Source organism: Pseudorhodoferax sp. Leaf267 (assembly GCF_001422405.1).
Classification (GTDB): Bacteria; Pseudomonadota; Gammaproteobacteria; order Burkholderiales; family Burkholderiaceae_C; genus Pseudorhodoferax.
The window spans coordinates 1,290,379-1,345,570 of sequence record NZ_LMMV01000001.1 but is presented as its reverse complement, the minus strand read 5'-3'; the positions used below and the strand labels follow the sequence as shown (position 1 = coordinate 1,345,570).

The window sequence follows — 55,192 nt, the reverse complement described above, 5'->3', positions numbered from 1 at the left end:
GCCATCGACAGCATGGCGAAGAAGATGCCGCGGTAGCGCCGCATCAGGAAGCCCGCAGCGAAGGCGACAAAGGCCGACACCAGCGTGGCCAGCGCGAGCAGCAGGAACGTGTCTTTGATGCCCAGCCAGGCCGTGCCCAGGCCCGCAGCGTAGCCGCCCAGACAGTAGTACAGCGCATGGCCGAACGGCACCAGGCCGGCGCGCAGCAACAGCAGCAGGCCCAGGGCGACCAGGCCCTTGGCCAGCGCCACGGCGGTCAGGCTCAGCAGCCAGCTGGGCATGGCGAAGGCGCACAGGGCCAGCACGGCCAGGAACACCAGCAGCGCGGCGTCGGATCGACGGAGCGTGTTCATATCTTCCTCAACGCAGCTTGCGGGAACAGCCCCTCGGGCCGGATGGCCAGCACCAGCGCCATCACCGCGTAGACGATGAACACTTCGGCAAAGGGGAACAGGTGGATGGTGGTGGCGCGTGCGAGGCCCACCACCAGCGCGCCGACGGCGGCGCCGGGGATGCTGCCCATGCCGCCGATCACGATGACCGCGAAGGTCACCACGATCACCTCGGCGCCCAGGCCGGGGGCGACCTGGATCATGGGCGCCGTGAGCGCGCCGCCCAGCGCCGCGAGCACGGCGCCCAGCACGAAGGTGGCCAGGTACAGGCGCTCCACGTGGATGCCCATCGCGGCCGCCATCTCCGGGTCGCGGATGATGGCCGTGAGGCAGCGCCCGGTGCGCGTGCGCTGCAGCAGCCACCACAGCGACAGGCCGACCGCGATGGCGGCGGCCAGCAGCACGAACTCGTAGTTGTTGAAGCGCAGGCCGTTGATCTCGGAGCTGCCCAACAGGCCGTAGGGCGCGCTGGCCGATTGGGCCGAGGTGCCCCAGACGAACTGGATCACGTCGTCCAGCACCAGCAGCAGCGCATAGGTGGCCAGCGCCAGCGAGACCTCGTCGCGCCCGCGCAGACGCTGCAGCACGCCCTTCTCCAGCAGCAGCCCGGTGGCGACGCCGGCCACTACCGCGGCGGCCAGCTGGATCGCGAAGGCCTCGAACGAGGGCGGCCGGTCCGCGAACCAGTAGCCCATGGCACTGGCGGCCACGTAGGCGCCGATGGCGTACAGGTTGCCGTGCGCGATGTTGAGGACCTTCATGACGCCGAAGACCAGCGTCAACCCGGCCGCCACGAGGAACAGCCAGGCGCCGTAGATCAGCCCGTCGATGAGGATGGTGACGAGGGTCGTCATGGGTGGTGCGGAGCTGCGGCGATCACTTGGACGCGACGACGCCGTCGCACTTGCGCCCGGCCATGCCGTCCTTGAGCCAGGCCTCGCTCTTCACGCCCTCGGGCGGGTTCACGCATTCCGCGGGGAAGCGCACCACGTTGCGCACCGAGACGGTCTTCTTCTCGGTGTCGAAAAAGGCCTCGCCCACCGCCATGTCCTGGATCGCCTGGTGGCCGTTGCCCAGTGCGAGCCGGATGGTGCCGCTCGGGGTCACGATGCTGCGGCCCTTGAGCGCCTTGATCACGGCCGGTGTGGCCGTGCTGCCGGCCTTGGCGGCGCTGTCGTAGGCCGCCTTCAGGGCCAGCAGCGAGTTGGTGTATTGGTAGGCGGTGTAGACCGGCGTGTCCTTGAAGCGGCCGCGGTAGGCGGTGATGAACCAGTCGTTCAGCGGCGAGGCTGGCGCGAACAGCCCATTGGTGCCGCGGGCGGTGAACACCACGCCGTCCGGCAGTTGCGTGCCCATGCGGTACATGGACAGTTCCAGCAGCGGCGCGTAGATCTTGGACTGCTCGTGCAGGCCGCGCGGGCGCATCTGCGTGAAGAAGGCCTCCAGGTCGGCGCCGGCCATCGAGGTGTGCAGGATGTCCGGCCGCTTGGAGGCCAGCGCCGAGATCTCGGCCGAGTATTGGCCGGCACCGGGCGTGGGCCACTGCTCGGCCACCACGGTGATGCCGGGCGTGAGCGCCTTCAGCGCGGCGCTGAAGTCACGCCAGGCATCCTGGCCCAGCGCGTAGTTCGGGTTGATGTGGCCGACCGTCTTGGCCTGCGGCATGCGGGCCTGCGCATAGAGCGCCAGGGCCACGCTGTCCATGGTGGTGGTGCCGGTGGTGCGGAACACGTACTCGTACTTGCCGTCTTCGAAGATGCGCGGTGTGGCGCAGGTCGACATCACGGTCAGCACCTTCAGTTCCTCGGCCACGGGCGCGACGGCCAGGCAGGTGGCGGCGGAGCCGAAGCCCATCACCACGTCGGCGCCCTGGCGTTCCACCAGGCCGCGGAACTCGGCCACCTGCTTGGCGTTGCCGCCGTTCTCGTCCAGGAAGACCAGTTCGATCTCACGGCCGCCGAAACCCTTGCCGGTGTTGTAGGGCGCGGGCAGCTCGCCCTTGTTGATGGCCTCGGCCAGCATGCGCGCGGCGTTCTGCCCGGGGCCGTTGACGACCGACAGCGGCCCGGTCAGCGGCGTGACGACGGCGATGCGGACCTTGCCGGCGGGTTGTGCATGGGCGGTGCCGAACAGGCACAGCGCGCCCAGCGCTGCGGCGATCCAGCGGTTGCGACGTGGAAGCTTCATGGCGTTGTCTCCTGGTGATTGGACTGATGGCGGGGCGTGGCCCCGGTCAACGCACGAAGATGTCCATCTATCGGAGTCCTGCGTGCGCCTTCGCCAGGATTCTTTTCTAATCACCGGAAACGAACCATACGAATGTCCGATAAATGAACACGAAAACAAGCTCCGATGCAGGCTCGCTGAAGCGCGGCGTGGTGCTGCTCAAGTTGCTGGCGACGGCAGGGCGCAAGGGCCTGGCCCTGACGGAGCTGGCGACCAAGGCGCAGCTGCCCCATCCCTCCGCGCACCGCGTGCTGGGCCAGCTGGTGGCCGAGAAGCTGGCCGTGCACAGCGCCGAGACGCGGCGCTACCGGCTGGGGCCGCTGGCGTTCGAGCTCGGCGTGGCGGGCTCGACCATGCACGACATCCGCGACCTGTGCGACGGCGCCATGAGCGAGCTGGCACGCGAGACGGGCGACACCGTCTACCTCGTGGTGCGCAGCGGCTTCGACGCGGTCTGCATGCACCGCCGCGAAGGCGAATTCCCGATCCGCGCGCTGGTGCTGGAGGTGGGCAGCCGGCGGCCGCTGGGCGTGGGCGCCGGTGGCCTGGCGATCCTGGCCGCCATTCCGGAAGAAGAGCGTGCGGAGATCATCGAGCGCGTGGCGCCCAGTCTGCCGGCGTTCGGCAAGCTGACGGCGCAGGACCTGGCGGAGGCGTGCCTGTCATCGCGCGAGGAAGGCGCGGCGGTGATCCAGAACCGCGTGAGCCTGGGCGTGCGGGCCGTGGGCGTGGCATTCCACGATTCGATGGGCCAGGCGGTCGGAGCGCTGAGCGTGGCGGCGCTCACGCAGCGCATCAACCAGCGCAGGACGCAGCAGATCGCGGGGTTGCTGCGCAAGGCCACGCAGGAGGTCGAGGTGCTGATGCGCAAGCGCACCCGCGTCTGAGCGCCGCCACCTCAGCGCATGCGCTGCACCGCCTGGACCCAGCCCTCGAAGGCCAGCATCTGCGCGGTCACGAAGCCGCGGGTGGTCTCGTCCACGCAGGCGCCCGCAGCGTCGAACTTGGCACCGCTGCCGCCGATGAACACCTCGGGCTTGGCCAGCACCATGGCGTTGACGAACAGCAGAATCTTGCGCAGCTCGTACTGGACCCGCGATCCGCCCAGCGGGCCGGGCGATGCGGAGAGGATGGCGACGGGCTTGTGCGCGAATGGCTGGTCCTCGCCGCGGCTCAGCCAGTCGAGCGTGTTCTTGAACATGCCCGGCACCGAGAAGTTGTACTCCGGCGTGGCGATGACCACGCCGTCGCAGCGGCGGATGCGGTCGCGCAGCGCCTGGACGCCCGGCGGGAAGCCTGAGACCAGCACATCCGCGTCGAAGGGCGGCACCTCGCGCCACTCGACGACGTCCAGCTGCATCGATGCAGGCATGCTCGCCTTTGCCAGCTCAAGCGCCATGCGGTTCAAGGAAGCGCGGCGCAGGCTGCCGCAAAGTCCGACGATGTCCAGCTTCTTCATTCGGTTATTCCAACGTGGCGTTGCGTGCTGCCGCTATCAAGCGGGACGGGCGAAAGTGGTTCAAGCAGCTGCAAGTCTAGGTGCACCCGCAGGTGCATTCGTGAGGTTGTCCGATAGACGGAAACCAGTGCGTCCGTCGCATGCGTCGCGTCGCCCCTTTGCATTACCTGTGACCAGCAACCGGTTGACATCACTGAGCCGCGCCGCATGCGTGAGCAGGCATGTCATATCGCGCACCGGGCGTGTGTCCAGCGTATTGCGTGATAGGGCGATCATCTCGGACGCCTTGCCGGGGCGTCACGAGCCTGTCATCGCGGCAAGCCCTGGCTACGCGCGCCGCTGGTGGTGGCGGGGGCCCAATCTAGCGCACGCCAGTGAGTGATGGCGTCCCGGCGCTTTGACACGCCGGCGGCCGGGCCGATGGTCAGATGGTCAGGCGCATCACGCGGAACAGGTGTGCCTGGCCGGCTAGGTGCTGTCCATCTCCAAGCTCACCTTCACGCCCGTGGCCCCGAGCCAGCGGACCACTGGTGATGTTGGCGCCGATCGAGTACTTCCGCGACGTGGCCAAGGTTGGCATAAAGACCGACCTGCTGCAGGCCGCCGAGCCGCTCAACAACACTTCGTCGGCCCTGTGGGGCGTGGACCGATATCTAGGTTAAGGACCTAGTGGATAGCGATGGGCGGACATACTAAGCTTGACACCATTGATTCACACAATAAAGGGTATGTTTAATTTCCCAGACAGATTCTGGCCCTTCTCACCACGCTTGCGGCTAGCGTCGATTTGTCTTGCGTCCAATTTGACATTCTTGGTTCGCGGACTAGTCTACCGCTGACCTATGCGAAAACTCGTCTTCCTCGTCGTGTTCATGACCGGTGTTGGCCTCGGCTGGCTGTCAGCCCGACACGACGCCACCGGCCTGCAAATCGGCATGATGGCGGTTGGCGCATTGTTTGGTGCCGCCATTGGCGGTGGCCTGTGTCAGATTGGCTTGCGCCGTCCGTGGCAACGACCCATTCCCACCGAAGAGGAGATGCATCCCATCCCCCGAATGGGAATGTCCGGCCGAGACATGGCTGCCAACTACTGGCGCGACAAGGGACATCCCCCGTTCATGAAACCCCCGCGGCCAGAGTACGGCCTCCACATGTTCGACGCGGACAAGCGCGGCTGATCCTCACTTCTTGAAGGCATCCTGGACTGCTTGCTTGGCGTCCTCGATCACCGGCGTGACGTCCTGCTGGACTTGGTCCATGGATCGCTTGATCAGCGAGCGGTTCGATACCAGCGTGCCTTCCGGGGTCTGCGTCGTCTGCATCTGCTCGCCGGCCTGCGTTCGATTCTCCTCCACGGCGCTTCGGATCCGCGCGCCCTCGTCCTGCACCTCGCCGCGCAACGCGGACGGCAGTCCCCCGCTAGCGGTGGACGGCTGCGAACCACCCGAGCGCCGGACCTGAGCCACGTTGGCGTCGTGCTGTCGCGACGGGTCCAGCGACAGCATTTGACGTTGGACATGTCGTTGGTGTGTCTCGACCGGCTCGGTGAAGCTGGTCGGTAGGGCCGTGCCGTCGGAGAACCTGCGCTGCGGTTTCAGGGCCTGCCTGGCCAGTTCGGACGCCATCAGCACCTGAGCCGACGCGCTGCTGCCGCCGTACTGTTCTGCGTAGCGGCTGAACATCCGCAAATTGTGCGGATCCTGCGCAATGTCGATCGCAATCGTTTCGCCGCGTTCGTAGGCGGTCGAGACGCGTTCAGCGTAGGCCGTGCGCTCCGCCAGGCTGGTGTCGGCGCGCTCGGACCGGGCGGCGGACGTGGACAGCCGCGCGGAAAGCTCCTGCGCTTCGCGCGCATCCTGTGTCATGACCTGTACGAAGCTGCTGTCGCGCGCCACCCGGTCGCCGAACTGACGGAACGCGGCGATCTGCTCGCTGCTCATGGACGCCAGTGCGCGTTGCTCCTCGGACGACAGGCCGGCGTTGTAATTTTTGTCCACGTTCGCATTGCCATGCGCACCACCGAACGGCGTGCTAAGCCCAAGGCTGCCTGAAGCACCCAGGGCGATGCGTGCGACCTGCGTCTGCGACAGCCCCGTCGTCTCGGCGATGCTGCGGCTCATCTGGTCCAGCTGGTTCAACGACTCCCCCAACTGCTCGTAGCTCGACGACGTAGCCCCGCTGCTCCGGCGCGAGGCCTGCAGCTTCGCCACCCCCTTGCTGAACACATCCGCCAGCACCGTCGAGCGCTCTTGGCTGGCCGCTACGGCGTCGCTGCGCGCCGCATCCACCTGCCGGCTGGCATCCTGCACATCCTGCTCCGACACGCGCATCGACACCACGCGCGAGGCGAAGCCCTGGTTGCGCAGCAGGCTGACGGCGGTGACCCCGCTCAGCGCGCTGGCCGAGAACTGGTTGCCGCTGAGGTCGTGCTGCCAGCTGCCCATGAAGGCCGAGCTGCGGTTCGGTGCCAGCTGCAGCTGGTCCATGGACACATTGCCGAGGCTTTGATTGCCCACGGCCGACGAGGAGGTCGACCCCGACAACGCCCCCTGCAGCCCGGACAACCCACCCACCAGCGCAGTCCCGAAGTTCTCCATGCGCTTGAGCGCGGCCCAGGCGATGAACGGGATGCTGATCGCCAGGTAGCCGACCACGGCCTCGCCGGACACGGCGCGCTGGTAGACGACCGAGGCTGTCTGCAGCGCCAGCCCGCGCGCGCCGGCGCCCAGGTCGGCCGCCGCCGCGAGGTCATAGGCCGCATAGATCGACGCCATGTAGTTCAGGATCGCGTACAGCGGTGGCCACAGCTGGATCCAGATCAGGATCGCCAGGTAGCCCTTGAAGGCCATCAGCGTGTCGCGCCCGCTGGTCAACAGCAGCAACAGCACGAACAGCGGGAACAGCGCATAGGTGACGGCCTCGACCACGTTGCGGAACACGGGCAGGGCCTGCTCGGCCACCTTGCCGTAGTTCAGCCAGGACGCGTTCATCTGCGCGATGGCCTGGGCGCGGCCGACCGCCAGCACCATGGACGCCGGGTCGTTGGTCTTCTGGCCGATCAGCCGGCCTGTGTCCTCCAGTGCGTTCAGCATGGCGTTCTGGCGCACGAGGTCGGCGGCGGTCGCCGAGGCGTCGGCGATGCCGTTCTTGAGGTAGGCCTGCTGCACCTGGCCGGCGATCACGGCCGCAGCCGCCGCGGTGGGCAAAGTCGGGTTCAGCTGGAAGGCCAGCCTGCCCTCGAGCCGCGTCAGTTGGGCCGGCAGCCGGCCGTTCAGATGTTGGTACACGTCCGGGCAGGTGGCCACGCCCACACCGCCGCCTGCGCCGGCCACGGTGCTGAAACGCGCCGGGTTCGGCGACCCCATCAGCGCCCAGACATCCGTCGACGCCGAGAACACCGCCGGGTCCAGCGTGCCATCGATCAGGTCGTAGCTGGTGCAGTTGTGGATGAAGTTCACCAGGTCGGTCCGGAAGCCCGGGTCGGGGAATACCAACTGGCCGCTTGTGCGCAGCAGCCGATTGCCGAACATCAGCCCATTGCGCTGGTAAGCCAGCTCGGCCGGCAGCGCGCCCGCGCCCGGGATCACCTGGAACGCGGTCTCGAACAGCCCCGTCAGCGTGTGGCCGATGGTGCTGGTCAGGCCACCCAGCACGGCCACGCCGAAGGGGACGTTGTCGACCACCTTGACGGCCGAGCCACCGGTCTTGTCCACGACGCCGACCGTTACCTTGGGCACGATCAGCAGGCCGAACACCAGCACCACCGTGCCCAGCCATTTCCAGCCCTGCAGCTTCTCGGGCGCAAAGGCGTAGGCGACCAGCGCCGCGCAGAAGCCGCTGAAGCCCACGGCTGCCAGCGCGGCCGCGTAGTCGCTGGAGCCGTGGATGGCCGCCGCGGCATTGAACACGCCGAACAGGCTGTCGGCGTTCTGGTAGGCGTAGATCTCCCACACGGTGGCTTCCTCGCTGCCCGAGCGGTCCCGCTCCGCCTACCGCCCCTGGTACGCGGCCTGCTGCCCCAGCATGTCCATCACATGCTGCGGCATGCTGGAGCGCAGCTGGCGCTCCAGCTGTTCCAGGTGGCTGGCGACCGCCCGGAAGGAACCGACCTTCTGGTACAGCAGGCCCTTCTCCTGGGACAGCTGCAGCAGCAGGGCCTGGGCGCGCTGGCGGATCTGCGCGGCCTGCTCGCGCTGGCCCTGCTGCAGCGTGTAGTCCTTGGCCAGGGCCGCCAGCCCGACGCGCAGGTGGCGTTCGAGGAACACATAGGCGTAGTCGGCCGCGATCACGTCGCGGTACTGGGCGATCAGGCTGTCGGCCAGGCCGGATCCCGGGATGCTGGTGCCGATGGACAGCATGCGGTAGACCGGCTCGGCCGTCATGTTCACGAAGCCGACCTCGGCCGAGTTGTTGGGGATCGCGGTGCGCGTGGCGATCTTGTCCGCGATCGAGCGCATCAGGGTCTCCACGCGGGCCGTGAACGGCACATGGGCGTAGGTCTGGTCCAGCGTCACAGCCATGCAGTCGGCCGGGTCTGGGCAGCGCAGCAGGTGCTGGATGACCTGGTTGCCGGTGCCGGCCGCCTGGCCGTACAACAGCTGGCTGATCGAGGTCAGCGTCGGTGCGATCGGCTCGGGGTCGCGGCCGGACTCCTCGGGATGGAACACCACGGTGCCGACCATGCTCATGATCAGCTCGCGCTCGGCGTCGGTCAGCGTGGAGCCGGCATGCTGCAGCGCTTTCCAGGTCAAATTGCCCACGAAGGGTGCCTTGTTGCGCACGTTCGCATCCCCCGAGGACCGTGCCGACGCCAGCACGCCGGGCCGGCCCGTCGAACAACGCCGGCGCGCCGCGTCGCGGTCGCTTTCCAGGCCCATCTCGATGGCCAGGTCGGCGCAGCTCTCCTGGCTGCTGTAGCCGGCTGCCTCGGCGGCCGTGCTGACCAGGGCCTTGGCCGTCTCGCAGGAGTTCATGCGCGCGTTGTTGATCCAGGTCTCCAGGCCCTTGGCCCACTTCGTCAGCCCGCCCAGCAGCGGCGAGACCGCCTCCAGGGCCAACTGGAACGCGATGCCGGGCAGGGCCGCCGTGATGTTGCGCAACATGTTCTTGAACTCGTCCGCCGAGATGTGGCTGAAGCTGCCGCCGAACACGTCGATGCCGCCGCAGCCGGCGCGCGCGCTCGGGAACTGCACGGCCGCCAGCTGGTAAACCTTGTTCGGCGAGCGCATCATCAGGTTGCCGCCGGTGTAGGTGTTGAAGGTCTGGCCGCGGAAGGCACCCGGTGCCGTGTAGTTGCCGATCGCGCCGAGCTGATCGAACATGGCGTTGACCTCGCGGTTCAGGTCGGCGCGGCCGGGGCCGGGCAGGGCGAGCACCGCCGCGCAGACGGCGGCCAGCAGCCGGCGCCGCTGGGTCGGGCGAAGATGGGAACGAAGCGAGGCCATGGGATCTCCTAAGGCAACGTGAGCCGCCGCGTCGTGCCCGGCAGCATGGCCTGGGTCCGCGGCAACGCCACGATCGCGAGGCGCTCCAGCAGCTGGGACTCGGACAGCACGCCGAAACCGATCGGCGTGACGGTGGCACTGGCCGGATGGGCCAGGTACAGGGCCGGCACCTGCGTCACCTGCAGCGCGGCGGCGATGCCGTTGTCCGGGCGCGCGTCCGGGAAGCCCGGCAGCGGCCCGCCGTCCAGCGCGATGGCCACGACCTGCAGCCCATGGCGCGTCGCGAAGCCCTGCAGGATGGGCGCGAACGCATGGCAGTACGGGCAGTCCGCGCGGTAGAAGAAGAACAGCGCGTTCTCGCGGCCCAGGCCGGCGACCGTGGCGGCGCGTTCGGCCTGCTGCTGGCGCTCAAACACCTCCAGCGCCGTGGCATTGACGGGCCGGCCGTGCAGCGTCGGGTCCAGTGCCGGCGTAGCCCAGGCCACGCGCTGCGCGACGTCGGCGAAGTACGAGGCCCGGCCGACGACCTGCATCTCCAGCTCCATGTAGCGCCGCACGTTCGCCTCGGTCGGCCGCATGATGGCGATGTTCCGGGTCTGCTCGACCGCCTTCTGCAGCTGTTCGAAGGCGGCCAGCTCGGGCGGCCGCAGGGGAACGACGGCGGGAGAAGTAGCCACAGGCCGTTCGGCCTCCGGCTCCGGCGCGTGCTCCTCGTAGAAGTGCCAGCCGCGCCAGCGGTCGGCCCAGTAGGCCGGGGCCAGCGGCTCGGCCAGCCCGGCCGACACCAGGCCCAGCCACAGCAGCGAAGAGATTCGCATCGATCGACGCATGGCCATCCTCAGGACCGGGACCGGGGCGGCAGCCCGTCCAGGCAGTAGTCGATGCCGAATTCGATGCTCTGTCGCCGCGGCGCGGCCGCCCCCGGCAGGTGCACGCCGTCCTGCCAGAACAGTACCGTCAGCCGGCTGCACCCGGCCTGCGCATAGCGCCGCGCCGTCGTCACATCGATGTAGACCGGCGAGCTGGCCCGGAAATGCCCCCGGATCGCACCCGCCAGTTCTCCCGCCAGCACCCCGTGCGCCGTCCCGTCGGCCGACTGCAGCGCCGCCAGCAGCACCGGCCGCGCATCTGGGACAGGCGTGCGCACCGGTTCGCCCCGGCCCGCGAACGCGAGCAGGACCAGCGGCACGGCGAACAGCACGCGGGCGTTCATGGGCACTGCCCCTCGCCGTAGTAGCAGCCCGCCGCCCGCTGGACCTGCCGCCCCTGGATCGTCCCGGCGTTCGGCAGCGTCGGCACGATGGACGCATAGAACTCGCTCAGGTCCATGCGCGCGAAGTCCAGCCGCTGCAGCTGCGCGACCGTGAAGCCCGAGCAGTCCGGGTTGCGCGCCGTGCCCCAGCCCTTGCCGAGTTGCTGTCTTCCCTGTTCCTGCACGATGCGGGCCAGCGCCGAGTTGAAGCAGCACTTGTTGGTCGTGTGCGTGATGCAGGACACGCAGCGGCCCAGCACGCGGATGCAGGACGAGCAGTAGGTCCCCACGGCGTGGCACAGCCGCGCGCCTTCCTTCATGGCGAGCTTGCCTTCCTCGGCGTCGCAGGCCATGGCCGACATCACGACGTAGAGCACGATGGCGATCACCAGGCTCCAGGGATCGAAGGCCACGACCATGCTCTCGCCGGCGTACAGCACGGCCGAGCCGGCCGGCAGGGCCGTGCCGTTGATGGCCACGGTGACGCCGTAGCTCGTGAAGCTGCCGCTGAAACCGCCGCTCAGCAGCAGCGCCTGCATGCCCTGGTAGAGGAACTCGCGGTTGCCGGCGTTCATGAGCACGTCGTAGACCAGCTGCGAGCCCACGCCGAACACGCTCTGGTTGTGCATGCCGCGGCCGGCCCCGTCGGTCATGCAGCAGTTCTTGAGCAGCCGGTCGCGGCAGCGGTTGGGCTCGCCCTTGAAGACCTGCAGCCGGTCCGTGTCCAGGTAGACGCCCGCCTCGCGCGCGGCCTCCAGGAAGGCCATGCTGCGCGCGAAGTCGGTGTCGGCGGGGTGCCGCGTGTCGAAGCAGCTGCCGGCGATGCAGAACACGTCGGTCGGGCAGTTGCGAGCGGTGGCCGAGGTCGTGGACGCGACGGGGCAGGCGTAGGTCTGCTCGGTGACGCGGCAGGTACCGGTGGCGGGATCCAGATCGCGGCAGACTGAAGTGCTGGGCGTGCAGCCGGCCGCGGCCAGCGGCGCGCACTCGTCGTTCGCCCGACCGAAGGCGCAGGACAAATCGGTCGCGTAGCGCCAGCAGGCGCGCGTGACGGGCGCGCCATCGACCTGGCGCGTGGCCGGGCCTTCGACGCAGCGCGCGGCCGTGGCGACCGTGCAGCGGCCCGTGCCCAGCGCGGCGGGGCACTGGTCGGTCCAGCGGTCGGTCTCCTTGACTGTGGTGTGCGGCCGGTCGAAACGCAGCGCAATCGTCGGGATCCGCCCGAAGCGCGGGTTGGGCTGGTGGCCCAACACGGCGCGCGGGCCGGCGATGCGCCAGTGCCGCCAGGACGACCCGCCGGCACCGTCCTGCCCGAAACCGTCGGCCGGCGTGCGGCTGGGCGCCCAGCAGCGGCCGGCGTCCAGCGTGGCCGGACCGTCGGGCGGCGTCGCACCATCGCCGGGCGGCTGCAGGATGCGGTCGCCGCTGAGCGTGCCGGCCGGGCAGGCTGCATAGCGTGGCAGGAAGGGCGGCTCATCACGGCAGACCTCGGGTCCGTCGCCTACGGACGTGCAGACCTGGCGCGACGGTACGGCGATGTGGGCCGTCAGGCTGCAGTCCTGGCCCTGGCAGGCTCGGTCGGCGATCCAGACCTTGCGGCCATCGGGCAGCGTGTGGACTGGCTCCGGCGAGGTGGAGAGCCGGTCCAGGTCGACGTCGAGGTACGCCAGCACGGTGCCGCGCTCCATGAGGCGCAAGCGCGCGGCCGCCGCATCCGGCTTGCACTGCACCGCCAGGGCCAGCGCGCCGCTGGTCGCCTGCGCCAGCCAGTCGCCCGGCGCGCAGCTGCTCGTGCGCGCGACCTCAACGGCTAGCGTGCGGTCGCAGGACTGCGGCGTCGCACCGCTGTACTGGCGGCAGGTCCGGGGCTCGGTCGCGGCCGTGACCACGGTGTCGACCTGGCAGCCGCTGTAGAACTGGCCGATGTCTTCCAGCACGGCGGCCGGGTTGCCGGCGATGCGGGCGGCGCCGAGCACGGCGGGGTCGTAGGCCGGCACGGCGGGTCGCGGTGTCTGGGCCGACGCCTGCGCGCCCAGCAGCGCCTGGCACATCGGGTCGTGGGGTGAAAGCAGACAAGCGGCCCGCCGTGCCTCGCTGGCGCCGGACAGCGGCTGCCCGAAGTAGGCCCGCTCCGGCGGCGCGGCCGTGTAGCCCGGCACGACCTCGGACGCGCGGGGCGTGGTCAGGCTGTCGCGCACCGTGGACTGCACGGCTTGGCCGGCCGCCAGACCCTCGGCGTGCGCGGCCTGGGCCGCCTGCAGCGCGGGATCGGCCCACGCCGGCCGCGCGACGGACACGAGCATCCAGGCCGCCAGCACGCCCCCTAGCACGGCGCGTTGCAGCAGGCGATGGCGCAGGCACTGCATGGCGAGCCCCTCAGCGTTGCAGCCGCGCCAGGAACCTCGCGGTCTCGGCCTGGAAGCCGGGCGCGGTGCGCTGCATGTGGGCCAGCGCATAGTCCAGGCTCACGTCGCCGGCCACGCGCAGGTGCTCTCCGGGCGGCGCGCAGTGCCCGGCCGCGCAGGGCGGCGGGCGCGTGCCGTCGCGCACCAGCACCACGCTGGGCACCTGCGTGATGCCGAAGCGGTCAAAGGCCGGCGGATCGATCTGCACGGCGATGCGGCGCGGGCCGATCAGCGCCTGCAGCTGCGTGACCGTCTGGCGCAGCGAGCCCTGCACGAAGCCGCGCAGCACCACGCGGGCCCCGGCCTGGGCCGCCTGGTCCAGCACACGCTCCAGCGACGGGCGTGGCATGGACAGGCTGACGAACACGATCAGCTCGGGGCCAGCGTGCAGTCCTGGATCCGCGGCCTGGGCCTCGGCGCGCGACGCATAGCCGCGCGCCAGGGCCTCCAGGTCCACGGATGGACGCGCCAGCGGCTGGGGCAGGGCGACCAGATTCGGTGCGGACGGCGGCGCGGGCGGTGGTGCCGGGGCTGTAGGCTGGGCGGCGACCGGCCCCGCGAGCAGCATTAGCAGCACCATGGCGGCGCGACCGCAGCCGCGCGGTTGTCGTGCGGCGCCCGCGGCGGCCTCAGTACCCCACACAGCAGTTCCTCTTCCGAAACAGCATGAACCCGAAGTCCTCGCCCCGCACCGGGAACTCCTTGCCGGCCCCCCATAGCGCGGTCGTCCGGCCGAAGGGCTGGCAGCAGCGCCCGCCGTCCTTGGCCGTGTTCGGGATCGGGTAGGTCAGCTGGGTCTTATAGGCCCGCTTGTCCATGACCGGCGCGAAAAACGGCCCGCACAGCCCGGCCGACCCATGCGTGCCCCAGGCGATCAGCTCGCGGTGCATCTTGGCTGCCAGGCGCTGGGCCAGCAACGCGGCCGTGCGCACGCCGCCCAGGTGGTAGGGCACATGGCCGTTCAGCGGGTAGACGCCGCCCTGGCAGCCCGCGCACCAGAACAGTTCGCGCAGCCCGAAGCCGGCCGTGGCGGCCACGCAGTCGGCCGCGCAGGCGGCGACGGCCACCGGGTTCGCGAACAGCAGGACCTCCGGGTGCAGGATCAGGCTCAGCTCGTCGTCGGCCCAGAGCGGATCGACCTCGGTCAGGTAGGCCAGGTCGAAGCCCCCTTGCTCCAGGCAGGGGAAGTCCGTGACCACGGCCAGGTAGAACAGCACGGGGTTCGTGTACCAGTGCGCCTGGTAGAAGCTGCCACCATCGCCATCGCCCTCCGCGCGCGTGAAGCGGGCCGCGGCCGGCGCCGGCAGGCCCGGGTTCAGGTCCAGGCCGCCCAGCGCGCTCAGGCAGAACGGCTTGCGCACGACCTCCACATGCCGGGCCGGCTCCCAGAAGCCGACGGACAGGCCGATGGTCGGGTTCACGCCGCAGCTGCACAGCGGGTTGGCCGGGTTCTCCAGGTCCTCCTGGTCGCCGAAGTTGCCGACCCGCGCGCCGCCGATGCTGATCGGCAGGATGCAGCTCCAGCAGATGTCGGTGATGGGGTTGGGGAAGCGGCCGGTGCAGGTGGTCGCGCTGGCGGGGACCGCCACCGTGGCCAGCAGCGCGGCAGCGAACCAGCCGCGGACTCGAATCCAGAACAGCCAGGGACGGCTCATGGCGCGACCTCCAACTCGTCCACGCGCAGCTGCCGCCCCTCCTGCGAGACCAGCGCCGGCACCTGGGCGATGCCGAGCCGACGCGTCAGCAGGCCCCGCTGGTCGTAGTAGACCGGCACACCCCAGGCCTGCATGAGGTCGAGATAGGAGCCTCCCGTGAGGACGGGCTTGGGCCGGCCGGGCTGGCCGGCCTGCAGCACCCGAGCCTGTTGCACCTGGCGTGGGTCGCGCGCGTCGAAGAACAGCAGCGGGCGGGACAGCTGGACCACGTCCAGCGGGTTGGCGCGCGTGCCGGCCGCGAACAGCAATTCGCCCTGCGGGCCCAGGACGTTCTCGGCCAGCACGACGCTGGGGTCGACCCGGAAGCTGCGGGCCGCCGTGGTCGTGCGCACGGCCTCGACCGGGGGCGGGTGGCGGACGATGTGTGTGCTGCGGCTCCGCGCCGCCTGCTCCAGCTTGACGAGCTCGCCGGCGCGCTGGAGCGCGCCTAGGCGCTGCGCGATCTGCTGCAGCAGGTGCGGCTCGGCGATGGGGTAGGTCGGGCCCAGCGTGCCGAGGTCAGTGGCGGCGGCCAGCCTCGCGGCCCACACCAACGCCAGCAGCAGTCCGATGCGTTCGGCGGTCATGGCGTGCCCCGCATCTCGCAGCGCATCTGGTCGACCAGGCGGTGCCGCGCGCCCGTGTCCTGGGCGGCCGACGCGCGGATCAGGCCCATGAGCACCGGGTCGCCGCCGTCGCGCGCCATGGCCTGGCGCAGCGCCGCGCTGTCCAGGGCGTGGCCGCAGCGCAGCCGGACGGCCGCCACGTAGGTCCGCGCGGCGTCCGCGGCGGCGGGCGCGATCTGCTGCAGCAAGGCCAGGTAGTCGGCCAGCGGCTGATCGTCCGGCACCGAGGCCGTCGGTGAAATCGGGCCGCGAGCCGGGCTGGTCTGCGCGACGGCGAATGTGGCCGCGCTGACCGCGACCAGCAGGACCAACGATGCGGAGAGCCGGCGCATGGGCATGTCCTCAGAACAGCGGCACCACCACGCCCAGCACCTGCTCGGCGCGGACCAGGCCGCTGTCACCGTAGCGGGAGTCGAAGCTGTCGGAGGCCGTGCCCTGCACGAAGTAGTGGCCGGCCGGGATCACCTGCGGCGCAATGGGTGTCAGAGGCCGGCGGTCGAAGGTGTGCGGCTTGGCCAGGCCGACGGCCTCCCCGTTGATGCGCACCAGCCGGTCCTCGACGGTCACTTCGTCCCCGGGCAGACCACAGATTCGCTTGAAGAACGGCTGACCGCGCAGACCGGGGTACTGTGCCTGGCTTGGCCCCTCGAAGCGGAACACGATCAGGTCGCCGCGACGCAGCGGAGCGTGCTGCGCCTGCAGCCAGGCCACGTGGTACGGCAGGCTGGGCGTCCAGTTGAACAACAGCGGCAGCCGCGGCGTCGGATCCCAGAACAGTCGCACGTAGGCCAGGACCCAGATCAGGCCCACGGGCGCGTACCAATACCAGCGCTGCCGCAGGTGGATGGCCAGGCTTCGAGGATGCATCTTGGGAGTCTTCATGGCAGTTCCACCTTGGCCCGCAGCCGCGGCGTCAGGTCCTGCGCATGCGGGCTGCCGACCACGGCCGTGCGCACCACGACCAGGCAGGCGCACTCGCGCGGCAATTCGTCCAGCGCGGCCGGCAGCCGCTGCGCGAAGCGTCGGGCCAGCGCCAGCGCCTGCTGACGCTCCTCCTCGCCGGCCGTGGCCGTCAGCAGCTGCGCGAACTGGGCCTCCTTGGCGCGGTAGACCTCGGCCAGGTCCACCGTGCCGATGGCCAGGGCCGGGCGCAGCACCCAACGGTCGTACGCCGCCAGACTTGCGCCGGTCACCAGCACCGCGGCCGTCACGGCGCCCAGCACCGGGTTCACAGCACCAGCCCCCGCTGCCGCAGCAGCTCGGCGATGGCCTCGTCGATCGACAACCCCTGCGCGCGCAGCGCATCGATCGGCGCGTTGTCCTCCAGCTTGTTCGAGAACAGCAAATGGGTGGCCGGGTCCAGGATGTTGCGCGCCACGCCTTCGCCGACCGGCGAGGAGATGTACAGCTCGGAATATGCTCCCGCCTCTGTGCGCAGCGAGCCCAGCAGCCGCTTCTTGGCCTCGTCCATGGTCAGCCGGCCCTTGCGGTCCAGCATCTCGATGGACTCGGGTTTCTGGCGCAGCAGGAACACCCAGTCCGAGCAGTTGAAGGCGGCTTCCATCTGCGCGCTGCCGTAGTAGTCGTCGGCGCTCTGGGTGGCCGTTCCCAGCGCGCCACCGTACTTGCGCGCGCGCCGCGCGGCTTCTTCGATCACTGCGGCCTTGACCGGATCGTCGGCGCCGATGTCGCCCAGCTGTTGCTTGAGCTCGTCGATGAACAGCACCTTGCGCCGGTTGCGCGTGAGGTACATCTCGCCGGTGATCTGGTGCAGCAGCAGGATGTTGACGACCGCGTGCAGGTCGGGCCGGCGCTTGAGCTCCTCGTTCTCGATGACGATGAAGTCGTTGCTGAAGTCCACGTTGGCCCGGCCCTCGAAGAAGCGGGCGTACTGGCCGCCGCGGGCATAGGGGTTCAGCATGATGGCCAGGTCCCGGACCCGGGTGTCGTTGACGATGCCGAGCTCGGGAATGCTGCCGGTCTTGAACGCGTCGCGCAGGCCGGTGATCGTCAGGTCCTGCCCATGCTGGCGCCACAGCTGCAGCACCATGGCCGAGATCGCCTTGTACTGGACCTCCTCCAGCGGGTGCTGCATCGAGGCCATCTTGGCGATGCCGGGCACCAGCATGTCGATGTCCTCGTGGATGTCGCGCACGATCGTGAACGGGTTCAGGCACAGGTCCACGTCGGGCCGGAACTCGATGTAGGTGCCCTGGGCCTTGCGGCACAGCTTCTCGAAGCTGCGGCCCAGGTCCAGCATCCAGACCTTGGCGCCGATCGCGCGGTAGGACCAGGCCAGCTCGTTCATGAGCACGGACTTGCCGGAGCCGGGCGCGCCGATGATCGCGAAGTTGTAGTTCCCGAGGTCGTTGTCGAACAGGTCCAGCGTCATGAGCTGGCCGCGCCGCCCGCCGAAGACCAGGGCCGGCGTGCGCGTGCCGCGCCACTCGGCGATCAGCGGTGCCAGGTGGATGGCGTTGGCGAGCGTCTTGCGCGTGACGCGGCGCATCTTGGCCAGGTCCCTGTGCATGCGCGGGCTCAAAGTCATGGGTAGGCTGGCCAGCAGTGCCTGGCGGTGCATGTAGGCGTCGGCGTTGAGCTGGAAGCCGCGGGCGCGCCAGATCGCGTTGGCGGCCTCGTGCGCGGCCGCGGCCTGGTCCGGCTGCGTGAAGATCGCCAGCTGGTGGTACAGGCTGACCAGGCTGCCGCCCGTGTCGATGGCGTTCGCGGCTGCTGCCCAGTCGTCCAGCTTCTTGCGCACGTCGGGCATCACGTCGGCCATCTTGGACTTGGCGTTCTGCGTGGCCCGCACGTGGTTGGCCGTGATGATGGACTTGGTCGCATTGGGGTCCATGATGTGTACGCCCAGCGTGATCAGGAACGGCGCGCTGTACTGCAGCGCCGGCTGCATCAGGTCGCCGATCAGCGAGCCCATCTGCCACAGCGCGAAGCGCTCGGGGAAGCTCTTGATGGAGTAGAAGCGCGCCTCCAGCACGTCCGGGCTGGTCTCCTTCCACAGCGTGAGGCCGCCCGGGTGCGGATCCTGGATGGTGTCGAAGTCGACGATCTGGTCGCGGATCTCGCGGCCATCGTCGTAGTGCAGCTGGCGGTCGTCGTCGAAGTTCAGGTCCGGGTGGTCCGCATGCGCGATCCGGTCGGGGTTCGTAAACAGCGCGCACCAGTTGATCAGGTCGCTCGCATCGCAGACGCGGTTCGGCAGCATGGCCGAGCGCAACGTGGCGGCGATCGCGTCGCGCAGCGTGAGCAGGGCGTCGCGCCGGGCCAGGTCCTCGCCCTGGCCCGGCACCGTGACGCTGAGCATGAGCCGGAAGTCGCGCAGGGTGTAGTGGAAGCCCGCTGTCAACGAGGCCTGCGTGCCGCGCAGCAGATGCTGCACGCGTTGGCGCGCGAGCTTGCGGAACAGGTTCTCGTCGGGCACGGGGCGGCCGAAGGGCAGGGCGCGCTCGGCCTGGTCGGCATCCTCCACGCGCAGGTTGGTGTACTGGCGCAGCTGCTGGCGGATGTGGGGCGAGGCAAACAGCTGGAACTGCAGGCCGGCGCCGGGTGGGCAGCTGGCGTACAGCGACACCAGCACCTCGGCCATGCGCTCGTCGGCGCCGGACTGCGGCATGAGTTCCAGCAGAAAGCCCAGGCCGTCGCGGTTCACGAACAGGTGCTCGTCCGCCAGGTAGCCGGCATAGGGCAGCCAGGTGGCGAACTGCTCGGCCGGCGTAACAGGGTCGAAGGCCCAGGGCCAGGCGCGTGCAGCGCGAAGCGATGGGGTGCTGGTGTCGGCGTGCATGGCTGAACTCCGCACGGGTCAGGGTTGGCGAGCCGCCGGAGAGGGCGTCAGGCCCGGCAAGGTGGGCAGGCGCGGCAGCGTCGGGAACGCGCCGAACGGCGAGGCTGGCCCGTTGCGTGTGAGGCTGTCGGTCAGCGAAGCGGCCGGCGGCTCGGGGTCAGCGTCTGTTGCACCCGAACCGGGCGGCGCAGCCACCGGCGTGTTCGGCGGTGGCTGCAGCGGCTGGTAGCGGTCACGGATGCGCTGATGTACGTGGTCGAGCTGCCAGCGCCCGCCGTCGACCTGCACGTAGACATAGCCCTGGTCCCAGAGGTCACCGTCAGCATCCTCCCAGGGCTTGGTCCACAGGCGCAGCACGCGGGCGGGTGAGCGCAACGCGGTGCCGGCGCGAGGCTCGGCGCTTGCGTCGCCCGACGCCGGGAGAGCGCCCTGAAGTATGGGACGCGATGGCGCAACACCGCTGGCGGATGGCGTGGCCACCCCGGGTGCGGACGCACGCGTGCCACCCGTTGAGGACGCCCCGCGCTGGCTTGGCAGGTTGTGGTGCAGCGCATTCGCATAGGTGCCCGCGACGGAGTCGCAGGCCACGCCATCCGGAGCCGCGCAGGCGTACTTGGACTCCCCGTCCAGCCCGGACATGTTGACGCAGCCCGTGAGAAGAAGGGCCAGAAGGGACGCGCCGAGCGAGATGATGACTCTCATGGCCGCCGCTCCGTAGTGGTTGATCCCGCCACCGGGCCTGTGCTCGCCCGCACAAGCCGGGCCTGCAGCTCGCTACGGTCCACGTAGCCATCCGTGCGCGAGCCATCGGCCCAGAACAGCGTGGGCGTGCCTTGCACGCGCAGCGCACGGGCCAGCGCCAGATTACGCGCGACCGGATGGTCGCATCCTGCGCTCGGCCGCTGGGCGCGCGCATCCCCATGCAGCATCCACTGCTGCCAGGCCTGGGTGCGGTCGGCCGCGCACCAGATGGCGACCGGTCGGGCCTCGCCCTGGAACGGCACGAGGAAGGTGTGGATGGTCACGTCGTCCAGCGTGGCGAGTTCGGCTTCCAACTGCCTGCAGTAGCCGCAGCCGGGATCGCTGAACACGGCGACCTGGCGCTGGCCGTTGCCACGCCGGACCGTGATGGCATCGGCCAGCGGCAGACGGTCGAAAGCGATTGGGGGCGCGGCGTCCTCCGGGGCGACCGGGACGTCGCCAGCACGCTGTGCGATCCGAGGGGCGGTCAGGTCGCGCATGTCCTGCGTGTCGAACAGCCGGCCGAACAGGAAGTAGCGCGGTGTGGTGGCGGCAACATAGGCGACGTTACCCTGCATCCAGACCTCGTAGACGCCCGGAATGTCGGTGCGCGCGGCCTCGGTGAACTGGGTGCCGGGATGGGCCTGGCGCAGCGTGACGAGCAGCCGGGCGGCCTCGGCATCGATCGGGGCCTGGGCTAGCGCTTGGGACGTTGGCCAGACGCCGAGGGCGAGGGTCAGCAGCACGCCCGCGAGGCGGTCTAGGGGGCGGCCGCCACGTGGCCGTGGGGGATCAATAGGCTTGGTCATCGGTGGGCTCCTGGTAGCGGGCGCCGGGGACCGCGTCACGACGCAAGGACGCGCCGGCCGCGGCCGTCATCGGCAGGTCGATGCGCACGCCCTTGGTGATCACGACGTCGATCTGCCGGCCGGCATCGACCTCGATGACCGGAAACGTGTTCTCGGCCAGCTTGATGTAGTACTGGGCCAGCCGGTCCAGCGCCTTGCCGACGCCGCTGCCCAGGCCGGCGCGGTAGGCGTCGGCCTGGCTGTCGGTGCTGGCGACCGTGCCCAGCGGCGAGGTGGAGTAGCTGGTGTTGGCCGTGGCCAGGCCCTGACCGATGCCGCTGACCACGCCGGCCAGCAACGCGTTCGCGAGCATCTGGCCCTGCTTGGTCACGAGCCGACCGCGCATGCCGACCTTGCCGTCCTCGCCGTAGACCGTGCCCTGGATGCGCACCTCCAGCGTCGCGCCGTCGCCGCGCACGCAGGACAGGCTCTCGGTGCGCAGGTAGGCGCGCTCCGAGCTGATGTCGCCGAAGCCGGCCGCGACTACGAAGCACTCGCGGTACTCGCCGCGGAACTGGTTGGGCAGCACGCTGTTGTCCGAGAGCCGGATCAGCACCGGATGCGGGTTGGACTGGGACTGGCCACCGGTCGGCGCGTCCAGGCCGCCGAGCAGGATGCCGCGTGTGAAGCTGACGGGCAGGTAGGTGGCGACCGTGCGGGGGGCGTCCTTGGCGCGGCTGCCATCGGGGGCACGCACGGCGTGGCCGCCCGCATCCGGCGCGGCGTGGCGATCGGCCAGGGACACGCGTGTGATGACGGGCGGCGGGGGTGCTGGTGCGACCAGCAAAGGCGGCGCGCCTGCCGGCATGGCCCCAGCCGTGGACGCCGTCACGGGCAACCTGGGCGGCAGTGCGGCGGCGGGCGGCATGGCCGTGGGTGCGACCGGCGCCGGAGCCGGGGCGGGTGCCGGACCGGGCACAGGCGGCGCAGCCGCCGCGCTGGCCGTCAGCCGCTGCTCGAGTTCCGCGAAGCGCTGCATCGTGCGCGCCTCGAAGGCCTGGCGGTCCTTGTTGAGCTTGCCCTGTTCCGCGCGCTCGCTCTCGTACTGCGCGAGCTTGCGGCCCGCCGTGCCGACCCACTGGTCGACCGGGTTCACCTGGGCGCCGGGCGGCATGACGCCGATGTTGGTCACGTCGCCGGGCTGGGCCGGGCGCTGCCGCGCGGGCCGGTCTGAGGTCTGCGCGGCCGAGAAGCTGAACACCAGCCACAGCAGCAGCACGCCCACGGCGACGATGGCGGCCAGCAGCGCGTACTGGCGCTGGCGTGGCGACAGGCGCTGCTGCAGCCGGCCGGGCAGATGCCCGGGCGCGGTCGGCGGCGGGCCGGCTTGCGGTGTCCCGTTCATCGCGGGCCTCCGCGGCGCAGCACGTAGACGCTCGTGGACTCGCCGGGCCGCAGGTTGTGCTGCTCGATGGCGATGCCGGCGACCTCGCCGTCGGCGCGGTCGGCCGGGCGGTCGAACTCGGGCTCGGCCAGCACCATGGGGGCCGCGCTGATGTTCTGCAGCGCGTACTTCTCGCCGACGAAGCCGCGGCCCTCGTACAGGCGCAGCAGCGTCAAGCGTGCCTCGGCCCACAGCTGCAGCGGACGCTGGGTCTCTTCGACGCGGATGTCGGAGGGCACGCGGTCCGAGGCCATCGCGACGAGCAGGGCCTTCATGGTGCGCACGTGGTTCGGGGCAGGGCCGGCCGGTGTGGAATCGGGGGCCAGCGGGCGCAGCGCGCGCGGGGCCTTGTCGCGCAGGACGATGGTGTCGGCCGGGGTGTCGGCGCGGCGCAGCAGCAGCGTATAGGTCGCGGTGGCGGAGGACACGAACAGGTTGATCGGGCGCGCGCCGTCGCCAACGGGGCGCAGGTAGACCTCGCCTTTGTCGCGGTCGCAGGCGACGATGACGTCGCCGGCCGGGTTGATGGGGGCGCCGGCCGTAGGTGCGGCGGGCAGGGCGGGCCCAGGGCCGGAGGCGCCGGCTCCGCAATGGCTCGAATGGATGTTGCCGAACACGTCCGTGATTGCCGCACCCTCGATGCGCAGCCGGGTCGGCTCCTTGACCGACACGATGGCCTCGGCCGCGACGCCGTCGCTGGCCTCCACGACCTGCAGGGCTTGTGCGGGCAGGCCGTAAGCCAGGGCCGTGACGAGCAGGATGCGGCGGGCCGATGGGAGAAGCCTGCGCGAGCTGTTCCCGTGATGCGGGTCCGCGGGAGACGGTGGCGGAGTCCGGACATCAGGCCTCACCGGCTGCCACGCGGCGGCAAGACGCTGCGCGTCCCTCGCGCAAGGAAGTTCACTTGACCGCATAAGGCACCTCCTGGAAGCCGACCAGGTGCATGCGTGCCCCGGCATGGCTGAACGCGATGCGGTAGGCCTTGGCGTCGTTGCCAGTCTCCAGGCCGTTGACTAAAGTGCGCAGCCGCCCGCGGACGACCAGCGTCTGGGCGTCCTCGCTCGCCACGAGTTGCTGCGGCGCGAAGGCGGTCGTGGCGTTGATGCGCTTGAGCCGCTCGGCCTCGACCTCCTGGCGCGTCTTGATCGCGCCGTACTGGGCCGGATCCACGTAGCCGAGCAGCATGTCCTTCTTCCAGTCGATGGTGCTGGGCGTGACGTCCAGCACCAGCCAGGCGACGAAGCTGCCCATCTGCTCCAGGTATTCGCTGGACGCGCGGCTGCCGTCGACCCAGAAGGTCTTGTGCAGCGTGGGCGGCACGACCACCGTGCGCACGGTGCCGAGCAGGCCCAGGACCACGGCCAGCGCGATGACCTGGCCCGTGGCCAACACGCCGACCGCGATGCCGAGGCCCTTGTTGCGCCGACGCAGATCCTTGAGGTCGCCGCTGAGCCGTTCGAATTCCATGGTGCTCTGCCCTCACCCGACCATGCGGCGCACGTGCGAGGGCGGGCAGGCCAGCAGCGACGTCACCGGGTTGGTCGGCAGGTGCCAATACAGCCAGTGCAGCGCGAAGGCAGGGTGCTTGTTGGCCTTGAGGCGTGCGATCCAGCGCGACAGCGCGATGCCGATGGCCAGACACACGGCGAACGCGCCCTTGCTCGAGGTCAGGTAGCCGAAGAAGAACATCAGCAGGATGGGCGCGGCCACATCGATGTCCCAGAAGCCGATCTTCCAGCTGTCGTCCAGCCGGCGCGGGATGTAGGTGTCTGCCTGCATGGCGGGCCTCGGCGTCTCGGTGGCGGCTCAGACCACGGCGCCCATGATGGCGCCGGCGATGATCAACCCCACGGCCGCGAAGATGGCCAGCCCGATGTACGACAACACTGGCCCGAAGTTGCGCAAGGCGGACAGGCTGACCAGGGCCACCACGAACGATAGAAAGGCCACCAGCGCCTTGATGCCCGGAGCGAGTTCGGCGATCTGCGTGAGGGCCGAAGTCATGGGGCCGGTGATGCCGGTGAAGGCGACGAGGTCGATCGCGTAGCCTGGCAGGGCAAGCACGAGCGCGGTGGCCGTGAGGACGATGCCCAGCCAGACCCGGCGTGCGGTAGAGCGTCGGGCAAGAGGGCGCGGGGTGGCGGGGCGCGGAACGGAGAGGGAAGCGGTGTGCATGGAACACTCCAACAAGAGAACAGGGGTGGGATCCGGTAGCCGGCATGGACGTGCTGGTTCGGGCTTGGGGGTAGGGCTCGACGCTCGGTGCGCGGGCGGCGCGCGTGCGGCGGTCACGGCGCATCCTCCGGGTCCAGGCCGAGGTGGATCTCCACGCGGCGGTTGCGGGCGCGGCCGGCCGGTGTGTCGTTCGACGCGGCGAAGCAGCAAGTGCCTCGGGCATCGATGTGCGCCTGGAAGGCGTGGCCGGGCGCGAGGCTGCGCAAGGCCTGCAGCACGGCCTCGGCGCGTGCGCGGGCCAGGCGTTCGTTGGCGGCGGCGGGCCCGGTGTGGTCGGTGTGCCCGACCAGCGTGATGCCGGGGGCCGCGGTCAGTCGCGGCAGGACGTCGCGCAGTGCGGTGCGTGCAGTCGCGTCCAGGCGGGCGCTGGCGAATGGGAACTGCAGCGACAGCAAGCTGGCCGTGGGCTGACGACCGTTCTGTGCACGCGCCAGCGGCGCTGGCGCGTCCTGGGCCGGTATGCGCTGCACGGGGACTTTCATTCGGGACTTGGGTGTCGGTGTTGGGCACGCGGTGCCTCGGCACAGCTGAAATTGAGCGGCAGTGCCATGGCCCTGCTGGACCACACGCAGCGCGGGCAGGTAGGCAGGCTCTCGCGCGGTGGGGTCGACATGCTGGGACGAGGTTCCACACGCGACGAGCGCCAGCATGGCGAGCAATGCACCCACGCGTGCGCTGGACAGGCACAGCATGCGGTTCATGGGGTGACCCTCACCGACAAGGCTTGCGGGCGCACGAGGACGATATCCTGGGCCTTCGCTGGCTTCACCGCGTTGCTGGCGTTGCCGAGGCTCGCGTCCACCGGCAAATGGCGGTAGACCCTCCAGGCATAGGTGGCCCGCGCACGCACGCAGGCATCCCCCTGGAGCGCGTTGCACGCCGCGTTGTAGGCGCCGACGGCTTGCCAGTTCACGCCATGCCGTGCGAACAGATCGGCGAGTAACCAAGCGCCCACCTGCAAATTGGTGCAGGCGTCATACAGGTCGGCTTCCTGGATGCCGTGGCGTGCCAGTTGTGGCAGATGCCGGCTGTTGATCTGCATGAGGCCGATGTCGTAGCTGCGCGTGCGCTTCTGGTGGCGGCGGTTCACGGCACTGGCATCCAGATTCGATTCGATATGTGCCATGGCGCGCAGCAGTTCGGGCGCGATGCCGTAGCGCTGCGCCGCGTGCTCCCAGCAGGGAACTGCGTGTGCGCTGGCCATCGCCAGCACCGCTAGAACCAGAACGAGCACCACACGCATGAGACCTCTCCTTGACGCAGCCGTACGACCTGTCGATCGACAGGGAGGAGGTAGGGACCGCGATGGCGGTCAGGGTGGGGGCGGGGTGGGACGGGCGTTCTACGCCCGGCGAGGTCGAGTGCGGGTGGAGTTCAGACGCGGGCCTCGGCTGCATCCGCAGCGCGTTGCGCCGCCTGCAGCCGATCGACCATGTTGCGCCGTGCCTGGCGCAGCACCGCTGCGCCGGTGTCGTCCTCCTGCTGGCACAGCGCCACGCAGGCCGTGGTCAGCTGGTCCAGCTGGAACTTGGGATGCGGGTGCCGGTTGCGCGGCGAGCATTGGAGGTCGTGCAGCAGGTCGAACTGTGCGCGCCACAGGCATTCGCGGCGGCGCAGTGTTGTGGGCGAGCGCAGGACCAGTTCGATGCCCATGAACCCGAAGATGCGCTCTGCCGGTCTGGACTGCGCGAAGACCTGCGCGACGCAGGCGCTGAGTAGGTCCGGCATGCGGAACGTCGGGGCAGTGTTGTCGCTGCGGCGCAGTAACGCGTAGAGCCAGTCGTGCTCCTCCAGCCACAGACGGGTCTCGACGATGTCGGTCTCGTGCGCGGCGGTGGCGATCGGACCATGGAAAGATGCGCTAGGCGTCAAAGCGAGAAGCATGGCGGTACTCCTTCCGGCGTTGGTGGCAGGGCTGCGCGTGTGGCGGATGGGAAGCAACCATAGGCCTCGACCTGGTCAATGTCGCGTCGTATTGCGCGAAATTTGGGAGGATTTCGAGCTTGCGCTGCACATCGGCATGTCCATGACTCGGTCGGCTTGTGTTGTTGCACAGGGTCCTCCTCATAAGCTCGGACGACCACGCTGCAGCCGATTTCGCGTGTCCCGTTCAGTGGTCGGGGGCTGAAGTCGGTCCCGAACGATTGGTCAGCGCTGAGCCCCGGAGCGACTTCTCGAGATTGGTGCCGACGGTCGCACGGGCAGCCGACCAGTAGGGGCGCCAAGCCATCAGCTACATCGCCCACGCACGCGCACCAACATCTCGCGGCAGCAGCTCACCAAGGACGGTCAGGCAATTGACCCGTCGCGCCCTTCGGTCACTTGCATCGATACCAGCAACGCTTCCAACTCATCGAAATCGACCGGCTTGACGAGATGGTGGTCGAATCCGGCAGATTTGGTCCGCTCGCGGTCGTTCTCCTGGCCCCAGCCGGTCAGCGCAATCAGCTTGACGGTCGTGCATGCCGGTTCGCGCCGCAACCTCCGCGCAACCTCGTAGCCGTCCATTTGCGGCATGCCGAGGTCGAGCAGCACGAGTGCGGGCGTCCATTCCAATGCGACGGCGAGTGCCGATTGGCCATCGTACGCAACGCGGACTTGCGCACCGATCAAGCTCAGCAGCAGGCCAAGGCTGTCTGCCGCGTCACGGTTGTCATCGACAACGAGTATGCGTCTGGCGTCCAGTGGGCTCTGTCGGTCATGCCGCGTCCCGATGCCGGGGACGCTGGCCGCGTGCACCAGCGGCAGGCGAACCGAGAACGTGCTGCCATGCCCGAGGCCGCCGCTGTGCACCGTGACATCACCGCCATGCATCTGTGCCAGGCGTTGCGCAAGAGCCAGCCCGATGCCAAGACCGCCAGCGGCCCGCGTCCCGGCTGACTCGATCTGGGCGAACATCTCGAACAGCCGGGGAATCTGGTCTGGCGACAACCCGATGCCGCTGTCACGAACCTCCACGACGGCCCGGTCATCCTCACGCCGGCTCACCACCTTCACGGCGCCGCCATCGTCGGTGTACTTCGCCGCGTTGTTGAGCAGGTTCGCGAACACTTGAGTGAGCCGGACCGCATCGCCGTCCACGACCAACGGCGCCTCGGACATCTCAACGGTCACGCGGTGCCGATGGCGGTCCAGCAGCGGCTTGCTGGCTTCCAGAGCCGTTCGCAACACATCACCCAAGTCGATTTCCGCGCGTTGAAGCTCAAGCTTGCCGCGGCTGATCCGCGACGCCTCCATCAGGTCGTCGACAAGCCGCACCATGTGGTTCACCTGGCGCTCGAGCATCTCGCGCAGGGCGGGTGCGGGTACGACATCACCTGCGACCTTGAAGAGCTGCAGCGCATTGCGAATGGGCGCCAGCGGATTGCGCAGCTCGTGCGCGAGCGTCGCGAGGAACTCGTCCTTGCGGCGGTCGGCATCGAGCAGCGCCTGCGCGGCATCTCGCCGCGCCGTGACGTCACTGGCGGCTCCCAACCATTCGACGATCTGACCGTCCTCCACAACAGGGATGGCCCGAGAGAACACCCACCCGACGCTGCCGTCGACCCGCGTGACGCGGTGCTCATGCTCGAAGGCCTTTCGATCGCGGATGGCCTCTTCAATGACCGCCATGACACCCCCTCGGTCCTCATCGGGGATGTAGCGCATCAGCCAGTTGCTGCTCGGCTCCACCGTGTCGGCGATGAAGCTTTGCCCGATCAGATGGCGCATCTGCGTCCAATCCGGGTTCATGCGGTAGACGATGTCGGATGTCGCCGTCACCAACGCACGGAACTGGGCCTCGCTGGCCCGCACGGCCTTTCTGCGTCTCGGCGAAGTCGTGCAGTGGAGAGGTGCGCACCTACGCGCGCCATCAGTTCCCGTGCCGAGAACGGCTTGACCAGGTAGTCGTCGGCGCCAGCGGCCAACCCTTCGACGCGTGCTTCCTCTCCGGCACGGGCCGACAACAGCAGGATCGGGAGTGTTCGCGTGCGCTCGTCGGCGCGCAGCCGCGCCAGCAGGACGAAGCCGTCCAGCCGGGGCATCATCACGTCGCACAGGACGAGATCGGGCGGCGCCGCCAATGCCTTCTCCAGCGCGTCGATGCCATCGACGGCCGTCGTGACGGCGTAGTGCACGCTCAGCAACCGCTGCAGGTACGCGCGAAGATGAGCATTGTCGTCGGCGATCAGAATGCGGGGTGCCTGCTCACCGCGCAGAGCATGCCCCGATGGATCGGACTGCAGGTCGTGAGACCCGCTGTCATCAGGCGCGTCGTCATGCGTCGACGCGAGCCACTGCAACGCCTCTCCGACGTAAACCGCTGCCTGTGATGGCCGGCGTCCCGGCTCGCGCGCTTCGCGTACCTTGTCTGCGGGGAGATGCGCCTTGCCGAAAGGGATGCTGACGGTGAACGTCGTGCCACGGCCCTCCACGCTGTCGACGCTGATCGCGCCTCCATGCAGTTTGATCAGCTCGCTCGTGAGCGCGAGACCGATGCCGCTGCCCTCGAAACTACGGCCTCGCACGCCTTCGATGCGCTCGAAGCGCCCGAACAGTTTGTGCAGCTCCCCGGCCGGAATTCCGCTGCCGGTGTCGCTCACCACCAGCTCTGCGCTGGCGCCATCGCCGGATGGCTGCATGGCAACCGTGATCGAGCCCTCCAAGGTGAACTTGAACGCGTTCGATACCAGGTTCAGGACGATCCGTTCCCAATGGTCCCGGTCGACGTACAGGACACCGGTCAGAGGTGGGCAGTCCACTTCCAGCGACAGGCCCGCTTTCTCGCACGCCGAGCGGAAACTGCTGGCGAGTTCGGCCGTCAGGGACGACGCGTCCGTGGGCTGGAATACTGCGGTGGAACGACCGCCCTCGACGCGAGCGAACTCGAGCAATGTGTTGACCAGTTTCAACAGCCGCTCGGCATTGCGCTGCGCCGCGGCCACCATCGGCTGCTCAGGCCGGCCGTGCAACCCGGTGAGCGCTTCCTAGAGCGGACCCAGCATCAAGGTGAGCGGCGTCCGAAGTTCGTGGCTCACGTTGGTGAAGAACATCGTCTTCGCTCGGTCAATCTCGGCAAGCGCCTCTGCGCGCCGACGCTCGGCTGCGTAAGCCTCGGCCTCGACCAGCGCACCACCGATGCTGGAAGCCACCAGGTCGAGGAACGATCGGTAGTCGTTGTCCAGCACCAGGTTCGCGCTGACGCCGCACAGGAGAAGTCCCATCGGATCGTCACGCGATGCGCCGGGGATGGGCACACTGAGCACCTTCTGGACAGGGCGGCTGCCGAAGAGCGCGTTGCGCGGGAGATCCAGCCCGCTCTGCATCCCTGTTTCGATCGGCATCGGCAGTTCGGCGGGCAACAGCCGCGCCGCTGGCTCATCGAGACCCACGCTTCCGATCCGCTGCGCCACCGCTGCTTGTGGCGCACGCAGATACATGGCAGCGAACGGAATGTCATTCGGGTTCTCCGCCAGCGCCTCCAGGGCACCAAGCGCGACTTCCGTCGCCTGCCGCGCGCCTGTCTGTCGTTGCCTGAGCCGCCGCAACAGGTCGATTCGTCGCTCTCCGATGACGCGCTCCGTGGTCTCCGTGCAGGGGCAAAAGATGCCGTCGACGCGCGACCCATCGGGCGACACGATGGGTCCGAAGCTGAAGCGGACGTACACCTCCTCGGCTGGCAGGCGCCGCGCGAAATACATCAGCAAATCCTGCGACCACGTCGCTTCGCCGGTCTCGACAACACCCCGCAGCATCGGTCCGATCGTGGGCCAGATCTCGCTCCAGCAATCGCGTCCGGGCGCGCCCAGGAAACGCGGATGCTTGTCGGTGCCCAGGAAGGAGATGTACGCATCGTTGTAGAGAACGTTGAAGTCCTCGCCCCAATACATGACGATGGGGATACGCGACGTGAGGCACAGACTGAGCGCGGTGCGCAGGTGCGCCGGCCAGCCTTCAGGAGCACCAAGCGACGTGCGCGACCAGTCGTGCGCACGCATGCGGCGGGACAGCTCGCTGTCACCGGGAAATGTGGGGTTAAGGTCGAGTGGCACGGTCCGGTTGAGCGACTGCAGGATGCATTTGCTACTTTTTTGTTCAGCATGCAGCTTAACCGGGGAAATTTGGGTTGGTCTACCGCCCGACGCGGGCGTTCGAAGCGGGTAGGCCTGGGCGTCCAGCCCGGCCCGCGTGGCGCGGGTCCAAGCCTTGAACAGGTCGATGCGCCTTGGCGTTAACCCACCCGAACAAAGATCTCCGGCGGCGGTCACTTCAAACCGCGGAGCGGTGTCCGGCTCTGGAAGGAGGCGATGCGGTATGGGTCGGCACTGATGCCTTTAAGGCCATGAGATGCTCTTGGAGAAGCTGTGGCGTTGGCTCTGCAGCCACGAACTGGGCGTGCTCAACCTGCAGCTCGCTGGCGTCGGCGCCGAGCCGGGCCTGCGCAACCTGTGCGAAGCCCTGCGAAAGCAGGCTCGCCATCTCGTGGTAGCTTTTTAAGTCCCCGCCTGTGCATCCCGAAGTGCACGCGCCAACTCGTCGCGTCGCCCGATGAACGATTGTTGCGTCGCCTGCATTTCAGCGATCACGACGTCCATGTTCCCGACGTCGCCCTGGGTTTCCCGCGTGCGCTGCAGGAGGTTGCGCATGCGCAGCAGGTAGCCCTCACCCTCCTTGATGCGTTGCTCCATCAGCGTCAGATCTGCTGCCAGTTGTTGTCGATGCGGCATGGTCGGCGTGACGAGTTCGGGGTCGGTCGGCTGAGGTTCACCGAGTCAAGGGGAGCGTGCAGACGAACTCGCGTTCAGCAGCGGCACGCGATGATAGGCCACCCTCGCGCGGTCTCGGCAACGGTGCAGGCAAGGGCCGCCGTGAACTCCGAAGCGCGTCACCGGCGGCGTACGAACGCTTTCGACAGCACCAGGCCGAGCACGAATCCCACAGCACCCGCTGCGGCGGCGGCGCTCCAGGGCCTTTCGTGAACGTACTGGTCGCAGGCAGCCGAGCCGCCCGAAAGCGCTTCTGTCAAATCGTCGATCTCGGCCTGCACGAACTGCGCGGCCGTCGCGAGGTACGTGCGGCCCACAGCCATGACGTCCGCGCCCAGTTCCGCCGCGTCCGCACCCAAACCAAAGACCGTGTCGAAGGTTTCCTCGGCCGGCAGTGCAGCCTCGGGCGCGCGTTCTTGTTCGGAGGAGGGTGAAGAAGGCGCTGAGATCGCTCGCTCGGTCAACGTGTCTCGCTCTGATGCCGCGGCATCGGACGGCCCCTCGGGCGTGGCACCAGTGAGGTCCGATGCGGTCTCGGGCTTCGTTGACATGTTCGCGCCTTTCGATCATGCGGTTGGGAATCTCCATCTTAGCCACAGCGCCCGACGTACGCTGCGTTCGCGCGCCGCACCATTGCCAAATCCAATGACCTTGCGTAGCTTCAGCGCGCGGTTCATGGATCTGACACGCCAACGCGATTGCGACCTTGCTGCTTCGCCATGTACAGGGCTGCGTCCGCGCGCTGAATCAAGGTCGCGGTGTCCTCTTTCGCGCCAGGGCTGGCCGTCGCCAAGCCCAGGCTGACGGACACGACGCCCAACTCGCTCATGGCATGTGGCAAGGCAAGCCGCGCAACGGCAGCGCGCGCCGCTTCGGCCACCACCGCGGCACCCCGCGCGTCCGTGTCGCGGAGCAATAGGACGAACTCCTCACCCCCATAGCGCGCGATGAAATCGTCGGGCCGTTGCAGTGCAGACTGCAGCGCCTGCGCCACGAGCTGCAGGCAACGGTCGCCTTCGACGTGGCCGTAGTGGTCGTTGTACTTCTTGAAGTGATCAACGTCGACCATCGCCGCGCTGGTCGGCCGGCCGTCGCGTTGCGCCTGCTTGAACGTCTTGGCCAATCGACGACTGAAGTAGCGTCGATTCGGGAGGCCTGTCAGCTCATCGAACTGCGCCAGCTTCTCCAGGCTCTGGTTCGCCTGCGCGAGCGCGGAGTGCGCACTTCGGATGCGCTCCTCGGCCTCGCGCCGCTGGCGCATTGCCTTGCGGGTGTAGTCGTTGCCCCGTTTCAAGACGATGCAAAGCAACAGCACCCACGTGGACTGCAGCAGCGAGTTGAGCCACCATCCGCGCAGGGCCTCGGCTTTGGCGGCCGCGACGATGACGCGCACGGGATAACTCCTGGTTTTCTCGAAGCTGTACAACCTTGTCACCCCATCGATGGGCGACCGGGCGTCGCCTGAACCGGACGCGTGGGGTCCGAGCAAGTCCATCACAGCCCGCGCGGACTTTCCGACGTCGGCCCCGACGAAAGGTCGTCGCGTCATGTGGTGCCCCGCGGCCAAGACCGTGATCGCACCCCCGCCCAGCGTGAACCGGTCCAGCACGTGGCGCACGTGCTCCAGGTCCAGGGTTGCGAGCACCACGCCCGCGAAGGCCCCGTCCCTGTCGTTCAATCGCCGAGACAGAGGCAACACCCACCGACCCGAGGATCGACTCACGATCGGCGGGCCGAGCAGCACCAGTCCGCTCTGGTTGTCCTTGTGGTGCTTGAAGTAGGGCCGGTCCGCATTGTTGGCGCCGGCCGGCCAGGTCGGCTCGGACGTGGCCACCCAAGCCCCGGTCGCGTCGTAGACGAACAGCCCCTTCAACTGCTCCGTCCGCGCCACATGGTTGACCAGAATCGGCTGCAGCGGTGCCAGCGCCGCAGCAGAAAGCTCGGAGCGCTCGATCTCGTAGACCAGTGCGTCAAGGATTTGGTCCACCTGCGCGATCGCGCCCTCCAGGCGCTCGGACACGGCATGGGCGAGGTTCGTGTTGGCCACGTGGGTGTGCTCGAGCACCCGATGACGGTCTTGCCACAGCAGTGCGGTGTTCGTGGCAAGCAACGCGAGCATGACGAGGTAAACCCGCCACCGCACCCACAGCTTTCCATTCCAGCCACGGCGCTCCACAAGTCGGTTGGTGGGGCCTGCATCGTCCAAGCCACCGACCGTGGCACCGGTCGTCTCACGCCAATGTCGACCTTCCTCAGGCGGTTCAGGTGGGACAGACATGGGCACGTGCCACGCGACAGGGGCGACTGGACATGATGGGCAATCCTATTCCAGTCGCTTCGTGACGTACGCAGGACAAGAGCCGGCGCAAGCCGACCTGCGGCGCACTACACCCGAAGGGTTGCTGACGGCGAATGGGAGTCCTTGCGCACCTGTCCCGGCTTCCGTGTGATAAGTCGAGCATCAGCGACGCCGCCGCGGCCGCGTGTGTTTCCAGCAGAAGGTGGCCGGCATCGAGCACATGGGTCTGCATGCGCGGCAGCGCGCGCATCCACGACAACACTTCCGCCAGGTCGAAGTACACATCGTGCCGGCCCCAGACCATCAAGGCGGGCGGCTGCCAGTCCTTCAAGTACCGGGCGATCGCATGGAAGCGCTGGGCGTAGTTCCCGTAGTCGGCGATCAGCGCGCGCTGCGTCTGCAAATGGCCGGGCAGGTTCATGACCCACCAGTCTTCTTCCCAGTGCTCCGCAGGGATGCGCTGCGCGAGGTCCTCAGGAAGACCGGACACGTAGGTGTCGCGCGTGCCCGCGAGAGTCAGGTGGGCCGTGGACGCAGCCTCGTTCTCGGCATCGGGGTGCGACCAGTAGGCTTGCGTGGCGGCCCAGCCTGAACCCCAACCCGAGCGGTGCGCGTTGGCGTTCTGGACGATCAATCCCAGCACCTGCGCAGGCGCCTGCATGGCGACAGGACGTCGCGCAGATGCTCTTGTAAGTTCGTCGGTCCTTTGGCGGCATCTGCCGCGATCGCGAATCCGCCGTCGATGCTCAGGGTGGTCATGCGCGCATACGACTCGGCGGCTGGCTGCGCGCTCTTTTGACTTGGTCCTGATGCACTGCCAGATGCCCGTCATGGACGGGTTCGAGGCCACTGCCGCCGTGCGGCGGTTGCCGCGTGAACGGGGCGGCACCGTGCCCATCGTGGCACTCACGGCGAGCGCCGGCCCCGCAGAAGCCGCGAAGTGCATCGAGGCCGGAATGAACGCTTACCTGACCAAGCCGCTCACGCTCGAAGCGCTGACATCGACGCTCGCGCACTGGTTGCCCGCCGCGTCGTCGGGCTGAGCCGGCGCGGCAGGACATCCAGCGCGTGACCACCAACGATCCAGTTCCCAGGACTGCTGTAGGCACGAGCGGCGCAACGCTGAGTTGGCCTGCGCCGCAACGACCTCCAGCGAAGACCGCACCGTCTCGTCAAGCCTGCTGCTCAGCGTACGAAGCGATGCGTAGCGTTGGATCCAGCCGGTCGCGGCGCCTTGGCAAAGTGTCTGTCGCTTGTCGGGTGAACGCCAAGCTGGGCTTTAACCATAAGCAGACGACATGGGTGGTCTGGAGCGACGCCATCGAGGCGAGCCTCCCATTCGCCAACGCTACTGCAAGCGGTCTGTCGCTTGCCTGGCCTCCAAAATTGCAACGGCATCGGCCGCGCCCATCTTTCGGGCCAGTTCCAGCGCTGAAAGGCCCTCGGAGCTTTTTTCATCGACGTTGAAGTCCTGGGCCAGCAGCACGGCCAGGATGTCAACCCTGTTGAACATGGCCGCGAACATCAACGGGGTCTTGCCGCCAGGCGGAGCGAAATCTGGCTTGGCGCCGTGCGCGAGCAGCAGCTCCACGATCGCCAAATATCCTTTGTACGCTGACGCACCCAGTGGCGTTTGCGCCATGTCGTTATACCGATCCGGCGCGGCGCCGGCTTCTAGCAAAGCCCTCGTTGCCTCCACATGGCCGTGGTAGGCGGTCAGCATCAACAGGGTGTCGCCTTTGTGGTTGCTCATGTTGGGCGGCAGCCCCTTCTGCAGGAGGTTCGCGATCGTCGGCGCATCGCCCGTTCGCGCCAGCTGAAACACTTCCTGAGCGAAAGCGATGAACTCCTGATTTGGAGGCGTCAAACTCGTCCGTGTGGTGTCCATCGAAGTCTTGGGTGGTGCGTAAGTTCGGGCCTTGGACCACTGTCGGGAGCCTCGATGAGCAACTGCAGGGTAGGGCGCTTGGTGATCCCGCCGTCATTGTGCGGAGGAGATGGAGGTGTGTTTGTGGGACAAGCGCCAAGCCAATGGTCAACGTCAAGCGCTGGGATCATCATCCTCGCTGCGCTCCGCACCCGCGTCTTGGCTCCACCGGAACGTGCGGATCTATCGTGGATAGACATTCAGTCGCCGTCGGCTGAATACCGCGAACCTTCCTAGAATCGTGTGCGACGCATCGCCGAAGCGGTGAGGACGCACAACTTAGACCGAGACAAGGGCAATCGCGTGAGCAAGGCCGGTTCAATCGTGGCGCAGCGGCCTCCAGCGACGTATCGCGCGGCCTTGCTGTTCGGCTTTCCCCTGCTGGTGCTGGCGCTCGGTCACATGCTCTCGAATCTGTTGCGGACCCTGCCTGCGGTAGCGACCGATGTGATCAGCGTGGACATCGGCGTGACTGCGGCGAGTCTCGCCAGCCTGACTGGCGCGTACCACATCGCGTTCGCAGCCGGCCAGATCCCGGTCGGCGTCGCGCTCGACCGCTACGGCGTCCGCACTGTATCGCTGACGCTGTTTGCCATCGTGACGGCCGGCGCTGTCTTGGCCGCGACGGTCGGCGGCGCCAGCGGCTTTCTGGCGGCCCAGGTCGTGCTGGGTATCGGGTGCTGCGGCATGCTGCTGTGCCCGATGACGCTGGCCGCCAAGCTGCTGACGCCCCAGCAGTTCGGCCTGTGGTCCGGCCTGATCCAGGGCGTCGGCAACACGGGCATGCTGCTGTCCGCCAGTCCGCTGGCCTGGCTGATCGAACACCATGGCTGGCGCGCTGGCTTCTGGGCCGCGGCCATCTTCGCCGTGGTCATTGCGGCGTTGGTCACGTTCTTCGTTTCGAACGAAAGTCCTGGCCCTGCAATGACCCGGCGGGCCATCAGGTCGGAAGCGCGTGAGGTGGTCCGGATCGGGCTGTCGCCGCAACTGCGCGGCATCGTCGTCCTGGCGTTCTCGTCCTTTGCGGCGGCCATTGCCGTGCGCGGCCTGTGGGGCGGTCCGTGGCTCATGGACATGCGGCACCTCGGGCGAATCGAGGCGGGCAACGCGTTGCTCCCGCTGACGATCGCCCTGGTGGTCGGGCCAATGATCTACGGCATCGTGGATCGCCGCAGCGGCAGCCGCCGGAAGCTGCTGGTCGTCGGCCACCTGGTCGCCGCCTTGGTGCTGTTCGTCGTCGCGTCGGCGCGGCCAGGCGGCTGGATGTCGCAATGGCTTGGCGGCGCCGTGCTGCCAGTGGGTGTAGACGTCTCGGCGTTCTTGCTGTTCGGCGCTGCCATTGCCGTGCAGCCGCTGCTGTTCGCGATGGGCCGCGCGGTGGTGTCACCGGAGCATGCTGGCAAAGCCTTGGCGGCCATCAATCTTTCATTCTTCGCCGGTGCGGCCGTTGTGCAGTCGTTGACCAGCCCGATCGCTGCCGCATGGGGCCTCCCAGCAGTCATGGTCTTCCTGGGTGCCGTCCTGCTGGTCGCAACATGGACCTTTGCGTTTCTGACCAGGAAGTCTGGGGGCTGACGCTTGTTCGGACAGTGCCCAATTGAATCACCTAGGTTGTAGCAGGCTGAGCTGCGGTCCTCTTTCCGGTGGAAGGCCTTTTCATCTTGTCGCTCGCGTCTTCAAGTACCCGCATGTGGGTCGGCAGCGTGATGTCGCGCCTAGAGCCATCAGCTGTCCTCGTCCACGGGGCCGCGCAGGCGCAGCTGCGCCCCGGCAATCTCCAGTTCGATGACGCCGCTGCGCGCTGGCGGCCTCGGCAGCGGGGCAACGGCCGGCGACGCAGCGTGTGCCTGGGCCTCAACCTCTGGGGCTACCTGGATCGGCGGCAGGAGGGCGGGTTGCAGGCGGCTGGAGTGGCGCAGACGGTCCCGGCGCCACTTGAACAGCATGTTGGCGTTGACGCCGCTTCGCAGCGCGATGGCCGACACCGACGCGCCCGGCTCCAGGCACTGCTGTACGGCGTCCCGCTTGAAGGCTAGGTCGTGCTGCCTGCGACTGGCCTTGCAGAGCTGCGACTCACTCTTCATGGTGTGCACCATCTCCGGTAAGCGCACACCTCCAAGCGGGTCTGCGATCAGGGGCCGATGCTTGCTGCCCTTCCGCGGTCAGGCAAGGATGGCCCTCGTCGGACTATTACGGCAATCTTGAGCCTTGGGTCGGATCTCGGGCCGGCGAATCTTCTGGGTGCGGATGCCGATCCATCGAGGCGCCGACCGCGTCGCGTGTACGTCCATCAATCCCTTCTATGTCCTGTCGACCAATCTGACACCGTCAGATAACTCCTACAGAATTGCACAACGTATTCAACGTGTTGTACGGATGGCATACGTTATGCATTTCGCGCCAACTTGGAGATTGTTCCAAGAAAAGGAGACACGATGAAAGCGAATCTTTTGTATTCAGTGCTTCTAGTGGCAACTTTGGGCACCTCGCACGCCAATGTCGTCACGTCGGACGCTTGCGCGCTCGGCGCGCGCGACTTCTCCGTGACGGCCAACTCCGTCGTCTCTTGCTTGGCGGCCGGCGCCGGCAACATCAACGGCAACAACGACGCCTTTCAGCAGGCCAATCCGGGTTGGATCTTTGTGGACGGCTCGGACAACAACGGCGGGGCCCACAACGGCTGGCTTACGGGTTCGCCTAGTTTGACCTCCGGGCTGAGCGGGACTTTCACGATCAACGCGCTTGCGTACTCCACCTACGACCGAATCGCCATAGGCTTCAAGTCGGGCGAAGGTCAGCTCAACCCGGATTGGGCAGTATTTGAGCTTGCGGACAACACGTTTACCGGAACCTGGTCGATCTCGGGACAACAACAACTGTCCCATGCCTTGCTGTACGGCATTGGCACACCGACCCTTGTGCCTGAGCCTGGCTCGCTGGTATTGATCGGCTTAGGACTTGCTGGTCTTGCTGCGGTAGCCCGTCGTCGTACCCAGGGCTGAGAGTCGTCGCTATGGGGCTCAATAAGTCCCATGTCGACGCAGCAAAAACAAAGGTCATGGAGGCGGCCTGCACATTCCATCACCTTTTGAAAAATGGACCCGGTGTGCCTGTCTAAAGCGGGGTCGGCGGCAGGGGCCGCGTGATCTTGGGCACACCGAAAGAACGTAGAGATGGATTGGTCGTGATCCAGACAAAAAGCGACGCAATCGATGCGCACAAACCGAGACAAAACCATGACATCAAAACGCTGGATCGTGCGTGCAGAGAGAGTCGGGCACGGCGAGATCTTCGCTGCTTTTCTTTTGGGCCCGTTTCGCTTTAAGCCTTGGGCGCGTGTCGTCGCCTGGCTTGAGACATGCGAAGGCAATGGATGGACTCAGTCGTGCGTGATCATCGACACGTCCTTGGCCAACCATGTTGGCTCAGAGTCGGACCATCCTCCCTGGCCGTCGTTGCTGCAGTCGCAGACGTGCGCCGGCTAGTCTGACATTTCGCGGGTGCAGAAATGCGCCGGAACTGGCGGCTTGCCGCATTGCTGGCAGACGAAGGTGGCGGTCTGCTGCTGGGCCGATGCGGCAGCGTCGCTGTCCAGCCCGGCCGGCTCTGGCACGACCTGCAACAGTTCGCGCGCCAACGCCAGGCAGGCTCTGCAGCAGCCGTTGGCCCGCAGGCCGTAGTGCCGGATGCGATGCAAGCCGGGGGGCAGCATGTGCAGCGAGAAGCGGCGCATGAACTCCGTCAGCTCCAGCGTCATGGCTTTCTGACGCGTGCTGCTTTGGCGCGCTAGTCCTTCCAGCAGAACGTCACGCCGCGCTCGTCCATCGCCAGCAGCCGGTTGTTGGAGATCGCCACCAGATGGGTGTAGCGCGACAGGTAGGCCAGCACGGACTGCCCCCAGCGAAGGGACGCTTGGCGCAGACCACCCGCTCGACCCGGCGCAGCAGTGCCAGCCAGCGCTTGAAGGCCGGTGCGTCGGAGAGGGCGACCTGCTCGCCGAAGAAATGCAGCTTGCCGCCCGCGTGCAGCCGCCACAGCTCTTGAAGGAAGCGCCTTCGAACAGGCGCGCAGCACCCGCACCGGCAGAAAGAAGCCCGGTCGGCACGCTACCCAGGTTCTTCCATCGGGTGCCAGCCCACCGCCGGGCACGAGGCCGTGCACGTGCGGATGGTGCGTCAGCGCCGAGCCCCAGGTGTGCAGCACCAGCGTGGCGCCGATCCTGGCGCCCAGGTGCTTCGGATCGGCGGCGATGGTCAGCAGCACCTCGGCGGCCAGATCGAACAGCGGGCCATAGAGCACCGCCTTGTTCTGGTACGCGATGCCCGCCGCGGATGCCGGCAGTGCGAACACCACGTGGTAATACTCCACCGGCAGCAGATCGGCCTGACGGGCATCGAGCCAGCACTGCGCTGCTGCGCTCTGGCCCTTGGGGCATTGACTGTTCCTGCAAGAGTTGTAGGAGACCTGGTGGGTACCTGCGTGCGTAGATCCAGTTTGCGTATGCGCATGTCTTCGAGCATGCGCTGACGCAGTGGCGTGACCGTCGGGTTGATCGTGTCCATGGTTGCAGCTCCGTCGTTGAACGAGGCGGGATTGCCTCGACATCGACGGTGGCAGCAACGCGGGAATCAAGCGCCCAGGCGTCGCGCGGAGCGCCTACCGCGCGAGCGGTTTAGTCCACGGGCGCAAAGCTGCCGACCGCGTAAACCCGCTCCCGGCCAGTTCCTGTCCTTCGCGACGGTCAGCAATCTGGAAGCGCAGAGCAATCACGATGCTGTCACCACGCGATCCAATTGCGCGCAGCGGGTGTCTGTGCACGCCTGTCCGACGCCCCAGTCGGCGGGTGAACGTCGATCGCAATCGCTTCGCATGCAGTTGGACGCCAGCAGCTTGTCAACCGCATTCCCACTGCAACCTCAGAAACCCGGGCGGCAGGATACCGCACTCAAGTAAGGCGTTGAACTCGTCATCGATGAATCGCGGCAGTCACAGCCGGTGGTCGCCTCGGAGTGGGAGATGAAGCTGGCGGCGTGTTGCTGCACCAGGAGATACAGCGTGGTCCGTGGCGTGCCGCCCTTGGTGGCCGCGAAGACGATGGTGGAAGGACTGCCTGCGATGATTGTCAAGCCGTTGGTACCGGTCGCACTGCCCCGCTGCCTCCTGGAGCGAAGGTCGAGCCCTGACAGCGATCCGCGCTATTTGTCGAGCTCCCCCGCTGCCTTCACTGCGTCCATGAACTTCTGAAAGTCAGAAGTCGGCGTCTTCTTGATCTGGGTGAACGTCTTTGGTGCCATGTTGGGCGTTTCCGGGTGAACCTGCGGCAGGTTCCCCTGCATTGCCCAGGCCTTGCACCCGTCGTCGCCATCCGCGGGCAAGCCATCGTCGGTGGTCGCCGTAGGGAACGGGTTGGATGGGCAAGCGACGAATCTGTAGACTGCCGGCGTCATTGCGGGGTGTCCGAGCAGCGATCCCTCGATCGGGCCGTCGAACAGCCTGCGAAACACTGCCTGGCGAGCCACCGGATCCGCAAACAAGCGAAGACCTTTCTCAGGATGGTCGTGCACGCCATAGCCGAAGCGCCTCAGCTCAGAATCCACCGGTTCCGCCGGCTGCGTCCGTCGAGGGTAGGGAAGCCCAAAGGACTGCCACTGATGATTGCCGTCCAACGAGCGGACTGAGTCCAGCAGCAGCGTGAACGGCCGCGGTACTCGCTCGTCGTAAAGCGGCGTCGCGAATTCGTTGTATAGCTCGCTCTTGAACTCGGGCGCGAGATGGCGCACGAGGCGGTTGAGCTCTTCGGGCTCAAGTAGCGCCAATGTCGACAGCGTGTCGGCATTGCGGTAGGCCTTGAACCGGTCGAAAGCCAGGTAGCGGCTGAACAGAGTCGTTCTGCCCTGCGGCGTTCCCACGTTAGCGTCGCTGCCGATCTTCCAAGGCCCCAGCCCTGGCTTAATCGGCGGCTTCACGCCAGGCAGCGGCGGAAACGGAAGTACCGGGTTGAAGTGCCCGAGTTGAGCGCCGATGGCATTCAACGGTGGCTTTGCGCTCATTGCAGCAGCTATCTGCTGCGCCAAGAGATTCTCCGCATCTGGCTTGAGGCCGCCGAAGGTCGACAGCCTGAAGCTCGTGCCCAGGTCTTCGTAGACCATGGCAACAATATTCGGCAGGCGTAGGATTCGCAGTGCATCGGCGTTGAGGTCATCGAAGGTGCTGGTCAGCAACCCTTCATCCACCCTGGCATAGCCAGAGAGCATCTGGAGGAACCGGCCCGTCGGTTCTCCCGCGACCGCATCGGCGGCTGCGGCGACGGCGTTCTGGAGCTCGGGCCGCAGCTTCTCCTGCAGCATCTGTGACAGCTCGCCGATCGGATTGATTAGCCATTGAAGCTCTGGCGGCAGGCTTTCGATGGCCTCCTTCAGCTTCTTGTTGGCCTTCTCGATCTCGTCGCTGACATGACATTCGAGGTCGACAAGTCCACCCGGCACGCCAAGGAAACGTCGGTACGAGCAATCGAGCCAGCGCTTGTATGGCTGGCTACCATCATCGCCCGCGGCCACCGCGCGCGAGGCGCTCCAGCTTGCTTCGATGTATTCCGTTGCTGCGCGCTTGGCGCCCGCCTCCCAGTCGAGCAGATATAGATTGATCAGATCGAGGCGGTCGACCACCGGTGTCACGGCAGTCTGGAGTGCCTTTGCCAGCCCCATACGGTCTTTCGCCGCGTCAAATTCCTCCTCGGCCCGTGTGAGCTTTTTGGCCGCATCGGCGTAGAAGCGCTCGTGTTCGCGCGCCAAGGTCTCGGCCGCGTCCATAGCCGTTTGGTTCACCACGAGCTGAAAGTCGGCAGTGCCTTTCAAAGCTTTCAGCGAAGCCTCCCGCGCACGGGCCGCTGAAAACTGCGTGTTTAACTGGTCTAACGCTTTCTGGGCCTCATCAACGCCGCTTTTGGCAGCGTTCAGTTTGTCCAGCTCTTGCTGCAAGGTCCACTTGGCGATATCGCATCCGGCGCGAACAACCTCGCGGCAGACCTCTTGAGGCAGGCAGAGAGCGATCATCCCCAAGCCACAGCCTAACGATTGAGTTTCCTGGGTACAAACGCGTTCAGGTTTGCACTCGCGGTCGGCAGTGTCCTGCGCCCATTTGACGGCTTGCTCCAGCGCATCTAAGCCACCTCGGGCCTCATAGATCGCCAGCTGGGTCGGCGAGAAGTCGTTCTCCAGCTTTTCGATCCGTGCACTTATTTCCTGAAGGTCTTTTTCTAGCTTCTCCACCTTCTCCCTGGCGCTCGCGACGTCAGCTCCTCTCTGAGCGAAAAACTCCTTTGCAGCCTTCCACTTGGCGGCCATGTCGTTGGAATGCTCTCTGGCTCCCACGAGTGCAGCCTCGGCACCCAAGATGCCTGCCTGCGCAAGCAGCATCTCCGCGGCGATCTGGGAGCCCTGTTCGAGCAGACGGGCTCTCAGCTTTCTGTATTCGGAGCCGACGCTGGCGATCGCCACCGTCGCCAGCCGCATGCCGACGAGGTGTGCGGCAGCCGGAATGCGCTCGTACTGGGCACTCGCTTCCGGATCAAGAATCAGAACCCTGGCAAGCCACTCCGCCGGCGGAGAGCCTTCCAGGCGAACCGTCAACTGTCTCGTGTGCGGTTCCGGTTCGCCTGCCGCCAAGGCGAAGTCATTGAATCCGTCGTGGCGGAGCAGCATCACGTCGATGAACTTCTCCAGCGCGAAGTGGCGCGCCTCGGCGATCGTGCCGCCCTTCGAGAGCTCGAAAATGTCTCCCGCATAATGGTTGACGTAGCTGTGGGCAAATATGTCGGTGCCGGCGTGAACGACGTAGCCGTATGCGAATGCGATCTCTTCGTCCGATGTGGCTTTCGCCAGCAAGTGCCGCAGCCAGTCGTCGGCCTGCCATCCACTGGCGACGCCAGGGTGAGTTGTCATCTGGCCGACGATCAAGTCGGGAAAAGCGTCGGGCCCGACAGTCCCGGCGAGGAAGGCTTCTCGCTTGCCACCGATCGCCCTGCACGCTCGCCCATTGAGCCGCGCAAGGAATGGCGGTGCGTTCTTGACTTCCACTGCGATCGTGCAACCCTTTGCATCGAGCTTGCCGAGGATCGACCGCCCGATGTGCTGGTGAGTGCCTACGCCGAAGGCGGCCGCCGACGGCACTAGTCCGCAGGTTCCGATAAGCAATGCAACGACCACGACGAGATTTGACACCATTGGCTTGCCTCATGTATCCCTGCCCGAGGTACCCGCGATTTTACGGAGATCGCCCGAGAATTCCTTGCCAGGACTCGCCTCAATGAAGCTGGGCGCGCCATCGACGCCGCATCGGTACACGCCGTCCAGCACGAGGCAGTGAAGTGGTATGTTGAGGTTGGCGGCGGAACCAGAATGCTGGATTAGCGTGACGCCGCCGCCGCGGCCTTCTTCGGCCTTGAGCCCAGCAGCATCTAGCAGATGACGCCTGGGCACGCGTTGCTGCACCTGCAGCACCGGTGTGATCAGCTTGGGCTGCGCAGCCCGAAGCACGCGGAGCGGGGTCGCCAGCGGCAAGACCGACAGGATGATGTGGACCACCAGATACGCCGCGTACTGCAGCATACGCTGCGCGCCACATGACGGGCAGAACCGACGCCGCTTGCAATTGAACGCCAGCAGATTGCAGTGGCCGCATCTGGCGCATCGCAGCTTCAGGAGGCCATGCGCCTGAGTGGCCCACTCGAGGAAGGCGTCGAACTCATCTTTGATGAAGCGCGGCACGTCGGCGCTCATGCTAGTCTCGATTTGGGCGATGACGATGGCTGCGTGGTCCTGCACTAGGCGGCTCCGGTCGCTAGGCGGCTCCGGTCGATGGCGCTCTTCGCGGGCGAGGGCGCTATCCGGCGCCCATTCGGGCTGCCGGCCGATGGCTTGCACGCGCGACTCTCCACATTGGGACCTTGGACGATCTCAGACCGCGCGAGTTACCTCAATCGCTCGCTAAGGGTGCCGCATCCCTATGGGTGTTCGCTGTCACGGCACCTCCTTCGGGCGCATCTGCTCAAGGCCGACCGGCGGCTTCGGGGCGACAAATTCAGGACCCGAGATGTCTCTTCGGGGCGCACTGCAGCCCGCCACCACCGACTACTTCCCGACCGGCCAATCCAACCACGGCTTCGCGGCGGTGAGCTCGGCCACCGGTCTCTCGTATGTCGACCGGATGCGGATTTAAGTCGAGGACATCGGCTGAGTCTCGCGGCGCTACACGCCGCGTCGCGAAGCTGCCAGCTTGCTCCTATGCTTCGCCCATGGCCGACATCTTCGTCTCCTACTCGCGCAAGGACCAGGCCTTCGCCCGCTGGCTGACGCAGGCGCTGCTGGCGCGCGGCCGGGAGGCCTGGGTCGACTGGGAGGGCATACCGCCCAGTGCTGCATGGCTGCAGGAAATCCGCCATGCCATCGACGCCGCGCCCACGCTGGTGTTCGTTGTGAGCCCGGACTCGGCTGCGTCGGAGGTGTGTGCGCTGGAGGTGGCGCATGCCGCGGCCCAGAACAAGCGCCTGGTGCCCGTGGTGTGCGTGGATACGCCGCCGCGCGCGCTGCCCGATGCCATTGCGCGGCTGAACTGGATCTTCCTGCGCGAGCACGACGACTTCGAAGCCGGCCTCGCGCTGCTGCAGTCCGCGCTCGACACCGACCTCGACGCCGCCCGCACCCATGCCCGGCTGCTGGTGCGTGCGCGCGAGTGGGAAGCGCGTGAGCGTGATGCGTCGCTGCTTCTGCGCGGCAGCGACCTGCGCAGCGCAGAACAGTGGCTCCTGCTGGCCGCTGCCAAGGGCGCGACACCCACCTCGGTGCATGCCGAGTTCCTGGTCGCCAGCCGCAAGGCGGCGGCGCGGCGCGAGCGCCTCACGCTGCTGTCGGTGAGCGCCGGGCTGGTGGTGGCCATTGCGCTGGGCGTGCTGGCCTACGTGCAGCGCGAAGCCGCTGTCTCGCGCGAACTGGCGGCCAGCGCCGATGCCCAACTCGCCCTCGATCCAGAACGCAGCGTGCGGCTGGCCCTGCAAGGGGTGGACACGGCACGCACCGCGCAGGCCGAGGAGATGCTGCGCCGCGGGCTGCAGGCGTCGCACGTGCGGGCGGTGCTGCGCTCGCACACAGGCTGGGTCGAAGACGCCACCTTCTCGCCGGACGGCAAGAGCGTGCTCACCGCTAGCCGCGACAACACCGCGCGGCTATGGGATGCCGCCAGCGGCGAAGAACGGCGTGTGCTCCAGGGCCACCTGCACTACGTGGTGCAGGTGGCGTTCAGCGCCGACAGCGCTCTGGCCGCCACGCGGGCCCACGACAACAGCGTGCGCATCTGGCAGGCGTCGGACGGCCGGCTGCTGTCGACGCTGCGCGGCCATACGTCGCGCATCAACAGCGGTGCGTTCAGCGCCGACGGCGCCCGCTTCGTCACCGCCAGCGACGACGGCCGTGCCATCATCTGGGACTCGCGCGGCGGCCGACAACAGAAGGTACTGGTCGGCCACCAGGGCTTCGTGCGTGACGCGCACTTCAGTCCCGACGGCCGCTTCGTCGTCACCGCAAGCACTGACGGCACAGCGCGGCTGTGGGACGCCGCGGAACGCGGCACATTCGACAGCCTGGCCACCTTGGAAGGGCACGAAGGCGCACTGGTCGGCGCGGGCTTCAGCCCCGACGGCAGCCGCATCGTCACCCATGGCTCCGATGCCACGCCACGGCTGTGGAGCGGCGTCAGCGGAACTGCGCTGGCCACGCTGCGCGGCCATGGCGGCTTCGTCCCCACCGCGGCGTTCAGCGCCGATGGCAAGCGCATCGTCACCGCCAGCGCGGACGGCAGCGCCCGCACCTGGGACGCCGACACCGGTGCGCCGTTGGCCGAGATGCGTGGCCATGGGTTGGCGGTGCACAGCGCGGCGTTCAGCGCCGACGGGCGCTTCGTCGTCACCGCCGGTGCCGACAACTCCTCGCGAGTTTGGGACGCGCAAAACGGGCGCGAGGTGGCGCGGCTGCTGGGCCATACCCGGCCGGTGAGAGTGGCGCGCTTCAGCCCCGACGGGCTGACCATCGTCACCGCCAGCGAAGACCGCAGCGCCCGGCTGTGGCGCGCACCGCGGCCACCGCAGTCGCTGCCGCTGCCCGCAGCGCCGCCCGAGGGCGAAGACGGCGGGTGGCTCGCCAAGCTCGACGAAAGCGGCGCCGTGGTGGTGAGCACTTTTCGCGGCAAGACCGCCACGCTGCTGGCGCCGGCCGGGCCGGCCAGCGCTGCCGCCGCAGTGCTGCGGGGGCGCTGCGGCGACAGCGTGGTGGCGCTACCGGCCGACGCCATAGAGGCGATGAGCGACCCCGCCCGCGAGCGCAGGGCATCGGCCCAGGCCTGTGCTGTCAGCCCCGACGGCCGGCTGCTGGCCAAAGCCGGATCGCTGGGCGTCACCGAGATCTGGCGCATCGACGAACGCCGCCGCGATGCCGAACTCGACAGCGAGGCCGGCATGCTGCACGCCGTGCACTTCAGCCCGGACGGCAAGCGCATCGTCACCGGTGGTGCGCGTGGCCGCGCCTACGTCTGGCACCTGGCCGAACGCCGGCGGGACCAAGAACTCGTCGGCCACACGGGCGACGTCGTCAGCGCGCGCTACAGCCCCGACGGCAGGCGCATTGCCACCGCCAGCTGGGACGGCACCGCCAGGCTGTGGGACGCCGCCAGCGGCGAGCCGCTGGCTGAGTTGCGCGGCTCGGCCAAGCCGCTGCGCTCGGTGCGGTGGAGCGCCGACGGCAAGCTGCTCGTCACCGCTGGGGACGACGGATTGGCACGGCTGTGGGATGCCGCATCGGCCAGCAGCCTGGCCGAGTTCGGCGGCGCGGGCGACAAGCTGACCGACGCCGCGTTCCCGACCGACCAGCAGAGCGTGCTCGTGGTGACGGAGGAGCGGCGCGCCTTTCGCCATGCATGTGCATCCTGTGGACCGCTCAAGAACCTGCTTGCACGCGCACGGGCGCTGAACGCTGCGCCGGCAGCCGGTAGAACGCGGACTGGTGCGTCGGGCAAGCGTTGATGGGCACGCTTTGCTGCGCAAGCCCTTCATTGCCGAGCATGTCGAAGATCTGGATCACGACGGCCGCAGCGTTTCGATCACACGCCGGGTGACGACAAGCCGTCGCCTGGCTTCACACGGGTGGGGGAAAGCTCTCATTCGAGCGCATCGCGACTGGCGGCTTGTTGGTCCGTCCCAAGGCCCACGAAGGGCCGTCTGGTGGATGCGTAGAACGAAAGAACTTGCCAGCCTGTCAGGCAGGCCTGGGCAACTTCGACCGGCGGTGGTCGCGCGCGACCGCTGGTGCGTGAGAAGTGAAATCCCTGCAGCAAGGGGCTGACGTCGAAAACCCCCCAATTTAGGCGCCCTTGTCGCTGGCGAAGCAAACCGCCGGGTTGTAGCGTTGAGGCTCGTCTTAACCAGGAGATTTGTCATGGCCGAACGCACTCAACCGGCGGAAGTGATCCCGCAGCAGCCCCAACCCGGCATCTTTCTTCCCTGCCTCCAATGGACGAATGACCCCAAAGAGGTGGAGCAGCATTTCCACCGTCTGAGCGGTCAGCAGCTTCGACTGCAGGCGTTCTTCGACGGGCTGGAGAACGCGGACAGCTACTGCACCTGGTACTTGATGTTGGAGGCATCGCTAGAGCAATTGGATGGTGACCTCGAGCGATTGCACGAATGGTTGCTCGACAACGTCGAGCGCGGAGCCATCGATGCGGCGAGACCAGCAGTTGCTTCGTGAGGGTGATCGGTCACCAGGCGCGGTGAGGCGTGATCGGGTCCTTTCGACTTCAAAGCGAGGCCCGTCCGGCGCGGGCCCTTGATTCTTGCTGCCGTGACACCTTCCGACAATGCCCTGCCTGTCAGGTCGGGCAACAGTCGCTCCACTACGCCCGACGGTGAAAACTCGCCACCGCCAGTCCGGTCAGCAGCGCCATCGCCAAAGGCGCCAGCGCCAGCGCCAGCGGATGCAGCGCCACCGGCAGCACGAGCGCCACGACGGTGGCGCAGCCCAGCAGGATCAGCAGGCAGCACCAGAGCGCGAACAGTTCCGGGTCGTGGTGCAGGAACTCCCTGGCCTTGATCTGCCGCCGCAGCGCGCCATCGGCCGTGGCCGCCAGCGCCACGGGCAGCAGCCAGGGTAGCCAGGCCCACAGGCCCGCCAGCCGGTAGCTGGCCAGCAGCAGGATGGCGTCCACGGAGCGCATGTAGCGGTTCGCGAACAGGCGCTGCGTCACGACGCCCATTTCCGTGGCGACGGCGCGGTCGACGCCGGTCTGCGGCGGCGCCGCGACCGCCCGTGGCAGCGGGCTGGCGTCGGCCGCACCGGTCTGCAATCGCAGCGCCTGGTCCAGCTGCCGACCCGCGCGCTCCTCGCCCCAGAGCGCGGCCGTGCGCCCGTGCTCCTGACGCAGAACCTGCAGGATGTCCGCGGGGCCATGGATAGCCGGCACGTACAGCACCAGCGACAGCACGGCCAGCAGCGAGACGATGGACACGCCGCGGATCATGGCGGAGGCAGCGCCGCCGGATTGTCGGCGCCCGGATCGAGGATCGGAAACCTCCCCTTGACGATGCGGCCGCCGGACAGGGACGCGAAGTACTGCAGGTTCGGCAGCTTGCCCAGCACATCGGCGGGCACCAGCTCCTCGAAGCTCTCCGTCAGCTGCGTCGAGTAGCTGGACGAGAAGTCGCCGAGATGGGCATCGGCCCCATGGCTCAACCCAACGCGCACCGCGTGAATCGCGGTCTTGCCAAAAGTCTCGACCACAAAATCTTGCGTCGGCCGGTCCTTGGTCCGCAGCGCGATCAGGTTGTTCAGGTTGCCCAGCGCCATGCGGGCCGCGTGCTCGCTGCCCAGGCGCCGGGCCAGGTCCGCCAGGGTCTGCATGGAGCAGGTCGTGAAGATGCCGCCTTCGGCACCCTTGTTCAGGATCTCGATCAGCGGCTGGTTGATCACGTTGCTGACCTCGTCGACGAACAGCGCGATGCGTCGGTACTGGCCCAGGTTGTAGCGCATGCCGGCGCGCGCCGCCTGGTCGGCCAGCGCCAGCGCGCCGATGGCCGAGGCCACCGACGGGTCGGGCAGGGCGTCCAGGCACATGTAGAGCACATGGCCGCCACGCTCTAGCTTCTCGAAGTTCATGATGGGCCGTTCGTCGTCGGCGTCGAACGGATCCGGCGACAGGCTGCGGCCCAGGTCGCCCGAGGTCAGCATGGACAGGATGGGCAGCAGATTGGCCGTGATCTTCTGGTAGTGCTCGCGGTTGTGGCGGAACGTGCGCACCTGCGCGTCCACGACCTTGTGGCGCTGGTGCTGGGCGACCTGGTGCTCGTAGTAGGCGACGAAGGCCATGAGGTCCGCGCTCGCGGCCTCGGACGGCCGCTTCATCTGGCCGCGGTGGGATTCGTGCAACAGCCGGCGCATCTCCGGCAGCTCGCGCCATCCCGCACCCAGCAGACCATCGTAGAAGCGCCGCAGCGAGGCCTCCAGCACCGGCTCGATGCCTCCCTCGATGTACTTGGTCAGCTTGATCAGGTTCGGCCGCTCCTCGAGCTCGACCAGGCCCTGGACCACGACGTTGACCGCGTCCCAGCCGAAGGCGCTGAAGGCGCCGGCCGTGTCTGGCGGCATGATAGCCTGGATGCGCGAGGCGATCTCGGTGGGCTTTTGCCAGTTGAACGTGAAGTCCAGCCGCACACCGCGTTCCGGGAAGGCCGGATGGAATTCCAGGAAGCAATCGGGCTCGCGGTAGTCGGCGCAGGCGCGCTCGACGACGCGCTTGAGCCGCTGGCTGTTCTTGGGGTCGATCACGACCACGACGTCACCGCGCCGCACGGCCTGCGTGATCAGGCAGGCCAGTGCCACGCCCTTGCCGGACTGCGTGGTCCCGACCAGCAAGGTCCCGCCCTCGAAGTTCTGTAGCGGGCGCGACAGCGCCTGTTCGTGCGGCTCCAGCCCGTGGATGTAGGGCAGGCCGATCTCGGCATCGGGCTGGGCGGCCTGGCCCTGGCCCAAGGCCCGCTGCATCCAGCGCGGGACAGCGTAGGCGCGGTAATCCACCTTGGACAGCTCGTACAGCCGCTGCGCATGCACCGGATGCCATGCAAAGCCAAAGCCCAGGAACACCTGGCCCGGATCCGCGCAGAGTCCGCCCATGGCCCGGGGCCCGATCACCTGCACGCGTCGGCCGCCGAGCGCGCCGCGCAGCCGCAGCACGCGCATGGCCTGGGCGCCACGCCGCCAGGCCATGGCGAGGCTCCAGGCCGCCAGGCCCAGCGCCACGGACCGCGGCAGCCACGCGTTCCAGGCCACCAGCCCGAAGTAGGTGCCCGTCGCAAGCCACACGGCGGCGGCATGGGCTTCGAACGCCCGCCGCCACGGCATTTCATAGCGGCGGGTCAGCATTGCGTGCGTCCGTGAGGCGGTCGTGACCCGGCCCGGGTGGTGCGGCTGACGCTGGGCTGGCAGCAGGTGCGGCGTCCAGGCCTTCGAAGAAGGCCGCAGCGATCAGCACGCCTGGCACCGACGCGCCGCGTACGGGCCGCGAGCAGGGGGTGCCGGGGCCACTGCCAGCCGGCAGCATGCGCGCCTCGCGCAGCGCGCGCACGGCCAGCGCCGGTTGCACGCCATGGCGTTCGAACTGCGCCAGCGGCACGAAGACCGCGTCGGTCTCGACCAGCAGGGCACCGAGGTCGGGGTCTTGCGCATGCGTGGCCGCGGCGTCCTGCAGCGCGGTGCGGACGGCGTCCGGCAGGCGCATGGGCGTTCGCACGCTCGGGCGCGCTGCCGCCGCAGGGGCCTGCGTCTGCCGGCCGTGCGCGTCCGTCGCGACGCGCGGCCCAGCAGTGCGGTCCGGCAGCAGCGACAGTTGTGCGGTGTCCGCGAGCGGATGGGGCACACCTGTGCCGTCTGGCAGTAGCGTGGATCTCTCTGTGTCCGGCGGCGGGGCTGGCACCCGGGACTCCGCGGGATCTTCCGCACCACACGCGGGCGGCGTCGCGCGCGGTCGCGCGTCGGCCAACCGGACTTCCAGCGGCTCGGCCAGTGACGGCAGGCCCGACAGCAGAAGGGACGGCGACGCCAACTTCACGGCCTCCAACGGTGCGCGCGCGCCGGGCGGACGGATGGCCCAGCAGGGGCGGTCGGGTGCGCAGGCTTCGACGGCGCCAGCGGCGAGCAGGATGTCCAGCACGGCCGGTGCCGTGGCGGGCATGCCGGCGAGTTCATCGGCTTGCAGCACGGCCAGCAGGTCCTGGCCACAGCCCGGCCAGGCCAGGAACAAGCCGTCGAGACCGTACCAGACACGGCTCTTGTCCTGGTTCGGCACCCAGTTGGCATGGCCGACAGCCAGCCGGCGCAAGGCGTCGAGCAGAAAGCGCGTCAGATGTGCCGGGTCGCGGTCAAGGGTGCCATGGCCGGCACGCGCGAGCAGGTCGCGGTGCAGCACCAGGGCGCTGGAGCGGCGCACCAAGCGGTCCAGCATGTTGTGCTCCAGCAGCGGCACACCGCCGATGCTGGCCAGCAGGTGCGGTACCACGACCGTGTTGCCCTGGGCCAGATGCTGCAGACAGTCCGCCGGCATGACGTGGGGCAAGGCGAACAGCGCCATGCCGCGCGACTCGGGCGCATCCGCGCGCCAGCGGACCTGGTAGGTGGTGGCGTGCCGCTGGTCCAGCCAGTCCGCGAGCGGCAACTGGTAGGCGGGCCAGTCCGTGCCGTCGTGGGTGCTGACCTGGGCCAGGCCCAATGCCCGGTGCAACTCGCTGCACAGCCCCGCAATGAACGTGGCCAGACGCCAGCGCGGTTCGAGTTCCACGCGTTCCGAGATGGTGGCCTTGCCCGAGAAGATGTGCGCATCCGTGCCCTGCAGCGCGAAGAACGCCGTCTCCAGGCCCCAGCGCAGCAGACCGCCCGGCTCGCAGTAGGCGCGGTCGGCCGTGGCCGGAAGCCCGTGCACGAAGCGTGCGTAGCCCCGGACCAGTGGCAGGATCTCCGCCTCGAAGCTGGCGCGGTCGGCGCCATGGCAGAGCTTCAATCGCGCCAGCAGCGGTCCTTGCTCGGCGAGCAGCGCCTCGACGGGGCGCACGGCCAGCGGCTGCGCACGGGGACCCGCGCGCGGCGCGGTGGAAGGGGGCGAGAAGCGGGGCGGCATGGCAGGGTGCCGCGTCGAAGGCGACGGCCCACCGATTCTTCGCCGGACGCGCCGCAGCCGCAGCCCGAAACGGGGGCGATTTCGGGCGATTTCGGCCGCGGCATCGGCCACGGGCCTGCGGCCCGCCGCCTCATCGCACACCGCGCCGGCGTCTCGCGCGGGGTCGCGGCTGGGCACTCGCGGCCAGCTTGCAGAACGGACAGCGGCTGCCGGCCGGCACGGCGCCCAGGGTCTGCAGGCCCTGGGCCCGGCAGGCCGGGCAGGGCAGGACCTGGAAGCTGGGGCAGTGAGCGAGCCACATGCCGGCCGTGTGGGCGGCCAGGTCGAAGGCGCGGTCGAAGCTGATGCGGCAGCGTCCGCCCAAGCAGCTCCGGTAGAAGCGGTAGGACTCCACCAGGGACTGCGCGGCGCCGAAACCCAGGCCGCGCAGGTACTGGAAGTTCGCCATCAGGATGGAGGACTCGATGCGTTCGTGCAGCGTGGCCGTGTGGTACCAGTCGCGCGTGTCCGGTGCACGTCCCTGGGCCGGCTGGATCAGGTGGGAGTACTGCTTGAGTTCGCGGTCGGCCAGGCCGGTCAGCAGGTGGATCGTGCGCGCGCGCGCGCCCAGCAACGCGCAGTCGCGCGCCAGAGCCAGGGCGTCGATGCGCCGGTCGAAGGTGGAGGCATTGCACATGGTCTCTCCTAAGCGAGAAGCGCCACGCGGGGCGACGCCAGATGGGCCGCGGCCAGCAGGGTGGCGAACTGCGGTGGCGCGTCGAGCAGGTCCATCACATCGTGGCGAACCACGAGCAGCGACATGGAGCCGACCGTTTCGACGCGGCTCAGCAGGAGGTCGAGCGGCATGGATCGCAGCCGTTCGGCGGCATCGGCGTGCAGTCCGAATACGCGGCAGGTTTCAATCGCGTTGCGCTCCAGGCCCACGCGCGTGGCGAACAGGAACTGGACGTTGGCGGCTTTGACGTCGAATGAGGAGCACATGGTGAGGTCCCTTTGTGCGGGTGGCCCGCGCGCGGGCCGAGGTGGATCAGATGGAAGGCATGGGTCGTGGTGGATTGCCGGTGGGTGTGGCATTTGACAGCTTATGCTGCCAAACCAAAACCACCAGGCACAGCTTGCTCCCCCCGGTGGGCGTCGCTCCATTTGCCACACGAGAACGTCCGCAAAACCGGGCGCTGTCGCATGGCAACAACCCGTAACCGCCGGGGTCCGGGTCAAACTAAAGCTTTGGGACCAACCAAAGCACCAACAACCACCATGGTCCGAACACACCGCCCGGCTTCCCGAGCCGGAACCGCTGCACCTCCCCCGGCCGCCAGGTCTGTTGCCGCGGACCGGCCCCCGGGCGCAACGCGGGTGGCGCTGGATGCCGCGCCATTGCCCCCCGTCCAGGGGCCGCCGCTTGTTCCCGAGGTGCGGGATCGCCTGCAGGCGCGCTTGCACGCCATGGGCGTGCCGCCCCACCGGGTGGTGTCCTTCGCGGCCCGCATCACGCAGCGCGCGACGCAGAGCGTGCGCCGGTGGTTCGATCCGGTCGCCCCCGGTCTGCCCGACCTGGCCTCGTTCGCACGGCTGTGCGTGGGGCTGGGCTGCCGGGCCGACGAGCTGCTTGGCACGCAGGCCCCCACGGGCGGCGTGGCGTGCACGCCGCAGGACGCGTTGGTGATGGCGGACTACATCCAGGCCGTGGCCGCCACGCTGGCGGTTCGCGGTCGCGTCGGCACGCCGATGCGCGTGTCTGGCGATGAGATGGCCCCGCTGATGCGCGAAGGCGACCTCGTGCTGGTCGACACGAGCATCGACCGCCTGGCCGGCAATGGCATCTACGCCTTGCAGTTTGGGGACCAGGTGCTGATCCGGCGCATCGAACAACGCACGCCCGACGGGCTGCTGCTGCTGTGCGACAACCGCGCCTATCGCGACTGGGAAGTTCCCCTGCGTGACGCCGCCCCGCAAGGGCCCTTGCGCGTGCTCGGCAAGGTGCACGCGGCCATGGGACTGCAGCTGTTCTGAGCGACGGCGTCGCGCGCAGGCCCGGGCCCTCCACCCGTTGGCCTGCACGTGCCCCATCAGCCGCCTTCGGCGACCGGTCTCCAGTCCGGCGCGCTCCACGCGAGCATGCGACCGCCCAGCACCTCGAAATCCGTCGCACGGTCGTAGTCTTCGACCTCCTGGCTGTAGTGCGTGACCGCGTTGACCAAGCCGTAGCCCGACAGGTCGCCGCCCGCTACGAGGTGGCGGAGTACCCCAGCCCGTTCGCCATCGTTCAGCGCGCAGCGTTGCGCCAGCACCTGGACGGCCTGGACCGGATCGCCCGTGAGCCGGATGCCCATGGTCCTGCGCATCTTGTCCGCCGCCTGGTGGAAGCTGAGCTCGGACACCGCAGCCCGCACGACGTCGCGCGCCTTCAGGAAGAAGGCCCGGTCGTCCGCCTGCAGCGTGTCGTCCTGGAACACCATCACGGCCTCGTCGTCGCGTCCCAGTGCGCGGCCGACATGCGTCTTGCG

At 68.1% G+C, this 55,192-nt stretch carries 55 protein-coding genes and 2 pseudogenes (2 of these 57 running past the window's edge); 11 read left to right on the top strand and 46 right to left on the bottom strand.

Translation table 11 applies throughout. The features are described 5' to 3' along the window. The 3 genes in view from ASF43_RS05975 to ASF43_RS05965 are tightly spaced (at most 22 nt apart) and all read right to left on the bottom strand, a layout consistent with a single transcriptional unit that may run on beyond the window. Positions 1-353, bottom strand: the 5' end (the start) of a protein-coding gene (locus tag ASF43_RS05975) for a branched-chain amino acid ABC transporter permease (RefSeq protein WP_056177638.1). 592 nt of this gene lie to the left of the window's left edge; only the first 353 of its 945 coding nucleotides appear in the window; the start codon lies at positions 351-353; its stop codon lies beyond the left edge, outside the window. Continuing rightward, a complete protein-coding gene (locus ASF43_RS05970) occupies positions 350-1,246 on the bottom strand; it encodes a branched-chain amino acid ABC transporter permease (RefSeq protein WP_056177636.1) in 897 nt (298 codons plus the stop codon). The genes ASF43_RS05975 and ASF43_RS05970 overlap by 4 nt, the downstream gene beginning before the upstream one ends. Before the next feature lie 22 nt (positions 1,247-1,268). Continuing rightward, the gene (locus ASF43_RS05965) at positions 1,269-2,579 is read right to left on the bottom strand and encodes an ABC transporter substrate-binding protein (protein ID WP_056177634.1); all 1,311 of its coding nucleotides are present in this window, start codon (positions 2,577-2,579) and stop codon (positions 1,269-1,271) included. Between the two features lie 143 nt (positions 2,580-2,722). Here ASF43_RS05965 and ASF43_RS05960 point away from each other — a divergent pair, with 143 nt between their 5' ends. Next, positions 2,723-3,505, top strand: coding sequence for an IclR family transcriptional regulator (locus tag ASF43_RS05960; protein ID WP_056177631.1), 783 nt, complete (start codon positions 2,723-2,725; stop codon positions 3,503-3,505). Between the two features lie 11 nt (positions 3,506-3,516). Here ASF43_RS05960 and ASF43_RS05955 read toward each other — a convergent pair whose 3' ends face one another. Continuing rightward, positions 3,517-4,077: an NADPH-dependent FMN reductase gene (locus tag ASF43_RS05955; RefSeq protein ID WP_056177629.1), complete on the bottom strand. Its 561-nt coding sequence runs from the start codon at positions 4,075-4,077 to the stop codon at positions 3,517-3,519. A 533-nt stretch (positions 4,078-4,610) separates the two neighbouring features. Between ASF43_RS05955 and ASF43_RS32010 the strand changes: the two genes are divergently transcribed. Both ASF43_RS32010 and ASF43_RS05950 read left to right on the top strand, forming a co-directional pair. Next, on the top strand, positions 4,611-4,739 hold the full coding sequence (locus ASF43_RS32010) for a hypothetical protein (protein WP_255358088.1): 129 nt from the start codon (positions 4,611-4,613) through the stop codon (positions 4,737-4,739). 180 nt (positions 4,740-4,919) lie between these two features. Then, positions 4,920-5,255, top strand: a complete 336-nt coding sequence (locus tag ASF43_RS05950; protein ID WP_056177627.1) for a hypothetical protein — start codon at positions 4,920-4,922, stop codon at positions 5,253-5,255. Between the two features lie 3 nt (positions 5,256-5,258). Here ASF43_RS05950 and ASF43_RS05945 read toward each other — a convergent pair whose 3' ends face one another. The 25 genes from ASF43_RS05945 to ASF43_RS05825 form a co-directional block, all read right to left on the bottom strand. Then, a complete protein-coding gene (locus tag ASF43_RS05945; protein WP_056177625.1) occupies positions 5,259-8,030 on the bottom strand; it encodes a conjugal transfer protein TraG N-terminal domain-containing protein in 2,772 nt (923 codons plus the stop codon). 36 nt (positions 8,031-8,066) lie between these two features. Then, complete coding sequence (locus ASF43_RS05940; protein ID WP_056177623.1) at positions 8,067-9,521, bottom strand: conjugal transfer protein TraH; 1,455 nt, start codon at positions 9,519-9,521, stop codon at positions 8,067-8,069. An 8-nt stretch (positions 9,522-9,529) separates the two neighbouring features. Further along, complete coding sequence (gene traF / locus ASF43_RS05935; RefSeq protein ID WP_235578137.1) at positions 9,530-10,339, bottom strand: conjugal transfer protein TraF; 810 nt, start codon at positions 10,337-10,339, stop codon at positions 9,530-9,532. A gap of 20 nt (positions 10,340-10,359) precedes the next feature. Next, positions 10,360-10,734, bottom strand: a complete 375-nt coding sequence (locus ASF43_RS05930; protein WP_056177618.1) for a hypothetical protein — start codon at positions 10,732-10,734, stop codon at positions 10,360-10,362. Continuing rightward, positions 10,731-13,139, bottom strand: coding sequence for a type-F conjugative transfer system mating-pair stabilization protein TraN (traN, locus tag ASF43_RS05925; RefSeq protein ID WP_056177616.1), 2,409 nt, complete (start codon positions 13,137-13,139; stop codon positions 10,731-10,733). Before traN ends, ASF43_RS05930 begins: the two co-directional genes overlap by 4 nt. 10 nt (positions 13,140-13,149) lie before the next feature. Further along, entirely contained in the window at positions 13,150-13,821 is a 672-nt protein-coding gene (gene trbC / locus ASF43_RS05920; RefSeq protein ID WP_235578136.1) for a type-F conjugative transfer system pilin assembly protein TrbC, read from the bottom strand. Further along, a complete protein-coding gene (gene traU, locus ASF43_RS05915) occupies positions 13,808-14,833 on the bottom strand; it encodes a conjugal transfer pilus assembly protein TraU (protein WP_056177611.1) in 1,026 nt (341 codons plus the stop codon). Before traU ends, trbC begins: the two co-directional genes overlap by 14 nt. Next, positions 14,830-15,459 carry a type-F conjugative transfer system protein TraW gene (gene traW, locus ASF43_RS05910; RefSeq protein ID WP_056177609.1) on the bottom strand — a complete coding sequence of 210 codons (630 nt, stop codon included), beginning with the start codon at positions 15,457-15,459 and terminating at the stop codon, positions 14,830-14,832. Before traW ends, traU begins: the two co-directional genes overlap by 4 nt. Continuing rightward, complete coding sequence (locus ASF43_RS05905) at positions 15,456-15,830, bottom strand: hypothetical protein (RefSeq protein WP_156373155.1); 375 nt, start codon at positions 15,828-15,830, stop codon at positions 15,456-15,458. The genes traW and ASF43_RS05905 overlap by 4 nt, the downstream gene beginning before the upstream one ends. Positions 15,831-15,840: 10 nt before the next feature. Further along, the gene (gene traF, locus ASF43_RS05900; RefSeq protein WP_056177605.1) at positions 15,841-16,380 is read right to left on the bottom strand and encodes a conjugative transfer signal peptidase TraF; all 540 of its coding nucleotides are present in this window, start codon (positions 16,378-16,380) and stop codon (positions 15,841-15,843) included. Further along, a complete protein-coding gene (locus tag ASF43_RS05895; RefSeq protein WP_056177604.1) occupies positions 16,377-16,730 on the bottom strand; it encodes a hypothetical protein in 354 nt (117 codons plus the stop codon). The genes traF (ASF43_RS05900) and ASF43_RS05895 overlap by 4 nt, the downstream gene beginning before the upstream one ends. After that, positions 16,727-19,300, bottom strand: a complete 2,574-nt coding sequence (gene traC / locus ASF43_RS05890) for a type IV secretion system protein TraC (protein WP_056177602.1) — start codon at positions 19,298-19,300, stop codon at positions 16,727-16,729. The genes ASF43_RS05895 and traC overlap by 4 nt, the downstream gene beginning before the upstream one ends. An 18-nt stretch (positions 19,301-19,318) precedes the next feature. Continuing rightward, entirely contained in the window at positions 19,319-20,002 is a 684-nt protein-coding gene (locus tag ASF43_RS05885) for a TraV family lipoprotein (protein WP_056177599.1), read from the bottom strand. After that, entirely contained in the window at positions 19,999-20,787 is a 789-nt protein-coding gene (locus ASF43_RS05880; RefSeq protein WP_235578135.1) for a DsbC family protein, read from the bottom strand. The genes ASF43_RS05885 and ASF43_RS05880 overlap by 4 nt, the downstream gene beginning before the upstream one ends. A 46-nt stretch (positions 20,788-20,833) precedes the next feature. Then, positions 20,834-22,234 carry a TraB/VirB10 family protein gene (locus tag ASF43_RS05875; protein WP_056177595.1) on the bottom strand — a complete coding sequence of 467 codons (1,401 nt, stop codon included), beginning with the start codon at positions 22,232-22,234 and terminating at the stop codon, positions 20,834-20,836. Further along, entirely contained in the window at positions 22,231-23,187 is a 957-nt protein-coding gene (locus ASF43_RS05870) for a type-F conjugative transfer system secretin TraK (RefSeq protein WP_056177593.1), read from the bottom strand. The genes ASF43_RS05875 and ASF43_RS05870 overlap by 4 nt, the downstream gene beginning before the upstream one ends. Further along, positions 23,174-23,740 carry a type IV conjugative transfer system protein TraE gene (traE, locus tag ASF43_RS05865; RefSeq protein WP_056177591.1) on the bottom strand — a complete coding sequence of 189 codons (567 nt, stop codon included), beginning with the start codon at positions 23,738-23,740 and terminating at the stop codon, positions 23,174-23,176. The genes ASF43_RS05870 and traE overlap by 14 nt, the downstream gene beginning before the upstream one ends. Before the next feature lie 12 nt (positions 23,741-23,752). Continuing rightward, entirely contained in the window at positions 23,753-24,052 is a 300-nt protein-coding gene (gene traL, locus ASF43_RS05860; RefSeq protein ID WP_056177590.1) for a type IV conjugative transfer system protein TraL, read from the bottom strand. Between the two features lie 27 nt (positions 24,053-24,079). Next, entirely contained in the window at positions 24,080-24,448 is a 369-nt protein-coding gene (locus ASF43_RS05855; protein ID WP_056178164.1) for a hypothetical protein, read from the bottom strand. A 113-nt stretch (positions 24,449-24,561) separates the two neighbouring features. Beyond that, entirely contained in the window at positions 24,562-24,990 is a 429-nt protein-coding gene (locus ASF43_RS29680) for an OmpA family protein (protein WP_162241768.1), read from the bottom strand. Between the two features lie 215 nt (positions 24,991-25,205). Continuing rightward, positions 25,206-25,751, bottom strand: a complete 546-nt coding sequence (locus ASF43_RS05845) for a lytic transglycosylase domain-containing protein (protein WP_056177586.1) — start codon at positions 25,749-25,751, stop codon at positions 25,206-25,208. A gap of 131 nt (positions 25,752-25,882) precedes the next feature. After that, on the bottom strand, positions 25,883-26,392 hold the full coding sequence (locus ASF43_RS05840; protein WP_056177584.1) for a hypothetical protein: 510 nt from the start codon (positions 26,390-26,392) through the stop codon (positions 25,883-25,885). A gap of 405 nt (positions 26,393-26,797) precedes the next feature. After that, positions 26,798-28,303: an ATP-binding protein gene (locus tag ASF43_RS05835; protein WP_056177582.1), complete on the bottom strand. Its 1,506-nt coding sequence runs from the start codon at positions 28,301-28,303 to the stop codon at positions 26,798-26,800. After that, positions 28,267-29,436, bottom strand: a complete 1,170-nt coding sequence (locus ASF43_RS05830) for an ATP-binding protein (protein WP_056177579.1) — start codon at positions 29,434-29,436, stop codon at positions 28,267-28,269. Before ASF43_RS05830 ends, ASF43_RS05835 begins: the two co-directional genes overlap by 37 nt. 39 nt (positions 29,437-29,475) lie before the next feature. Next, positions 29,476-30,756, bottom strand: coding sequence for a hypothetical protein (locus ASF43_RS05825; protein WP_156373154.1), 1,281 nt, complete (start codon positions 30,754-30,756; stop codon positions 29,476-29,478). A gap of 85 nt (positions 30,757-30,841) precedes the next feature. On the opposite strand from ASF43_RS05825, the gene ASF43_RS30425 reads away from it, so the two are divergent. Continuing rightward, complete coding sequence (locus ASF43_RS30425; protein ID WP_235578133.1) at positions 30,842-30,985, top strand: hypothetical protein; 144 nt, start codon at positions 30,842-30,844, stop codon at positions 30,983-30,985. Here ASF43_RS30425 and ASF43_RS05820 read toward each other — a convergent pair. The 4 genes from ASF43_RS05820 to ASF43_RS05805 all read right to left on the bottom strand — a co-directional run bounded on the left by ASF43_RS05820 (position 30,982) and on the right by ASF43_RS05805 (position 34,214). Then, a complete protein-coding gene (locus ASF43_RS05820; RefSeq protein WP_156373152.1) occupies positions 30,982-31,215 on the bottom strand; it encodes a hypothetical protein in 234 nt (77 codons plus the stop codon). The genes ASF43_RS30425 and ASF43_RS05820 overlap by 4 nt on opposite strands. A 158-nt stretch (positions 31,216-31,373) precedes the next feature. Then, positions 31,374-31,805: a DUF883 C-terminal domain-containing protein gene (locus ASF43_RS05815; RefSeq protein ID WP_056177574.1), complete on the bottom strand. Its 432-nt coding sequence runs from the start codon at positions 31,803-31,805 to the stop codon at positions 31,374-31,376. Between the two features lie 122 nt (positions 31,806-31,927). Next, a complete protein-coding gene (locus ASF43_RS05810; RefSeq protein WP_162241766.1) occupies positions 31,928-33,460 on the bottom strand; it encodes a sensor domain-containing diguanylate cyclase in 1,533 nt (510 codons plus the stop codon). Between the two features lie 55 nt (positions 33,461-33,515). After that, positions 33,516-34,214, bottom strand: coding sequence for an alpha/beta fold hydrolase (locus tag ASF43_RS05805; RefSeq protein ID WP_235578132.1), 699 nt, complete (start codon positions 34,212-34,214; stop codon positions 33,516-33,518). On the opposite strand from ASF43_RS05805, the gene ASF43_RS32180 reads away from it, so the two are divergent. Then, positions 34,213-34,596 (top strand): response regulator, encoded by a 384-nt coding sequence (locus ASF43_RS32180; protein WP_082497675.1) that lies wholly within the window; start codon positions 34,213-34,215, stop codon positions 34,594-34,596. The two genes, ASF43_RS05805 and ASF43_RS32180, sit on opposite strands and share 2 nt — an antisense overlap. A gap of 305 nt (positions 34,597-34,901) precedes the next feature. Here the strand turns inward: ASF43_RS32180 and ASF43_RS05795 are convergent, their stop codons facing one another. Beyond that, positions 34,902-35,441, bottom strand: a complete 540-nt coding sequence (locus ASF43_RS05795; protein WP_056177568.1) for an ankyrin repeat domain-containing protein — start codon at positions 35,439-35,441, stop codon at positions 34,902-34,904. Positions 35,442-35,783: 342 nt separating this feature from the next. On the opposite strand from ASF43_RS05795, the gene ASF43_RS05790 reads away from it, so the two are divergent. Further along, entirely contained in the window at positions 35,784-37,055 is a 1,272-nt protein-coding gene (locus ASF43_RS05790; RefSeq protein ID WP_200932431.1) for an MFS transporter, read from the top strand. Between the two features lie 350 nt (positions 37,056-37,405). On the opposite strand, the pseudogene ASF43_RS32175 reads toward ASF43_RS05790, so the two are convergent. Next, positions 37,406-37,564: pseudogene (locus ASF43_RS32175) on the bottom strand (transposase); the annotation flags it as partial. 351 nt (positions 37,565-37,915) lie between these two features. Between ASF43_RS32175 and ASF43_RS05780 the strand changes: the two are divergent. Further along, positions 37,916-38,482: a PEP-CTERM sorting domain-containing protein gene (locus ASF43_RS05780; RefSeq protein ID WP_056177561.1), complete on the top strand. Its 567-nt coding sequence runs from the start codon at positions 37,916-37,918 to the stop codon at positions 38,480-38,482. A 479-nt stretch (positions 38,483-38,961) separates the two neighbouring features. Here the strand turns inward: ASF43_RS05780 and ASF43_RS32005 are convergent, their stop codons facing one another. The 5 genes and pseudogenes from ASF43_RS32005 to ASF43_RS05765 form a co-directional block, all read right to left on the bottom strand. Beyond that, a complete protein-coding gene (locus ASF43_RS32005; protein WP_255358087.1) occupies positions 38,962-39,237 on the bottom strand; it encodes a transposase in 276 nt (91 codons plus the stop codon). Positions 39,238-39,266: 29 nt separating this feature from the next. Beyond that, a complete protein-coding gene (locus ASF43_RS32000) occupies positions 39,267-39,833 on the bottom strand; it encodes a transposase (protein WP_255358094.1) in 567 nt (188 codons plus the stop codon). 45 nt (positions 39,834-39,878) lie between these two features. Then, positions 39,879-40,085, bottom strand: a pseudogene (locus ASF43_RS31995) (hypothetical protein); the annotation flags it as partial. A gap of 590 nt (positions 40,086-40,675) precedes the next feature. Next, entirely contained in the window at positions 40,676-43,699 is a 3,024-nt protein-coding gene (locus tag ASF43_RS05770; RefSeq protein WP_156373148.1) for a zinc dependent phospholipase C family protein, read from the bottom strand. A gap of 12 nt (positions 43,700-43,711) precedes the next feature. Further along, complete coding sequence (locus ASF43_RS05765; RefSeq protein WP_156373147.1) at positions 43,712-44,257, bottom strand: transposase zinc-binding domain-containing protein; 546 nt, start codon at positions 44,255-44,257, stop codon at positions 43,712-43,714. Between the two features lie 313 nt (positions 44,258-44,570). Between ASF43_RS05765 and ASF43_RS31990 the strand changes: the two genes are divergently transcribed. The 3 genes from ASF43_RS31990 (at position 44,571) to ASF43_RS05755 (ending at position 48,271) form a co-directional block, all read left to right on the top strand. Beyond that, a complete protein-coding gene (locus ASF43_RS31990; protein ID WP_255358086.1) occupies positions 44,571-44,696 on the top strand; it encodes a hypothetical protein in 126 nt (41 codons plus the stop codon). A gap of 76 nt (positions 44,697-44,772) precedes the next feature. Then, positions 44,773-47,547, top strand: coding sequence for a TIR domain-containing protein (locus tag ASF43_RS05760; RefSeq protein WP_056177555.1), 2,775 nt, complete (start codon positions 44,773-44,775; stop codon positions 47,545-47,547). A 412-nt stretch (positions 47,548-47,959) separates the two neighbouring features. Then, positions 47,960-48,271, top strand: a complete 312-nt coding sequence (locus ASF43_RS05755) for a hypothetical protein (RefSeq protein ID WP_056177553.1) — start codon at positions 47,960-47,962, stop codon at positions 48,269-48,271. A gap of 145 nt (positions 48,272-48,416) precedes the next feature. On the opposite strand, the gene ASF43_RS05750 is transcribed toward ASF43_RS05755, so the two are convergent. The 5 genes from ASF43_RS05750 to ASF43_RS05730 all read right to left on the bottom strand — a co-directional run bounded on the left by ASF43_RS05750 (position 48,417) and on the right by ASF43_RS05730 (position 53,666). Then, a complete protein-coding gene (locus tag ASF43_RS05750; protein ID WP_056177551.1) occupies positions 48,417-49,040 on the bottom strand; it encodes a DUF4400 domain-containing protein in 624 nt (207 codons plus the stop codon). Next, a complete protein-coding gene (traD, locus tag ASF43_RS05745; protein WP_056177549.1) occupies positions 49,037-50,938 on the bottom strand; it encodes a conjugative transfer system coupling protein TraD in 1,902 nt (633 codons plus the stop codon). Before traD ends, ASF43_RS05750 begins: the two co-directional genes overlap by 4 nt. Then, positions 50,919-52,685 (bottom strand): MobH family relaxase, encoded by a 1,767-nt coding sequence (gene mobH / locus ASF43_RS29670; protein ID WP_082497673.1) that lies wholly within the window; start codon positions 52,683-52,685, stop codon positions 50,919-50,921. The genes traD and mobH overlap by 20 nt, the downstream gene beginning before the upstream one ends. 130 nt (positions 52,686-52,815) lie before the next feature. Then, positions 52,816-53,361: a FlhC family transcriptional regulator gene (locus ASF43_RS05735; protein WP_056177545.1), complete on the bottom strand. Its 546-nt coding sequence runs from the start codon at positions 53,359-53,361 to the stop codon at positions 52,816-52,818. Between the two features lie 8 nt (positions 53,362-53,369). Then, entirely contained in the window at positions 53,370-53,666 is a 297-nt protein-coding gene (locus ASF43_RS05730; protein WP_056177543.1) for a hypothetical protein, read from the bottom strand. Between the two features lie 432 nt (positions 53,667-54,098). Here ASF43_RS05730 and ASF43_RS05725 point away from each other — a divergent pair, with 432 nt between their 5' ends. Further along, positions 54,099-54,698: a S24 family peptidase gene (locus ASF43_RS05725; protein WP_235578131.1), complete on the top strand. Its 600-nt coding sequence runs from the start codon at positions 54,099-54,101 to the stop codon at positions 54,696-54,698. A 56-nt stretch (positions 54,699-54,754) separates the two neighbouring features. Here ASF43_RS05725 and ASF43_RS05720 read toward each other — a convergent pair whose 3' ends face one another. Then, positions 54,755-55,192, bottom strand: the final stretch of a protein-coding gene (locus ASF43_RS05720) for a DUF932 domain-containing protein (RefSeq protein WP_056177541.1). It continues 627 nt past the right edge of the window; the window shows 438 of its 1,065 coding nt (coding positions 628-1,065); its start codon lies beyond the right edge, outside the window; the stop codon is at positions 54,755-54,757.

Bases quoted from the DNA above. Each gene is read 5' to 3' on its own strand.
- ASF43_RS05970 (WP_056177636.1), bottom strand. From the start codon at position 1,246: ATGACGACCCTCGTCACCATCCTCATCGACGGGCTGATCTACGGCGCC.
- ASF43_RS05965 (WP_056177634.1), bottom strand. From the start codon at position 2,579: ATGAAGCTTCCACGTCGCAACCGCTGGATCGCCGCAGCGCTGGGCGCG.
- ASF43_RS05960 (WP_056177631.1), top strand. From the start codon at position 2,723: ATGAACACGAAAACAAGCTCCGATGCAGGCTCGCTGAAGCGCGGCGTG.
- ASF43_RS05955 (WP_056177629.1), bottom strand. From the start codon at position 4,077: ATGAAGAAGCTGGACATCGTCGGACTTTGCGGCAGCCTGCGCCGCGCT.
- ASF43_RS32010 (WP_255358088.1), top strand. From the start codon at position 4,611: ATGTTGGCGCCGATCGAGTACTTCCGCGACGTGGCCAAGGTTGGCATA.
- ASF43_RS05950 (WP_056177627.1), top strand. From the start codon at position 4,920: ATGCGAAAACTCGTCTTCCTCGTCGTGTTCATGACCGGTGTTGGCCTC.
- ASF43_RS05940 (WP_056177623.1), bottom strand. From the start codon at position 9,521: ATGGCCTCGCTTCGTTCCCATCTTCGCCCGACCCAGCGGCGCCGGCTG.
- traF (WP_235578137.1), bottom strand. From the start codon at position 10,339: ATGCGAATCTCTTCGCTGCTGTGGCTGGGCCTGGTGTCGGCCGGGCTG.
- ASF43_RS05930 (WP_056177618.1), bottom strand. From the start codon at position 10,734: ATGAACGCCCGCGTGCTGTTCGCCGTGCCGCTGGTCCTGCTCGCGTTC.
- traN (WP_056177616.1), bottom strand. From the start codon at position 13,139: ATGCAGTGCCTGCGCCATCGCCTGCTGCAACGCGCCGTGCTAGGGGGC.
- traU (WP_056177611.1), bottom strand. From the start codon at position 14,833: ATGAGCCGTCCCTGGCTGTTCTGGATTCGAGTCCGCGGCTGGTTCGCT.
- traW (WP_056177609.1), bottom strand. From the start codon at position 15,459: ATGACCGCCGAACGCATCGGACTGCTGCTGGCGTTGGTGTGGGCCGCG.
- ASF43_RS05905 (WP_156373155.1), bottom strand. From the start codon at position 15,830: ATGCGCCGGCTCTCCGCATCGTTGGTCCTGCTGGTCGCGGTCAGCGCG.
- traF (WP_056177605.1), bottom strand. From the start codon at position 16,380: ATGAAGACTCCCAAGATGCATCCTCGAAGCCTGGCCATCCACCTGCGG.
- traC (WP_056177602.1), bottom strand. From the start codon at position 19,300: ATGCACGCCGACACCAGCACCCCATCGCTTCGCGCTGCACGCGCCTGG.
- ASF43_RS05885 (WP_056177599.1), bottom strand. From the start codon at position 20,002: ATGAGAGTCATCATCTCGCTCGGCGCGTCCCTTCTGGCCCTTCTTCTC.
- ASF43_RS05875 (WP_056177595.1), bottom strand. From the start codon at position 22,234: ATGAACGGGACACCGCAAGCCGGCCCGCCGCCGACCGCGCCCGGGCAT.
- ASF43_RS05870 (WP_056177593.1), bottom strand. From the start codon at position 23,187: ATGCGGTCAAGTGAACTTCCTTGCGCGAGGGACGCGCAGCGTCTTGCC.
- traE (WP_056177591.1), bottom strand. From the start codon at position 23,740: ATGGAATTCGAACGGCTCAGCGGCGACCTCAAGGATCTGCGTCGGCGC.
- traL (WP_056177590.1), bottom strand. From the start codon at position 24,052: ATGCAGGCAGACACCTACATCCCGCGCCGGCTGGACGACAGCTGGAAG.
- ASF43_RS05855 (WP_056178164.1), bottom strand. From the start codon at position 24,448: ATGCACACCGCTTCCCTCTCCGTTCCGCGCCCCGCCACCCCGCGCCCT.
- ASF43_RS29680 (WP_162241768.1), bottom strand. From the start codon at position 24,990: ATGAAAGTCCCCGTGCAGCGCATACCGGCCCAGGACGCGCCAGCGCCG.
- ASF43_RS05845 (WP_056177586.1), bottom strand. From the start codon at position 25,751: ATGCGTGTGGTGCTCGTTCTGGTTCTAGCGGTGCTGGCGATGGCCAGC.
- ASF43_RS05840 (WP_056177584.1), bottom strand. From the start codon at position 26,392: ATGCTTCTCGCTTTGACGCCTAGCGCATCTTTCCATGGTCCGATCGCC.
- ASF43_RS05830 (WP_056177579.1), bottom strand. From the start codon at position 29,436: ATGGTGGCCGCGGCGCAGCGCAATGCCGAGCGGCTGTTGAAACTGGTC.
- ASF43_RS05820 (WP_156373152.1), bottom strand. From the start codon at position 31,215: ATGCCGCATCGACAACAACTGGCAGCAGATCTGACGCTGATGGAGCAA.
- ASF43_RS05815 (WP_056177574.1), bottom strand. From the start codon at position 31,805: ATGTCAACGAAGCCCGAGACCGCATCGGACCTCACTGGTGCCACGCCC.
- ASF43_RS32180 (WP_082497675.1), top strand. From the start codon at position 34,213: ATGGCGACAGGACGTCGCGCAGATGCTCTTGTAAGTTCGTCGGTCCTT.
- ASF43_RS05805 (WP_235578132.1), bottom strand. From the start codon at position 34,214: ATGCAGGCGCCTGCGCAGGTGCTGGGATTGATCGTCCAGAACGCCAAC.
- ASF43_RS05795 (WP_056177568.1), bottom strand. From the start codon at position 35,441: ATGGACACCACACGGACGAGTTTGACGCCTCCAAATCAGGAGTTCATC.
- ASF43_RS05780 (WP_056177561.1), top strand. From the start codon at position 37,916: ATGAAAGCGAATCTTTTGTATTCAGTGCTTCTAGTGGCAACTTTGGGC.
- ASF43_RS32005 (WP_255358087.1), bottom strand. From the start codon at position 39,237: ATGACGCTGGAGCTGACGGAGTTCATGCGCCGCTTCTCGCTGCACATG.
- ASF43_RS05765 (WP_156373147.1), bottom strand. From the start codon at position 44,257: ATGAGCGCCGACGTGCCGCGCTTCATCAAAGATGAGTTCGACGCCTTC.
- ASF43_RS31990 (WP_255358086.1), top strand. From the start codon at position 44,571: ATGTCTCTTCGGGGCGCACTGCAGCCCGCCACCACCGACTACTTCCCG.
- ASF43_RS05760 (WP_056177555.1), top strand. From the start codon at position 44,773: ATGGCCGACATCTTCGTCTCCTACTCGCGCAAGGACCAGGCCTTCGCC.
- ASF43_RS05755 (WP_056177553.1), top strand. From the start codon at position 47,960: ATGGCCGAACGCACTCAACCGGCGGAAGTGATCCCGCAGCAGCCCCAA.
- ASF43_RS05750 (WP_056177551.1), bottom strand. From the start codon at position 49,040: ATGATCCGCGGCGTGTCCATCGTCTCGCTGCTGGCCGTGCTGTCGCTG.
- traD (WP_056177549.1), bottom strand. From the start codon at position 50,938: ATGCTGACCCGCCGCTATGAAATGCCGTGGCGGCGGGCGTTCGAAGCC.
- mobH (WP_082497673.1), bottom strand. From the start codon at position 52,685: ATGCCGCCCCGCTTCTCGCCCCCTTCCACCGCGCCGCGCGCGGGTCCC.
- ASF43_RS05735 (WP_056177545.1), bottom strand. From the start codon at position 53,361: ATGTGCAATGCCTCCACCTTCGACCGGCGCATCGACGCCCTGGCTCTG.
- ASF43_RS05730 (WP_056177543.1), bottom strand. From the start codon at position 53,666: ATGTGCTCCTCATTCGACGTCAAAGCCGCCAACGTCCAGTTCCTGTTC.